The 47,446-nt window shown below is 72.3% G+C and carries 38 protein-coding genes; 12 read left to right on the forward strand and 26 right to left on the reverse strand.

Going from position 1 to position 47,446, the window contains the following annotated elements; all coding sequences use genetic code 11:
- Both H5397_RS12860 and H5397_RS12865 read left to right on the forward strand, forming a co-directional pair.
- Positions 1 to 914, forward strand: a 914-nt coding sequence (locus H5397_RS12860) for a CCA tRNA nucleotidyltransferase (protein ID WP_182817909.1), incomplete at its 5' end; no start/stop codon positions are given.
- Between the two features lie 66 nt (positions 915 to 980).
- Positions 981 to 1,859, forward strand: a complete 879-nt coding sequence (locus H5397_RS12865) for a DMT family transporter (protein WP_243760836.1) — start codon at positions 981 to 983, stop codon at positions 1,857 to 1,859.
- Here the strand turns inward: H5397_RS12865 and H5397_RS19190 are convergent.
- From H5397_RS19190 to H5397_RS12885, 5 genes are all read right to left on the reverse strand, one after another.
- Positions 1,827 to 2,165, reverse strand: coding sequence for a DinB family protein (locus H5397_RS19190; RefSeq protein WP_375539450.1), 339 nt, complete (start codon positions 2,163 to 2,165; stop codon positions 1,827 to 1,829). The two genes, H5397_RS12865 and H5397_RS19190, sit on opposite strands and share 33 nt — an antisense overlap.
- 277 nt (positions 2,166 to 2,442) lie before the next feature.
- Positions 2,443 to 3,588 (reverse strand): WD40 repeat domain-containing protein, encoded by a 1,146-nt coding sequence (locus H5397_RS19195; protein ID WP_375539451.1) that lies wholly within the window; start codon positions 3,586 to 3,588, stop codon positions 2,443 to 2,445.
- 889 nt (positions 3,589 to 4,477) lie between these two features.
- Complete coding sequence (locus H5397_RS18910; protein ID WP_182817910.1) at positions 4,478 to 6,022, reverse strand: helix-turn-helix domain-containing protein; 1,545 nt, start codon at positions 6,020 to 6,022, stop codon at positions 4,478 to 4,480.
- Positions 6,023 to 6,134: 112 nt separating this feature from the next.
- Positions 6,135 to 8,687, reverse strand: coding sequence for a glycogen/starch/alpha-glucan phosphorylase (locus tag H5397_RS12880; protein ID WP_182817912.1), 2,553 nt, complete (start codon positions 8,685 to 8,687; stop codon positions 6,135 to 6,137).
- Between the two features lie 94 nt (positions 8,688 to 8,781).
- Entirely contained in the window at positions 8,782 to 10,041 is a 1,260-nt protein-coding gene (locus H5397_RS12885; protein WP_182817913.1) for an MFS transporter, read from the reverse strand.
- A gap of 72 nt (positions 10,042 to 10,113) precedes the next feature.
- Between H5397_RS12885 and H5397_RS18675 the strand changes: the two genes are divergently transcribed.
- Positions 10,114 to 10,755, forward strand: a complete 642-nt coding sequence (locus tag H5397_RS18675) for a helix-turn-helix domain-containing protein (protein WP_182817914.1) — start codon at positions 10,114 to 10,116, stop codon at positions 10,753 to 10,755.
- Positions 10,756 to 10,764: 9 nt separating this feature from the next.
- Here the strand turns inward: H5397_RS18675 and H5397_RS12895 are convergent, their stop codons facing one another.
- The gene (locus H5397_RS12895) at positions 10,765 to 11,595 is read right to left on the reverse strand and encodes a uracil-DNA glycosylase (protein ID WP_182817916.1); all 831 of its coding nucleotides are present in this window, start codon (positions 11,593 to 11,595) and stop codon (positions 10,765 to 10,767) included.
- 23 nt (positions 11,596 to 11,618) lie between these two features.
- Here H5397_RS12895 and H5397_RS12900 point away from each other — a divergent pair, with 23 nt between their 5' ends.
- Positions 11,619 to 12,635 carry a zinc-dependent alcohol dehydrogenase family protein gene (locus H5397_RS12900; RefSeq protein ID WP_182817917.1) on the forward strand — a complete coding sequence of 339 codons (1,017 nt, stop codon included), beginning with the start codon at positions 11,619 to 11,621 and terminating at the stop codon, positions 12,633 to 12,635.
- Here H5397_RS12900 and H5397_RS12905 read toward each other — a convergent pair.
- The 4 genes from H5397_RS12905 to H5397_RS12920 are packed head-to-tail and all read right to left on the reverse strand — an operon-like array spanning position 12,613 to position 20,860.
- Positions 12,613 to 14,760 (reverse strand): alpha/beta fold hydrolase, encoded by a 2,148-nt coding sequence (locus H5397_RS12905; RefSeq protein ID WP_255438902.1) that lies wholly within the window; start codon positions 14,758 to 14,760, stop codon positions 12,613 to 12,615. The two genes, H5397_RS12900 and H5397_RS12905, sit on opposite strands and share 23 nt — an antisense overlap.
- A 22-nt stretch (positions 14,761 to 14,782) precedes the next feature.
- On the reverse strand, positions 14,783 to 15,058 hold the full coding sequence (locus H5397_RS12910; protein WP_182817919.1) for a YrhB domain-containing protein: 276 nt from the start codon (positions 15,056 to 15,058) through the stop codon (positions 14,783 to 14,785).
- Positions 15,055 to 15,480, reverse strand: coding sequence for a hypothetical protein (locus H5397_RS12915; protein WP_182817920.1), 426 nt, complete (start codon positions 15,478 to 15,480; stop codon positions 15,055 to 15,057). The genes H5397_RS12910 and H5397_RS12915 overlap by 4 nt, the downstream gene beginning before the upstream one ends.
- 10 nt (positions 15,481 to 15,490) lie before the next feature.
- Positions 15,491 to 20,860, reverse strand: a complete 5,370-nt coding sequence (locus H5397_RS12920) for a DUF6531 domain-containing protein (protein ID WP_255438907.1) — start codon at positions 20,858 to 20,860, stop codon at positions 15,491 to 15,493.
- Positions 20,861 to 20,994: 134 nt separating this feature from the next.
- Here H5397_RS12920 and H5397_RS12925 point away from each other — a divergent pair, with 134 nt between their 5' ends.
- Positions 20,995 to 21,546: an NYN domain-containing protein gene (locus H5397_RS12925; protein ID WP_131169336.1), complete on the forward strand. Its 552-nt coding sequence runs from the start codon at positions 20,995 to 20,997 to the stop codon at positions 21,544 to 21,546.
- 18 nt (positions 21,547 to 21,564) lie between these two features.
- Here H5397_RS12925 and H5397_RS12930 read toward each other — a convergent pair whose 3' ends face one another.
- From H5397_RS12930 to H5397_RS12980, 11 genes are all read right to left on the reverse strand, one after another.
- Positions 21,565 to 22,446 (reverse strand): mechanosensitive ion channel family protein, encoded by an 882-nt coding sequence (locus H5397_RS12930; protein ID WP_182817922.1) that lies wholly within the window; start codon positions 22,444 to 22,446, stop codon positions 21,565 to 21,567.
- 112 nt (positions 22,447 to 22,558) lie between these two features.
- Complete coding sequence (locus H5397_RS12935; protein WP_182817923.1) at positions 22,559 to 22,837, reverse strand: pyrophosphorylase; 279 nt, start codon at positions 22,835 to 22,837, stop codon at positions 22,559 to 22,561.
- 30 nt (positions 22,838 to 22,867) lie between these two features.
- Positions 22,868 to 23,359 (reverse strand): hypothetical protein, encoded by a 492-nt coding sequence (locus tag H5397_RS12940; RefSeq protein WP_182817924.1) that lies wholly within the window; start codon positions 23,357 to 23,359, stop codon positions 22,868 to 22,870.
- 73 nt (positions 23,360 to 23,432) lie between these two features.
- Positions 23,433 to 24,524, reverse strand: coding sequence for an exo-alpha-sialidase (locus H5397_RS12945; RefSeq protein WP_182817926.1), 1,092 nt, complete (start codon positions 24,522 to 24,524; stop codon positions 23,433 to 23,435).
- Between the two features lie 4 nt (positions 24,525 to 24,528).
- Entirely contained in the window at positions 24,529 to 25,215 is a 687-nt protein-coding gene (locus H5397_RS12950) for an N-acetylmannosamine-6-phosphate 2-epimerase (protein ID WP_182817927.1), read from the reverse strand.
- Positions 25,215 to 26,189 (reverse strand): ROK family protein, encoded by a 975-nt coding sequence (locus H5397_RS12955; protein ID WP_182817929.1) that lies wholly within the window; start codon positions 26,187 to 26,189, stop codon positions 25,215 to 25,217. Before H5397_RS12955 ends, H5397_RS12950 begins: the two co-directional genes overlap by 1 nt.
- The gene (locus tag H5397_RS12960) at positions 26,186 to 27,103 is read right to left on the reverse strand and encodes a dihydrodipicolinate synthase family protein (protein ID WP_182817930.1); all 918 of its coding nucleotides are present in this window, start codon (positions 27,101 to 27,103) and stop codon (positions 26,186 to 26,188) included. Before H5397_RS12960 ends, H5397_RS12955 begins: the two co-directional genes overlap by 4 nt.
- An 8-nt stretch (positions 27,104 to 27,111) precedes the next feature.
- Entirely contained in the window at positions 27,112 to 28,023 is a 912-nt protein-coding gene (locus H5397_RS12965) for an ABC transporter ATP-binding protein (RefSeq protein WP_182817932.1), read from the reverse strand.
- Positions 28,020 to 30,098 (reverse strand): dipeptide/oligopeptide/nickel ABC transporter permease/ATP-binding protein, encoded by a 2,079-nt coding sequence (locus tag H5397_RS12970; RefSeq protein ID WP_182817933.1) that lies wholly within the window; start codon positions 30,096 to 30,098, stop codon positions 28,020 to 28,022. The genes H5397_RS12965 and H5397_RS12970 overlap by 4 nt, the downstream gene beginning before the upstream one ends.
- Positions 30,098 to 31,063: an ABC transporter permease gene (locus H5397_RS12975; protein WP_182817935.1), complete on the reverse strand. Its 966-nt coding sequence runs from the start codon at positions 31,061 to 31,063 to the stop codon at positions 30,098 to 30,100. The genes H5397_RS12970 and H5397_RS12975 overlap by 1 nt, the downstream gene beginning before the upstream one ends.
- 157 nt (positions 31,064 to 31,220) lie before the next feature.
- A complete protein-coding gene (locus H5397_RS12980; protein ID WP_182817936.1) occupies positions 31,221 to 32,846 on the reverse strand; it encodes an ABC transporter substrate-binding protein in 1,626 nt (541 codons plus the stop codon).
- A 79-nt stretch (positions 32,847 to 32,925) separates the two neighbouring features.
- Here H5397_RS12980 and H5397_RS12985 point away from each other — a divergent pair, with 79 nt between their 5' ends.
- The 4 genes from H5397_RS12985 to H5397_RS13000 all read left to right on the forward strand — a co-directional run bounded on the left by H5397_RS12985 (position 32,926) and on the right by H5397_RS13000 (position 36,373).
- Positions 32,926 to 33,630, forward strand: coding sequence for a FadR/GntR family transcriptional regulator (locus H5397_RS12985; protein ID WP_182817937.1), 705 nt, complete (start codon positions 32,926 to 32,928; stop codon positions 33,628 to 33,630).
- A 19-nt stretch (positions 33,631 to 33,649) separates the two neighbouring features.
- Complete coding sequence (gene nagB, locus H5397_RS12990) at positions 33,650 to 34,444, forward strand: glucosamine-6-phosphate deaminase (RefSeq protein WP_182817938.1); 795 nt, start codon at positions 33,650 to 33,652, stop codon at positions 34,442 to 34,444.
- Between the two features lie 5 nt (positions 34,445 to 34,449).
- The gene (gene nagA / locus H5397_RS12995) at positions 34,450 to 35,610 is read left to right on the forward strand and encodes an N-acetylglucosamine-6-phosphate deacetylase (RefSeq protein ID WP_220492267.1); all 1,161 of its coding nucleotides are present in this window, start codon (positions 34,450 to 34,452) and stop codon (positions 35,608 to 35,610) included.
- Positions 35,611 to 35,752: 142 nt separating this feature from the next.
- Positions 35,753 to 36,373: an O-methyltransferase gene (locus tag H5397_RS13000; protein WP_255438903.1), complete on the forward strand. Its 621-nt coding sequence runs from the start codon at positions 35,753 to 35,755 to the stop codon at positions 36,371 to 36,373.
- A 127-nt stretch (positions 36,374 to 36,500) separates the two neighbouring features.
- On the opposite strand, the gene H5397_RS13005 is transcribed toward H5397_RS13000, so the two are convergent.
- Complete coding sequence (locus tag H5397_RS13005; RefSeq protein ID WP_182817940.1) at positions 36,501 to 40,877, reverse strand: acyl-CoA dehydratase activase-related protein; 4,377 nt, start codon at positions 40,875 to 40,877, stop codon at positions 36,501 to 36,503.
- Between the two features lie 71 nt (positions 40,878 to 40,948).
- Between H5397_RS13005 and H5397_RS13010 the strand changes: the two genes are divergently transcribed.
- Entirely contained in the window at positions 40,949 to 41,518 is a 570-nt protein-coding gene (locus H5397_RS13010; protein WP_182817941.1) for a TetR/AcrR family transcriptional regulator, read from the forward strand.
- A gap of 1 nt (position 41,519) precedes the next feature.
- Here H5397_RS13010 and H5397_RS13015 read toward each other — a convergent pair whose 3' ends face one another.
- From H5397_RS13015 to H5397_RS13030, 4 genes are read right to left on the reverse strand one after another with little or no spacing between them, the layout of a single operon-like run.
- Entirely contained in the window at positions 41,520 to 42,284 is a 765-nt protein-coding gene (locus H5397_RS13015) for an Fpg/Nei family DNA glycosylase (protein WP_182817942.1), read from the reverse strand.
- An 8-nt stretch (positions 42,285 to 42,292) separates the two neighbouring features.
- Complete coding sequence (locus tag H5397_RS13020) at positions 42,293 to 43,090, reverse strand: Sir2 family NAD-dependent protein deacetylase (RefSeq protein ID WP_182817943.1); 798 nt, start codon at positions 43,088 to 43,090, stop codon at positions 42,293 to 42,295.
- Positions 43,060 to 44,496, reverse strand: coding sequence for a threonine/serine exporter ThrE family protein (locus tag H5397_RS13025; RefSeq protein ID WP_182817945.1), 1,437 nt, complete (start codon positions 44,494 to 44,496; stop codon positions 43,060 to 43,062). Before H5397_RS13025 ends, H5397_RS13020 begins: the two co-directional genes overlap by 31 nt.
- Positions 44,493 to 46,148, reverse strand: coding sequence for a BCCT family transporter (locus H5397_RS13030; RefSeq protein ID WP_309224367.1), 1,656 nt, complete (start codon positions 46,146 to 46,148; stop codon positions 44,493 to 44,495). Before H5397_RS13030 ends, H5397_RS13025 begins: the two co-directional genes overlap by 4 nt.
- Before the next feature lie 35 nt (positions 46,149 to 46,183).
- Between H5397_RS13030 and H5397_RS18915 the strand changes: the two genes are divergently transcribed.
- Both H5397_RS18915 and H5397_RS13040 read left to right on the forward strand, forming a co-directional pair.
- Positions 46,184 to 46,855: a phosphatase PAP2 family protein gene (locus H5397_RS18915; protein WP_182817946.1), complete on the forward strand. Its 672-nt coding sequence runs from the start codon at positions 46,184 to 46,186 to the stop codon at positions 46,853 to 46,855.
- A 71-nt stretch (positions 46,856 to 46,926) separates the two neighbouring features.
- Positions 46,927 to 47,446, forward strand: a 520-nt coding sequence (locus H5397_RS13040) for an LLM class flavin-dependent oxidoreductase (protein ID WP_182817947.1), incomplete at its 3' end; no start/stop codon positions are given.

A 47,446-nucleotide genomic window follows, 5' to 3' on the forward strand; every position in this document is an offset into this window, starting at 1 on the left:
ACGACCCGCTGCGGATGATGCGGGCCGCACGGTTCGCGTCCCAGCTCGGCTTCACCCCCGCCCCCGAGGTGGTCGACGCGATGACCGACATGGCCGAGCGCATCGACATCATCTCCGCCGAGCGCGTGCGTGACGAGCTCTCCCGGCTGCTGCTCTCGGACGCCCCGCGCGCCGGGCTGGACCTCCTCGTCCGCACCGGACTGGCGGACCGCGTCCTGCCCGAGGTCGCGGCGCTGGTGCGCGAGGTCGACGAGCACGGCCGCCACAAGGACATCTACCAGCACACCCTCACCGTGCTGGAGCAGTCGATCGACCTGGAGCGCGAGCGCGGGCGGGCGCCCGACCTCGTCGGCCGGCTGGCCGCGGTGTTCCACGACATCGGCAAGCCGCGCACCAAGAAGTTCGAGGCCGGCGGCAAGGTCTCCTTCCACCACCACGACGTGGTCGGGGCCAAGATGACCAAGAAGCGGCTCACCGAGCTGCGGTTCTCCTCCGACGAGGTCAAGGCGGTCGCCAAGCTCGTCGAGCTGCACCTGCGGTTCCACGGCTACGCCGACGCAGACTGGACCGACTCGGCCGTGCGCCGCTACGTGCGCGACGCCGGCGACCAGCTGGAGCGGCTGCACGTCCTCACCCGCGCCGACTGCACGACCCGCAACCAGCGCAAGGCCAACCGGCTGCGCACGGCATACGAGCAGCTGGAGTGGCGCATCGACGCCCTCGCCGAGCAGGAGGAGCTGGACGCGATGCGTCCCGACCTCGACGGCACCCAGATCATGGAGGTGCTCGGCATCCGGCCCGGCCCGGAGGTGGGGCAGGCGTACAAGTTCCTGCTCGAGAAGCGCCTCGACGAGGGCCCCCTGGGCGAGGAGCGCGCCCGCGAAATGCTTCTGGAGTGGTGGGCGCAGCGGTAGATCCGGGACGCCCCGCCGGCGGCCCGCTGCCCACGCCATGATGGGGCAGTGCAGACGGTGAGGGCGGTGACGGAACGGCTGGCGTCCGCGCCCGTCGTGCTCGTGATCATCGCGATCGCCTCGGTGCAGCTGGGGTCGTCGCTGGCCAAGGACCTCTACTCCGCGGCCGCGCCCCTCACCGTGGCCTGGCTGCGGCTCCTCGGCGCCGCTGTGGTGCTCGGGCTGATCACCCGGCCGCGCCTGCGCGCGCGGTCGGCGTCCGACTGGGCCTGGGTCGTGGCGTACGGACTGTGCCTGGCCGGCATGAACGTGACGTTCTACCTGGCCATCGAGCGCATCCCGATCGGGATGGCGGTCACCCTCGAGTTCCTGGGGCCGTTGGGGGTGTCCGTGGCGCTGTCGCGTCGGGCCCGCGACCTGCTGTGGGTCGGGCTGGCCGCGGTGGGCGTCGCCCTGCTCGGCTTCTCGCCCGGCGACCTCGACCCGGTCGGCGTGTTCTGGGCCCTGGCCGCGGCCTGCCTGTGGGCCGGTTACATCCTGCTCGCGGGGCCGACCGGACGCCGCTGGTCCGGCGTCTCGGGGGTGGCGGTGGCGTTCTGGGTCGGACTCGCCGGGCTGACGCCGGTGGTCTGGGCGCTCGACCTGTTCCCCGCCGCGGTGCCCGCGGTCTGGGGGCTCGGCCTGATGATCGGGCTGCTGTCCTCGGCGATCCCCTACGGGCTCGAGATGATGGCCCTGCGCCGCATCGAGCCGCGCATCTTCGGCATCCTCATGTCCCTCGAACCTGCCGCGGCGGCCCTGTTCGCGCTGGCCCTGCTGGGCGAGACGCTCCGCCCCATCGAGATCCTCGCCATGGCGTGCGTCGTGGTGGCCTCGATCGGTGTGGTGCGCTCGTCGCGCCCTGCCAGGCCCTCAGCGGACGCCGTTGGCCCAGAGGTCGCGTAGCAGGGCGATCTCGGCGAGGTGGTGGATGGCCTCGCGGTGGATGTGGAGCACGAGGGTCTCCATCTGGTGCTCGGCCCACGGCCCCTCGGCCTCGCCCACCGGACGTGCGAGCGCTTCCTCGTCCAGCCCGCGCACCCCATCGACCCAGAGCGCGACCACCGCGTCGAGGCGGTCGAGGGCGTCCGCGGCGGTGCCGGGGTAGTCGTAGGAGTCGTAGTCGACCGCCGGCCCGCCGAAGTGGGAACCGACCCGCGCGCCGAACACCCCGACCAGCAGGTGGCCGAGGCGCCACGCGATCGTGGTCACGGGGGCGGGATCCGGCTCGGGGAACGCGAAGTCGATGGTGAAGTCCCCGGAGCCGGCCTGGATCGGGGCGGTGCCGGTGCCGCGGGGGTGGACGTTCCAGGCTCCCGGGGCGGGCTCCCAGAAGTACTCGTCGTCGGTGAGCCCCTCGAGGCGGGGGCGGGCGGCGGTGTCAGATGTGGACGACCATGGGGCCAGTCAACCAACCCGGCGGCATCCGGGACCCCGTCGGGGGTGTACGGAGGTGTACGAACCCCGTGCGACAACGGGGTCCGTACGGTCAGCGGTCGCTGCAGGGGTCGATCCGGGGGATGCCGGGCAGGTATCGCTCCCACTCGTCGTCGGTGAGCGGCTCGCCGCGGAGCGCGCACAGGACCGGGCGTTCGGCGTCGGGGTCGGTGCCCCAGAGGCGGACCTCACCGGTGGCGCCGGTGGCGGCGATGAGGGCCCCGCCGGCGAGGAACTGCACGTCGTGCACCGACCCCATCGCGGCCGGCACCGACAGCACCGCTGTCGTGCTGTCCTCGGTGAGGTCCCACACCCACAGGTAGTCGCCGACGCCGGCCGCGACGAGCAGGGACGCGTCGGGGGAGAAGGCGATCGTGTTGATGCCGGCGCGCGGGCCGAGCAGGCGGCGGAGTTCCTGCGGCCGGGCCGGGTCGGTCCAGTCCCACAGCAGGACGTCGCCGCCGTCGGTGCCGGCAGCCAGAAGGCGCCCCGTCGATGAGAAGGCGGACGCCCCGGGGTTCGAGGGGGTCGGCAGGGACGCCGTGGCGACGGGATGCTCGGGGTCGGAGACGTCCCAGAGGTCGACGGCCCCCGCCGCGATGCCGACCTGCAGGTACCGCCCGTTGGGGGAGAAGGTCGCCAACTGGGGCACCTCGCTGGGCAGGGTCGCGAGCGGGGTCACGGAGAGGTCGGCGCCGATCCGCGCGAGCACCGTGCCGCGCCCGTTGTAGAGGCCGGCTGCGAGCAGGGTGCCGTCGGGACTCACGTCGAGCGCGACCAGGTTCTCGTCCGCGGCGATGCGCGAGGTGCGGGGGGTCCCGGGGACCGGACCCGCCACGTCCCAGACCACCACCTGACCGTCGGTGTTGCCCGCCACCACGCGGTCGCCGGCCGGGGTCATGGCCGTCGCCACCGAGGGCGCCAGCCCCTCGGGGAAGGGCAGGCGCAACCGCCGGTCGTTGCCGGGGCGGCCCCACAGCTCCACGACCGCGTCGGCCTGGTCGGTGCCGACCAGCCAGTCCGCGCCCGCGGCGTCCGCGGCCAGGTAGTAGATGCGGCCACCCTCGCTGCGCAGGACGCTGCTGCGCTCCCCCCAGTGCAGCAGCGTGCCGTCGACCAGGGTGGCCATCGGCTCGGGGCCGGCCCACGCCACCGACTGCACGATGGCGGGGGCCCTGATGCCGCGGAGGTGCTCCATGGTGTCGGACGCCCACACGTGCAGCCGCTGCTCGCTGTCTCCCGTGAGCAGCTGCGACCCGTCGCCGGAGAACGCGACGCCGTTGATCCAGAAGCTCGACACGGAGGTGAGCCGGGGCGGGGTGGTGCCTGCCCCGTCGAGCGGCCAGGTCGCCACCTGCCCGCTCGTCAGCCCTGCGGCCAGGCTGCTGCCGTCGGGGCTGATGGCCAGCGACAGCGCGCGGATGCCCGGGTCGGCGCCGAGGGGGATCGGGTCGGCCGGCTCGAGACCCGACGCGGTGACGGTCCAGACGCCGATGTGGTCGCGCGTGCCGGCGGTGAGGACCCGGCCACCGTCGGGGGTGAACGCCAGGGCGCTCACCTGCCCGTCGAAGGTCTGGGCCCCAAGGCGCTGGGGGCCGGCCGGCCGGTCGAGGTGCCAGAGCTCGACGGTCGAGGTGGTCCCGTCGGAGTGGGCCAGCGCAAAGCGGGGACCCGTGGGGTCGAAGGCGGCACCGAACAGCGTGCCCGCCCCGCCCAGGTCGGCCAGGGTGGTGGGCTCGTCCGTGACGTCCCACAGCGCGCGGTAGCCGCCGGCGCCCCCGGTGAGGAGCAGGAGTCGGTCCTCCGCCCGGGTCAGGGCCACCGCGAACAGCTGCCCGCCCGCAGGGTCGGCCGTGAAGCGGACGTCGGGCGGCCCGTAGATGGTGTCCGCCCGCCACAGCGCCACCCCGCCCGCACCGTCGACCTGCACCACCGAGCCGCCCGGGCCGGTGGTGGCGAAGGACGACCCGGGCGCCGTCCAGCGGGTGGGGACGTCGAGGCTGGTCGCCACGAGCAGGGAGCTGCGCGCCTCGCGGGTGGGAGCCAGCGCGGCGCTGACGAGGGCGAGCTGGGCGTACAGGTTCGGGTCACGGTCGCGCAGCGTGCTGGCCTGGTTGGCGACCTGGCGGGACTGGGCGTCCAGTTGCACCTGCCGGGTCTGCAGGAACGCGCCGGTGGCCAGCAGGGCGAGGACGAGGGTCAGCGCGGTCAGGCCGAACGCCAGCGCGCGCCCGCGCCGCAGCCGGGCCGACGTGCGGCGCTCCTGGGCGAGCTGGGAGGTGAAGTGGGCGCGGGACTCCGTGAGGAACTCGTCCTCGAGCGGGCTGAGCAGGTCGGTGCTGTCGTCCAGGCCCAGGCCGGCGAACATGGGCAGCCGGTCGACCGGGATCAGGCCGTCGGGGGAGCGGCCGCTGTCGACCCACAGGCGCGTGGCGCAGCACCGAGTCGTGGCTGATGTGCAGCTGGGTCTCGGTGGTGCTGAGCACCCGGGCGTCCACGAACGGGCGGGCGACGGCGAGCGTGGCCGTCGACAGCGAGGCCAGCGCGACAGGACGCCGCACGGCCCGGTCGTCCAGCAACCCGACCATGCGCATGAACAGGGCGCGCGCGGTGCGGCGCTGCTCGGTGGACAGGGACGCGACGATCCCGTCGGCGAGGTTCTCCACCGCCGAGGACAGCCCGCCGGCCCGTCGGTAGTCGTCGACGGTCATGCGCTGCCCCGACCCGGCGCCCCAGGTCATCAGCAGCGCGTGGGACACCAGCGGCAGCAGGGTGAGCGTGGCCTGCGGGTCCTCGGCCGCCCCGGTGTCGGCGAGGACGAGCTCGACCAAGCCCGGGTCGACCTCGACGTCGCGCAGGGCCGCGGGCCCGGTGATGGCCTGCCGGATCTCCTCCGGGGCCATGGGCTGGACCAGGATCGGCCGCTCGAGGGCGTCCCGCAGGTCGCCGAGTTCGGCGAGCCGCCCGTAGGCGTCGGAGCGGATGCCCAGCACGACGGTCACGCGGGCGGCGAGGTCGACCACGGCGGCGAGGGTCGCGTCCCGGTCCGCGCCCAGGTCCAGGAGTTCCTCGAACTGGTCGAGGACGATGAGGTCGGCGTCCCCGGTGTCGGGGTGGGTGGTGAGGTCGCGGACGGGGAGGACACGGCCGCGCCGGTGCTCGAGCAGCCCGCCCGGGGCGCAGTGGCGCCCGACCAGCCCGGCCGCGAGCAGCGAGGACTTGCCGCTGCCGGACGGGCCGACCAGCGCGACGAGCCCGTGCGTGGGGGCGTGGTGCCGGACGGCGGTGGCGATCCGGGCGGCCTCGACGTCGCGCCCGAAGAAGAGCCGCTCCTCGGTGGTGGCGTAGGGGCGCAGGCCGACGTAGGGGGTGTCGCCGCTGCGCAGGGTGCCCAGGGCGCGGTCGACGTCGAGCCACTCGGGCTGGACCTCGCCCTCCAGCCCGAGCGCGCGGACGAGCCGCTCGAACTGCGGCCGCAGGGCGGGGGTCGGGGCGTGCTTGCCGGACAGCCACCCCTGCACCGTCGCGGCCGGGACGTCGACCAGGCGCGCGACCGCGCGGATCGACAGGTTCTTCCGGCGCCGGGCGCTGTCCAGGCGCGCGGCCAGCTCCTCCCGGGGGGTCACCGACACGGTCTCATCGTGGCACCAGCGACCCCCGGTGGGCGAGATGCCGAGGGCTCTACTTCGATCACGATCAAAGTAGAGCCCTCGGCGTCCATGCCCGTGCCTCGGCGGGAGGCGGTCAGAGCATCGGCTGGGTGTGCCAGATGCGCTGGATGTAGTCGCGCATCGAGCGGTCGGAGCTGAAGAAGCCCGTGCGGGCGACGTTCAGGATCGCCGAGCGGGTCCAGGCGTCGGGGTCGGCGTACTTCTCCTCGACGCGCGCCTGCGCGTCGATGTAGGACTGGAAGTCGGCCAGCGCCATGAACCGGTCGCTGTGCAGCAGGTTGTAGACCACCGAGTCGAACAGGTGCTGGTCGCCGCCGGAGAAATGGCCGGACAGGATCAGGTCGATGGCCGCCTTGAGCTGCGCGTTGCCCTCGTAGTAGGCGCCCGGGCTGTAGCCCTTGGCGCCCAGGTCGGCGACCTCCGGCTCGGACATGCCGAACAGGAAGAAGTGCTTGTCGCCGACCAGCTCGCGGATCTCGACGTTCGCGCCGTCGTCGGTGCCGATGGTGAGCGCGCCGTTGAGGGCGAACTTCATGTTGCCGGTGCCCGAGGCCTCCATGCCGGCGAGCGAGATCTGCTCCGACAGGTCGGCGGCCGGGATCAGCTTCTCGGCCAGGGTCACGTTGTAGTTGGCCGGGAAGGCGACCTTGAGGCGTCCCTCCAGCTTGGGGTCGGCGTTGACGACCTCGGCCACCTTGTTGATCAGGTGGATGGTGTCCTTGGCCATCTTGTAGCCGGGGGCCGCCTTGGCGCCGAACACCACGGTGCGCGGGGTGACTTGGTCGACCGTTAGCTTGCCGGAGACGACCTGCTCGTACAGCGACACGATGTGCAGCAGCTTGAGGCTCTGGCGCTTGTACTCGTGCAGGCGCTTGACCATGACGTCCAGCAGGTGGCCATCGGGCAGGTCGATGCCGTCGCGGTTGCGCAGCACCTGGGTCAGGCGGCGCTTGTTCCAGGCCTTGGCCTCGGCGAAGCGCTCGCGGAACTCGGGGTCCTCGGCGAAGGGCTCGAGTTCCTTGAGGCGCTCGAGGTCGGTGACCCAGCCGGCGCCGATGGTGTCGTTGATGAGTTCGGCGAGCTTCGGGTTGGCCATCTTCACGAAGCGGCGCGGCGTGACGCCGTTGGTGACGTTGGTGAACTTGTCGGGCCACAGCTCGGAGAAGTCGGGCAGCACCTTGTCGCGCAGCAGCTGGCTGTGCAGGGCGGCGACACCGTTCACCTTGGTGGCGGCGTACGTCGACAGGTACGCCATGCGGACGCCGCGCTCGGGGAGCTCGGCGATGATCGACATGCGGCGGGCGCGGAGCTCGTCGTCGGGGCACGCCTCGCGCACCTCGGCCAGGAACTGCTCGTTGATCGCGTAGATGATCTCCAGGTGGCGCGGCAGCAGGCGGCCGAGCAGGTCGGTCGACCAGACCTCGAGGGCCTCCGGCAGCAGGGTGTGGCAGGTGTAGGCGAAGCACTTGGAGGTGACGGCCCACGCCTCGTCCCAGTCGAAGCCCTTCTCGTCCATCAGGATGCGCATGAGCTCAGGCACCGCGATGACCGGGTGGGTGTCGTTGAGCTGGAAGATGATGCGCTGGTCGAGGTTGTGGAGGTCGAAGTCGTCCTCCAACTCGTTCTCGATGAAGTCCCGCAGGGAGCAGGCCACGAAGAAGTACTGCTGCTGCAGGCGCAGCTCCTTGCCCTGCGGGGTCGAGTCCTCGGGGTAGAGCACCTTGCTGATGTTCTCGGCGAACGTCTGCGCGCGGACGGCCTGGGCGTAGTCGCCGGCGTTGAAGATCGCCAGGTCGAACGCCTTGGTCGCGGTGGCGCTCCACAGGCGCAGCGTGTTCACGCGGCCGTTGAGGTAGCCCGGGACCATGTAGTTGTAGGGCACGCCCAGCACGTTCCAGTCCGGCACCCAGCGCGTCCGCTCGGTGCCGGCCTCGTCGGTGTACTTCTCTGTGTGCCCGCCGAAGTTCACCTGCACGGACGCCTCGGGGTGCGGGAACTCCCACGGCGAGCCCAGGGCCAGCCACGTGTCGGGCTGCTCGACCTGGCGCCCGTCGACGAACGTCTGGCGGAAGATGCCGTACTCGTAACGGATGCCGTAGCCGATGCAGGGCACGTCCATGGTGGCCAGGGAGTCGATGAAGCAGGCCGCGAGGCGGCCGAGGCCACCGTTGCCGAGGCCGGGCTCGACCTCCTGGTTGCGGAGCGTGACCAGGTCGAGGCCGCAGAGCTCGAGGCCCTTCTCGGCGATGTCGTTGAGGTCGGTGGCCAGCAGCGCGTTGCCCAGCTGGCGGCCGAGGAGGTACTCCGCGGAGAGGTAGCCGACGGCCTTGGCCTTGGCGTCGCGGGTCTTGCGGCCGGTCTCCAGCCAGCGCGCCATGAGGTAGTTCTTCACGGTGCTGGCGAGGGCCAGGTACTGGTCGTTCACGCTGGAACGGGACAGGGGAACACCCTGGTTGGTGTTCAGCTCGTGGATGAACTCCTTGACGAAACCGTCGACCGAGAAGACCGGGGAGCCCACGGGGGCGGTGGCCAGCGGGTGGGTCGGTGTGTTCGCCGGACCGACCGCACGACGACCGGTCGCCGGCCGCTCGGGGTTCGAGAGTCCATTCTGCGCAAGTTCAGGCATGGTCCCCAGCCTAGGGTGATCGCTGCGTGGCGCGAATTCGGGCCGCTTCCCGGACGCGTCTTGCGCCGCCGATGTGAGTGTGCCTCAGCCGCGGTCAGGCGGACGCCGCGGCCTGCGGGAGGCGGGCGAACTCGTCCGTCCTCGGGATGGTGCGGATGTGCCGGCTGGCGCTGACGAGGACGCCGGCCACCGCGAGCAGGGCGGTGTAGGTGAGCAGGGCGGGGGTCCGCCCCCAGTGCTCGAGCAGGAACCCGGCCGCGCCGATGCCCAGCGGCATCATCGCCGACGAGACGAAGCCGGACGCCGACCCGGCCCGGCCCTGCATGGCGTCGGGGGTGACGTGCAGGCTGAACGCGCCCATACCGGCGTTGACCGCGGGCAGGGCCAGCGACACCGCGCACCCCAGCGCGCCGACCCACCACACCGAGGGGCTCAGCGGCATCAGCGCGAGCAGGACCACCATCGACCAGATCACCGCGATCGTCACCGTGCCGACGCGCAGGCGTCGCAGCAGCAGGCCCGCCAGGAGGGCGCCGACGAGGGCGGACGCCCCGAGCGCCGACTCGAGCAGGCCGAGGCCCTGGGGCGGGAGGCCGTCGCGCTGGAGGGCGAGGATCGCGACGGTGAAGATCCCGTTGGCGGCGAGGTTGAGCACCATCCCGATGGCGACCATGTCCCGGATCGGGGCCGTCCGCCACACCCACCGGAGGCCCTCGCCGATCTCGCGCAGGAGCCCGGTGGAGGCGTCCGGGGTGCGTTCGGGCGCGGGCAGGGGCGTCCGGACCGAGCGGTAGCCGAGCGCCGCCAGCGCGTAGAGGACCGCGTTGGTGACCAGCGGGACGACGTGGCCCACGGCGAACAGCGCGCCGCTGAGGGCGGGGCCCACGAGGGAGCCGACGCTCATGCGGGCCTGGGTGACGGTGGCGGCGGTGCCGAGTTGCTCGGGGGGCACGATCGTCTTGATGGCCGCGCGCCCGGCCGGCCAGATGAAGGAGGCCAGGCACCCCTCGACGAGGGCGACCGCCAGCAGGTGGCCGAACGTGATGGTGCCCAGCGCGCCCGCGATCGGGACCGTGGCCATGACCACCGCCAGCAGCAGGCCGGTGACGACGAGGGTGCGGCGCCGGTCCCACCGGTCGACCAGGGCGCCGGCGGGCAGTCCGGCCGCGAGGTGGCCCACGCCGTAGGCGGCGCTGACCAGGCCGGCCTGGGCCGACGAGCCGGTGAGCTCGAAGGTGAGCAGGAGCAGCGCCATGCCGGTCATGCCCGAGCCGACCGCCTCGACGACCTGGCCGCCGGTGAGGCGGACGTAGTCGGGGTTGCGCCGCAGCGGGGTGGGGGCGGTCTCGGTCATGGCACCATCATGAGACACGCAAGACTCCTTGCGCAAGGAGTCTTGCGCAACAAGTCTTGATAGGGTTCCGTCATGGAGAACGGGCCGCTGCGCGTCGCCGACGCCGAGACGCTGCGGGCCTTCGCGCACCCGTTGCGGCTGCGCATCCTCTCCGACCTCTCCGAGAGCGGTCGGTCGAACGTGGTGGGTGTCGCCGAGCGGCTGGGGGAGCCGGCGAACTCGGTCAGCTACCACCTCTCGATCCTGGCCCGGCACGGCCTCGTGGTCGCGGCCGAACCCCCCGAGGGCGCGACCCGGCGCGAGCGCTGGTGGCAGACGGGGTCGACCACCGGCTTCGCCGTGGACGCCGTCGACGACGAGTCCCGGCCCGCGGTGGTCGAGGCCCTCACGACGTGGTCCCAGCAACGGGCCGGTGAGGTGGCCCGCCGGCTGATGGCGTCGGAGGAGGAGGCCGAGGCACGGGGCCTCCCGGCGACGCAGAGCGGCCTGGGCGTGTGGCTCACGCCCGAGGAGGCGCGCGCGGCGGCGGCCGAGCTCCGGGCGGTCGCGCGCCGGCTGGGCGAGCAGTACCGGGCCCAGCGGGCGCACGGCACCCTGGCCGAAGGCCCGGGGGCGGGCGCCGACTACTACCTGTTCGACCTCACCTTCTTCGCCGACCTCTCCGGGCAGGCGACGCTGCGCGGCTCGATCAACGTGGGCGGTGACCCCGACTGAGCCGTCCCGTCAGGGGCGCAGGCGCGCGATCGCGGCGTCCAGCATCGGCTCGGTGAGCTTGCCGGTGAAGGTGTTCTGCTGGCTGACGTGGTAGCACCCGACGAGCCGCACCGGGTTGCCGTTCGGGAGGGCCAGCGTGGCCTCGGCGCCGTGGCCGAACCTCGGCTTGGGGCGCGGAACCGCCCAGCCGAGGCGACGGGCGGCGGCCAGTGTGGAGTCCCACGCGATCGACCCCAGCGCCATGATCGCGGTCACGTGCGGCGCGGCCAGTTCGAGGTCGCGGTCCAGCCACGGCGCGCAGGTCGCCTTCTCCTCGGTCGTCGGCTTGTTGTCGGGGGGCGCGCAGTGCACGGGCGCGACGATCCGCAGCCCCGTCAGCACGAGGTCGTCGCCGGCGTGGGTCGCACGGGGCTGGTTGGCGAACCCCGCGCGGAACAGGGCGGCGTACAGCCAGTCGCCCGACCGGTCGCCGGTGAACATGCGGCCGGTGCGGTTGGCGCCGTGCGCGGCGGGGGCGAGCCCGACCACCAGGGCGGCGGCGTCCGGGTCACCGAAGCTGGGCACCGGGCGCCCCCAGTACGGCTGGTCGGCGAACGAGGACCGCTTCGTCGCGGCGACGTCCTCGCGCCAGGCCACCAGGCGGGGGCAGGCGCGGCAGACCGTGACGGCGGCGTCCAGCTCGGCGCGCAACGCGGTGGCGGCGAGCCGGGCGACGGCGTCCGAGGCGGTGGCGACCGGGGTGGACGCCGTGGCGGGGTCGCCGGGCCAGCCCGTGCCGGGGGGCACGGGGGACGCGAACGGCTGCCCGGTGATCGGGTGCGGCAGGGGGTCGGAGCCCATGGCGACACCTTAGGCTCAGCGGCATGCGCGGAGTGATCATGCACGGGCCCGGCGACATCCGGGTCGAGGACCGTCCGGACCCCACGATCCAGGAGCCGACGGACGCGGTCATCCGCGTGACGGCCACCTGCGTGTGCGGCTCGGACCTGTGGGGCTACCGGGGCATCAACGACCCGACCGACCCCAGGCCGATGGGGCACGAGTACTGCGGTGTCGTCGAGGCCGTGGGCGGCGCCGTGCGCGACATCGAGGTCGGCGACTTCGTGGTCGGCGGCTTCTACGCGTCCTGCAACGAGTGCGCCCACTGCCGGGCGGGGTTCCCCAACGGCTGCGTGCGGCACCAGTGGTACGACGGCTGCCAGGCCGAGCTGCTCCGCGTCCCGCTCGCGGACGGCACCTTGGTCGCCACCCCGGGGCAGCCGGACGAGGCCTTGGTGCCCTCGCTGCTGACGCTCAGCGACGTCATGGCGACCGGCTGGCACGCGGCCGTGATGGCGGGCGTCCGCCCGGGCGGGACCGCTGTCGTCGTCGGCGACGGGGCCGTCGGGCTGTGCGGCGTGCTCGCGGCCTCCCAGCTCGGCGCCGACCGCGTGATCGCGATGAGCCGGCACGCCTCGCGTCAGGAGGTGGCCCGCCGATTCGGCGCCACCGACATCGTCGAGGAGCGAGGGGATGAGGGCGTGGCCCGCATCAGGGAGCTCACCGCCGGCGTCGGCGCGGACGCCGTGCTGGAGTGCGTCGGCACCGGCGACGCCATGAACCAGGCGATCGCCTGCGCCCGCCCCGGAGCGATGGTCGGCTTCGTCGGCGTCCCGCACGGCGTCGAGCTGCCGATCGGGCAGATGTTCGCCCGCAACGTGGGCGTCCGGGGCGGCATGGCGACCGTGCGCACCTACCTGCCCGACCTGATGGAGCGCGTGTGGTCGGGCAGGATCGACCCCGGCCTGGTCTTCGACCTCACCCTGGGGCTCGAGGACGCCGCCGAGGGCTACCGCGCCATGGACGAGCGCCGGGCCATCAAGGCGTTGCTGCGTCCCTGAGCCCCAGCGTGGCCGGCAGCGTGGGCGTCCGGCCGTGGACGTGCTCGCCGAGGAACCCGAGCACGACCTCGTACCAGACCCGCGCGTGCTGGGGCTGGAGGATCCAGTGGTTCTCGTCGGGGAAGTACAGGAACCTGTGGGGGCTCTGGCCCTTCTCGTCGGCGGGCAGGCCCGACTTGCTGAGCAGCTCCCACCACAGGCGCAGGCCCTCGCCGATCGGGACGCGGTAGTCCTTGTCGCCGTGGATCACCAGCATCGGAGTGCGGATCTCGCCCACCGAGGTGTGCGGCGAGTGGCCCTCGACGAGCCCGCCCATCTCGCGCGCCCAGTAGTACGGGGCATCGGTGGTGGGGCCGAACTGGTCGAGCGCCCACAGGCTGGCGTGGGTGACGATCGCCGCGAACCGGTCGGTGTGGCCGGCGATCCAGTTGGCCATGTAGCCGCCGAAGCTGCCGCCCATCGCGATGGTCTTGCGCGAGTCGATGTCGTCGCGCGCCTCGGTCGCATCGGTGATGGCCATCAGGTCGGTGTAGGGCGCATCGCCCCACGTGCCCCAGCCGCGCTCGATGAAGTCCTGGCCGTACCCCGTGCTCAGCGCCGGGTCGGGCAGCAGGACGGCGTAGCCCTGGGCGACCATGTTCCACGGCGTCCAGCGCCAGGACCAGGCGTTCCACGAGCCGAGCGGGCCGCCGTGGATCCACAGCAGCAGCGGTGCCGGCTTCTCGGGCGACGCGCCGTGGGGCAGCGCCAGCCACCCACGAATCCGGACGCCGTCGGCTGAGGTCGTCTCGACCTCGACCAGCGTGCCGGGCAGCTCGGGGCGCTCGACAGGGTTGGGCAGACGGGTGACGGAGTCGCCGTCGATGCGGACGACCTCGGTGGGGTACGCGTAGCTCGAGCGGGCGCCGTACACCGTGCCGTCGGGGGCGATGGCGGCACCGCCGTAGGCGGCGTCGTCGTGGGTGAGCTGGGTGACCCCACCGGAGGCGACGTCGAGGCGGAACAGCGGGCCCCGGCCGTCCTGGTCGGCCTGCAGCAGCACGGCGTCGCCGGCGGGGTACCAGGCGATCGGGCTCGCCCACTGGTCGAACGCGTCGGCGATCGGGCTGACGATGCCCGAGGCGATGTCGAGCAGGCCCAGCTCGTGGCTCGGGGCCATGGTGGCGGTGCCGGTGCGGCCGTACACCACCAACGCGCGGGTGCCGTCGGGGCTGACCGGGCCGGGCGTGTAGTCGGTGCCGGTGACGCCGGCCACGAGGTCGGTCCAGGTGCCCTCGGCGACGTCGACCTTCACGATCGAGGTCAGCCGGTCACCCAGCGCGACCGGGATCGTGCGGCCGGCCAGCACGAACGAGCCGTCGGGGGCCACGCTCAGGCCGTGGCTGCTCAGGTGGCTGCCGAGACCCTTCGTGAGCAGGCGCAGGCGCTTCGGGGCGACGGCGTCCACGGTGCGGGGGAGCGTGGGGTCGGTGGCGGCCTCGGCGTCGGCGGGATCGGCCGCGTCGGCGTCCTCGTCGGACGGCTCGGTGATGGGGGCGTCCTCGAGCACGAAGAGGTGGGCGGCGTCGGGGCCGAGGTCGGCGTCCCAGTAGCGCACGGCCGCGTCGGTGTGCAGGATCGCGGCGACCTTCTTCTCCTTGCGCTGCTTGCGCGCCTCGGCGTCGGCCTTCTCGGGGTCGTCGGCGTGCTCGGCCACCGGCATCAGCGGGGCCACGACGAACACGCCGCCGCCGCGCCCGGTCAGGACGGCCTGGATGCCGCCGGGACGCGAGATGACCAGCCGGGCCTCGCCGCCCGCGGCAGGGACCATCCAGAGCGCGGCGACCGGGTCGTCGCCGTCACCGTCGGGGTCGGGGCGGGCCGAGACGAAGTACAGGTTGCCCTCGGCGTCGAAGGCCGCACCCGACTCGCCCTTGGCCGAACGGGTGACGCGGCGCGCGGGCGCCTCGCCGGCCGGGTCGAGCTCCCAGACCGCGTTGGCGTAGCGGGTCTTCTTGGCGTCCAGCGTCGAGACGATCGTGGCCAGCCGCTTGCCGTCGGGACTCAGCGCCAGCTCGTTCACGCGCGGGTACGCGATGAAGTGCTGCAGGTCGTGGAACGGGGTCTCAGGGCGTCGTCGACTCATGCGGCCCATCCTGCCGCGCGGGTCAAGACTGCGACGGGAGTTGCTGCTCGACGGGGAACGCGGACGAGGCCAGCGTCACCGACCCGTCGGCCTTGCCCACGATGACCGGGCCGTTCCCCAGCAGACCGGCCGCGAAATCGCCGGTCAGCGACGCGCGCGTGTTGTAGCCGAAGACCCACGCGGTCGGGTACTCGGTGCACGAGGCGATCACGATCTCGTGGGCGTGGACGGGTTGGACGTTCTCGGCCAGGTGGCGCCGGGCGACGTCGAAGGCATCCTGCAAGATCACATCGTTCATGGCCGTCTTCCCGGTTCCCCCAGGGCTGCGACGACCTCGGCAGGCGGAAGATAGCCGTGCTCGGAGACGTAGTGCAGCACCAGGTTCGGCGCCACCCAGCGTCGCCCGCCCGCCATCACCTCGATGCTGGCGCTGCCGAGGTGGAGCGTGTCTCCCCGCTGCGTCGCGTACTCGGTGGGGTGGAAATCGGGCGACCACGGGCCGACCTCCTCGGGCGCCGGGCGGGGACAGAAGGCGCAGGTGTGGAAGCCCCGGGTGCGATCGATGGGGCTGCGGGCGGCCTCCTCGAGCCCGCGCCTCACCTCCGACGGGCACGGGCCCTCCCGGAAGGGGCGCCTCGGGTCGAGCCACCCGAAGGCCAGCGTGTCCTTCTGCCAGGGCCACTTCCGGGGTGAGAGCACCGACCCGTCCTCGTGGTACATGGGACTCCTCTCAGGGCAGCAGGGGGTAGTTGCGGCACGCCGCCCAGTCGTAGGTGCCGCCGTTGGGGGTGATCAGGTCGGCCAGGGACGTCGCGGTGGACACCGTGACGGGGTTGTTGATGATGTCCAGGTCCGGCGTGGGCGGGTAGAGCACGTGCTCGGGGATGACGTCCCCGGGCCCGTAGACATCCACGGTCGGGGGGCGGAACGGCCACCGCATCTGCCGCTCGATCTGGTTGCCCAGGCTGTCGAGGATCGTGTCGCCCTCGGCTCCGTACATCCGGATCCGGACGCCCTCGGGCACGACCATGTGGTTGCTCGGGATGCCGATGTCGGGGATGTCCCGGACCGGGGTGCCGGGGATGCCCCCGTGACCGGAGAGCACGGTCCCGTCCGCGGCGAAGCTGCGGCCCAGGATGTTGCCCGCCACGTCCTGGATCGCGTGGCCGGCTGCTGCGCCTCCCCCACCGAGGACCCCGCCCATGAGCCCCTCGGAGCCCGCGGCCATGAAGAAGCCGCCCACACTGTGGGGGCCGGGGCCCGTCATGTAGCGGTACCCGCCCATGCCGAAGCCCTCGAATGCGCCCGAGCCGGCGCCGATCGCGACGGTGGCGCGCAGGCCGCTCATGCTCGTCCGTGCCATCAGGGCTGTCGCCCCCAGGCCACCGACCGCACCGAGTGCTGCCGAGACGGCCACCTGGTCCCACTTGACCTCGCCGGTGGTCGCCTTCTGGATGATGGTGTCGGCGCCGGCCCCGATGAGCATCATGCCGAGGGGGCCTCCGGCGCCGGTGGCGACGAGGACACCGCCTGCGATCACCATCGCACCGCCGGCGAGGTACTCCCAGTTGTCCGACACCCAGTCGCCGGCCGCGGCGAGGAAGCCTTGGTTGGCGTCGCGGTACGCCTGCAGTTCGGCATCGGTGACCGGACGCCGACCGCTCGGGTCGAGCGCGTGCAGCGGGTCGTTGCCGGCGTAGCTGTAGGGGTTGTGCGCCCACCCGGCGCCGGCGATGCCGACGAGGGGGTCGACGGACAGGAACCCCTGGGTGGCAGGGTCGTAGGCGCGCTGCCCCAGCCACTCGAGACCGGCCACCGTGAGCCCGCCCGAGGCGAGCAGGCCGACCCCGACGACGTCCAGCCCCGTGGGGGAGGACCAGGGGCCGTTCGCGTCCGACCGCTGGCGCCAGCCGACCGGGGACCAGCCGCCGGTCGAGCCCATGACGCCCGGCCCGACGACGACCGGCTGGTCCGCAACCTCGACCGCGGGGCGCTGGGGGTCGATCGAGTCCCAGAACACCTCCGCGTCGTCGACCCGGGCGAGCTCGCCGAGGGCGTCCACGAGGAGGGTCGTCGTCCCCGCCGGGCCCGCCATCGCGGAGAGCCAGCCGCGGGCGTGCCATGCGAAGGTGGTGCGACCCTGGGGCCCTTCCTCGGCCGTGCGGCGGCCCAGCTCGTCGTAGGTGTAGGTGGTGGTGCCGGCCGGCGAGGTCGTGCGCGTGAGCTGGCCGGCGGCGTCGTGCTCGAGGTGCACCTCGCCCGACGCGTCGGAGCGGGAGGCCACGCGACCCAGGGCGTCGTACGCCCAGCGCTCCTCGACACCGGCACCGGTTCGGGCCACGAGCTGGCCGGCGGCGTCGTGGTCGAAGTGCTCGGCCCGACCATCGCGGACGACCCCGCTCAGGCGACCGTCGGCGTCCCACATCAGCTCGGTGGTGGACCGCACGCCCGCCTCGGTCAGGTGGTGGCGTGCCACGGAGCCGTCGCGGTGCTCCCACTCCTGGGTGGTGCCGGCGGACGAGGCCCGGACGAGGCGGCCCGCGGCGTCGTGCACGAACTCGACCCTGCCGATGCCGTCGGCGTCGATGGCGGTGACCCGGCCCGCGGCGTCCCGTTCGTACCGCGTGCTGGTGCCCGCTGGCGTGGTCACCCCGACGCAGCGCCCGTTGTCGTCCCACGACCACCGCAGCGAGCGGCCGTCGCGGGCGCGCTCGACGAGCCGGCCCGCGGCGTCCCACACCAGGGAGACCTCGCCGTCGGCCGTGGCCGCGGTCAGGCGACGCCCGTCGGCCGCCCGGGTGAAGCGGGTCACCGTCTCCCCGTCGACGGCGAGGTCGGTCACCGCGCCCGTCGCGTCGTAGGCCCAGGTCAGGCGCTGCCCGTCCGGCTGCTCCTGCCAGACCTGGCGGCCCGCGGCGTCGTAGCCCGCGCGCGTGGTCCGGCCCAGGGGGTCGGTCTCGGAGGCGATCTGGCCGAGGGGCATCCAGCTGCGGCGCACGGTGCCGCCCATCGGGTCCTGCACCTCGATCGCGCGGCCGAGGTCGTCGTAGCGGTAGCAGGTGACCCCGCCGAAGGCGTTCACGGCCTCGACGAGCTGCCCGGCCGCGTCGTACCGGAAGGTGCGGGCGCCCCACATGCGGTCGCGCAGGCCGACCACGCGCCCCGCGAGGTCGAACGTCCACGTGGAGCGGCCCAGGCCGGGCGCCGTCCGGGCGACGGTGCGGCCCAGCGCGTCGTAGTCGTACCGGGTGACCGCGCCGGTGGCATCGGTCTCGGTGGCCAGGTGCCCGTCGGCCGTGTAGGTGAAGGTCGTCGTGGCGCCCAGCGGGTCGGTGACCGACTGCAGGCGGCCGCAGCGGTTCCACGCGTACCGGGTGGTGCTGCCGTCCGGACGCCGCAGGCCGACCAGGCGGCCCGCGATGTCCCGTTCCAGGGAGGTCACGTGCCCGAGCGCGTCGACGTACTCGACGGGACGGCCGCAGCGGTCGTGGCGGGTGAGCCGGCTGCCGCCGTCGGGGGCCTGCACCGAGACGATGCGGCCCAGGGTGTCGGTGCGCACGACCGCCGTGGAGTCGCCGACCGTGGTGCTCACCGCGCCCCCGGGGGAGCGCGTGGACTCCACGACGTGGTCGGTCGGGTCGGTGGTGCGCGTCGGGCCGCCGTTGACGTCGTACTCCTGCCGCCACGTGCCCCCCTCGGGGGACGTGACCGCGACCAGCCGGGACAGGGTGTCGTGTGCGTACTCCCAGGCGCTGCCGTCGGGCAGCTCGACGCGGGCGAGGTTGCCCAGCGCGTCGAACTCCCGGGTCACGGTGCGGCCGAGCGGGTCGGTCGTGCGGTGGGCCTCGCCGGCCTCGTCGCGCTCGATCGTGGTGCGGTGGCCGTACGGGTCGGTCGTCGCGGTCGCGCGGCCGCCGGCGGTGAACTCGTAGGCCCACACCGCGCCGTCGGGGGTGGTCTTCGAGGCCAGGGCGCCCCGGGCGTCGTAGGAGAAGGTCGTGCGGTGGCCCGAGGGGGTGATCGCGGCGGTCACCCGACCGGCGTCGTCACGCTCGAGGCGGGCGGCGTTGCCGTCGGCGTCGGTCGTCGCGACCAGGTCGCCGTGGGAGTCGTAGGTGTGGGTGACGGTGACCCCGGCCGGGTCGGTGATCGCCGTGAGCAGGTTGCCGTCCCAGGCCAGGGTGGTGACGCCGCCCTCGGCGTCGACCATCCGGCTCGGGTTCCGGTCGGTCCCCTCGTAGGCGTAGGTCGTGGTGGCCAGGTCGCCGTCGTTGTCGACGACCACCTCGACGGGGCGGTCGGCCTCGTCGTAGACCGTGTCGACCCGCGCGCCGGACGGCAGCACCTGCGTGGTGCGACGGCCCCGTGCGTCGAACTCGGCCAGCGTGACCGACCCGTCACGCCCGGTCGCCATCACCAGCTGCCCGTGGGCGTCATAGGCCATCGACTGGCGATGGTCGTGGGCGTCGACGACCCCCACGAGGCGGCCCTTGTCGTCGTGCAGCCACGTGTTCGACCGCGACCCGTCGGTGTCGGCGACGACGGTGACGCGGCCGGGGAGGTAGGAGAAGCGCGTGGTGCGGCCGTGGCGGGAGACCTGGGTGACCACGCGACCCTGCTCGTCGTAGGTGTTGACCGCCTCGGCCACGCCGTCGGCGTCGGTCACGCTCTCGATCAGCCCGGCGGCGTTCCAGCCGTAGCGGCGGGTCGCGCCATCGGTCGAGACCGCGACCAGCCGGCCGGCCTCGTCGTAGCCGTAGTCCACGCGGCGCCCGTCGGAGGACACCAGCGCAGCGATGCGGTCGTCGGCCCACTCGACGGCGATCGAGCGGCCGCGCTCGTGGGCCAGGCCGAGCAGGCGCAGGCCGTCCCACGCCAGCTCCACCCGCGTGCCCGGGCCGCGCTCGAAGCAGGCCAGTTGCCCGCCGGCCAAGAACTCCCAGCGCCCGCCGGCGTTGTCGGTGACCGCGTGGCCGTCGCCCGCGGCATCCAGCCAGTAGGCCTCGGAGGTCGCCCGACCCCAGCCGGAACCCTGCCGGGGGAAGTGCACCTCGCGGCCGTCGGCGTGCCGCCAGCGGGCACCCTCGGCGTCGAGGGCCAGACCCGCCTCGGCCACCGAGGACCAGCCCGGGCCGAACGCGCCCACGCCGGGGTGCAGCGAGTTGTACAGGCGGTCGAACCGAAGGGTGGCGTTGCCGCCGGCGAAGCCCAGGTCGCACTCGGGCTCGAGGAAGTTGCCCGTCGCGGTGTTCACCGGGTCGTTGGCGTACCCCGTGGTGGGCGGGGCGCCGTAGGCCTGCGGCGGGTCGATCGTGAGCTGCGTGCGCTCGGCGTTCACGCCGGCCGCCGCCAGCGACGCCGTGATCGCCGCGTTGGAGGTCGTCACGAGGCCGTCGCTGCCCGCGGCCTCGAAGGCCGCCGCCACGGTGTCGGCCCAGCGCACGTCCTCTTTGTTGGCGCTCAGGTAGCGGTCGAAACCGGTCCAGACCGTGGACGCCTCGAGGCTGCCGAACCCGCACCCGGCCGTGAAGTCGTCGTAGGCGCTGCGGAGGTTGCCCGGCCAGGAGGCGAGGTCGTCGTTGGCGCCCCGGGAGTTGGACGCGAAGGTGCGCAGGTGGTCGGGCCGGGCCGACGAGGTGCCGGTGCTGCCCGAGCCCTGCAGGGGATCGCGGACGCCCTGCTCGGGCTGCGCGAACGACAGCGAGACCGGCTGGGCGGCCGGGCCGACCGGCGGATCCTCCCCGCCGGTGAACCAGTCGGCCACGTGGTCCCAGAAGCCCCGCTCGTCCTGCCGCTGCTTCCACGCGCGGGCGGTCTCCCGCCGGTCCTGCTCACTGCGCGCCTCGCGGGCGAGCTGGTCGGCCCCCTCGGCGACCTCGCGCAGGCGGGCCACCAGCAGGCGGGCGTCTGAGGCCTGCACCCGGCCGTTGCCCCGGAACAGCTCGGAGTAGTAGCCCAGGAAGTCGGCCAGCGCGTGGGCGACCCAGCCGGACCGCGAGGTGGCCTGGCCCTCGATCGCGTTGGCCGCGTTGCGGCAGCGGCGGGCCAGCGTCGAGGCGGCGACGTGGTTGAACCGGACGTCGGACTCGATGCCCTGCATGATGCTCACGGGTGAGACCTCCAGGGGGTGGACGAAGCTCGTCCAACGTAACAGGCGAGGCCGACATGGCGGCCCCCATCCACAGGGGAGCACTCCCCGTGCGTAGGCTGGGCCCACCGCGTGAGAGGAGCACCATGGAGCGCAGCACGTACGTCCTGGTCGATGGCGAGAACATCGACGCCACCCTCGGGACGTCGATCCTCAGCCGGCGGCCGCACCCGACCGAGCGCCCCCGCTGGGAGCGGCTGCTCAAGCACCTCGAGCGCGCCTGGGAGCAGCCCGTCAAGGGCCTGTTCTTCCTCGCCGCCCACGGCGAGCTGCCCATGGGGTTCGTTCAGGCCCTGCTCGCGATCGGCTACCGGCCGATCCCGCTGTCGGGTGGCCCCGACGAGAAGGTCGTCGACATCGCCATCTCGCGCACGCTCGAGGCCCTCAAGGACCGGGACGCCGACGTCGTGCTCGCCAGCCACGACCGCGACTTCGTCGAGACCCTCACCCCGCTCGTGGACGGGCGCCGGGTCGGCATCGTCGGCTTCGAGGAGTTCCTGTCGGGCAGCCTGCGCGAGCTGTTCGAGCGCGGCGTGGAGTTCTTCGACCTCGAGTACCACGTCGAGGCGTTCAACGAGCGGCTGCCCCGCCTGCGGATCATCCCCATCGACCAGTTCGACCCGAACGAGTTCCTGTAGGCCGGGGGGCGGCCGGCCTCAGCGCGCGGCGTCCGGCGGGAAGACCACGGGGCCGCGAATGCCGGCCGCGTGCAGCGTCTGGATGCCCCGCTCGAGCAGCTCGCGCTGCACGCCCCAGTGCTGGTTCGGTGCCGTCTTGGCGAAGATGCGGATGGTGGTCGTCCCTGCGCGCACCTCGTTGACGCCGGCCACGTCGGGCTCCTCGAGCAGGACGCCCGCGAACCTCTCGTCGGCGTACATGTCCTTGACCATCGCGCGCAGCACCTCGATGGCGCGCGCCGGGTCCTCGGTGGAGGCGATGGGCACGTCGGCCAGACCCGTCGACCAGCCCTGCGACTGGTTGCCGATGCGCAGGATCTCGCCGTTGCGGACGTACCAGATCTGGCCCCCGGCGTCCCGGAGGCGGGTGACGCGTAGGCCGACCTCCTCGACCGTGCCGACGACCTCGCCGGTGTCGATGAGGTCGCCGACGCCGAACTGGTCCTCGAAGATCATCAACATGCCGGAGATGTAGTCCTTGATGAGGGACTGCGCGCCGAAGGCGAGCGCGATGCCACCGATGCCGGACGCCGCCAGCACCGGCTCGAGCGGGATCGCGAGGACGCGCATCACCGTGAGCAGCACCAGCAGGACGACGATGATGTCGACCGCGTTGGTGAGCACCGACCCCATCGTCTTGACGCGGGCGAGGTGGCGCTCGTCGGCCGATCCGGTGATGCGGCCCAGCAGCCGGTCCGCGCGCGAGGTCGAGCTGCGGTGGCGGTCGCCGGCCGCGATGGACGCCGACACGCTCAGCCGGATCGCCCGGCGCAGCACGATGCGCAGGACGAGCGCGACGAGGAGGACGACGCCGATCGAGATCGCCGACTCCGGCCAGGTGAACACGACGAGCGGGGTCATGCGCCCATTCTGTCAGCGCTCGTGCCCCGTCCCGACCACGCGACGGCGACGGCCGGGCACCCGGTGTGGGTGCCCGGCCGTCGCGCGGGGGTGTGTGGTGCGTGGGCGCCGATCAGCCGCCACCGGCCGAGAAGATGTTCTGCGAGATCTTGTCGAGCTGCATCTGCAGCTCCTCGAGCTCGGTCTTGGCCTTGTCGAGGGCGGCCTTCGTCTCGGGCCAGGTGGAGGTGCGGAACTGCTGGGCCAGCGGACCGTCCCAGTTGTTCGGGTCGGACAGGGTGCGGCCGTGGTTGTCGAGCTGGGTGATCTGCTCGCTGAAGCCACCGTTGATGGTGGAGATCAGGCCGCGGATGGCCGCCTTGGCCTGCTCGGTGGAAAGAACGCGTGACATGTGTGTCTCCTTGGTTGCTCTTCGGTCGGGTTACCCACGTCCTGGAAGCTGTCGGGGTGGGTCGACGTGTTCCACGCTAACAGGGGGCCGGGGGCCATTCCCAGCTGTCCACAGGGTTTGGGGAGTGCTCCCCACCCCCGACGGGGAGCGCCGGGGGAGCAGGGTCGCGATGAGGAACGGGAAGGCCAGCAGGCCCGCCCACACGAAGCCGCCCCACAGCAGCGAGACGCCGAGGACCAGCGCGTGGTCCCACGCGAACCAGTCGGCGATCGTGAGGTCACGGGTGCTCGGCAGCACGATGGCCGCCCACACCAGCACGACCGCGGACAGGTAGAGCCCGAGCAGGGCGCGACCCAGGCGGCCGGGGTGGCTGAGCACGGCGGCGGCCAGCAGCGTGTAGCCGGCGCCGACCGCGAGGTGGGGCAGGGACGTGCCCAGCGCCGCGAAGCCGGCGAGCCACAGGGCGCCGCAGGCGAGCACGAGGATGCCCAGCCCGCGGGAGCCCACGACGGCGTGTGTCACGGTGCCTCCTCGTCCTCACGGTGACCTGCGACGAGGCTAGTGGCCGGTCGGGGCCCCGCGCTCGCCATTGGGATCACCCAGCCACTTCGGGCGGCTTCGCGGCCCCCGCACGCCCGGCGCGGGCGACCAGGGTCGGGGTTCCGCCCGTGAGACCCAGCTCCTCGAGGGTGATCCGGGCGAACACGATCTCGTCGTAGTCGCCGGCCTCCCAGGCCAGGCCCAGCGCACCGTCGGCCAGCGGCACGCACACCGAGTAGGCCGAGGCGCCGGCGTCCACCAGCAGCGGGGCCGACCAGGTGCGGCCGAGGTCGGTCGAGGTGCGCACCGACAGCCGGGTGCGCACGTCGGGGTCGTCGCACGTGGACGCCACCACCACCGGCCCGTCGGAACTCGGCAGCAGCGCGAGGCCGCCGTTGCAGGCCGGGTCGACCAGCGCGGCGTCGGGGACCGGCGCGGAGAACGTCTCCCCGCCGTCGGTCGAGCGCGTGCTCCGGCGCCGCGGGGTGGCCCGGGCGTGCAGCAGCACGCTGCCGTCGGGTAGCCCGAGCACCTTGTTCTCGTCGCAGTCGGGGCCGACGCGTTCGCCGAGCGCCCAGCTGTCCCCGTGGTCGTCGGAGTGGGCCGTGGCCGCGAAGTGCTCCCCGGCGGCGGTGCGCAGGACGAACGGCTGCAGCAGCCGGCGTCCGACCACCGAGCCGTTGCCCGAGGAGGCGAACATGCCGGTGACGTCGCGGGGCTTCAGTCGGGTCATGGCGCAGTGCGCCCAGGTCAGCCCGTCGTCGTCGGAGGTCGAGACCCAGAGCTCGAGGCCCTCGCCGTCGGGCCCCTCCTCGGCGGAGAAGAACGACCGGCCGGTCGAGCCGACGTACCAGCAGAAGATGCGCCCGGTGGCGGGGTCGACCAGCAGCGACGCGTCCCCGTAGCCGTGCCCTGGGGAGTGCCGGCGCAGCGCGCGGGGCTCGCTCCAGGTCCGGCCGTGGTCGTCGGAGTGGCGCAGCGCGATGTCGAAGTCACCCGGCAGGTCGCGCCAGTCGGCGCGCACGTCCCACGCCGCGAGCACCCGCCCGGACGCCGTGACGGCCAGGGCGGGGATGCGGTGGCAGGGCGCGTCGAAGGCCGAGCCCGGGAACGGGTCGCCCGCGCGCGCCAGGGTGATGAGGTCCATGACCTCAGCCTCGCACGGCCTCGGCGAACCAGCGGGTGATCGACGTCGGGTGGGTGATGGCGGTGCCGACGACGACGGCCCACGCGCCGCGGCGCACGGCCTCGGCGGCCTGCGCGGTGGTGTGCACGCGGCCCTCGACCAGCACCGGGGTGCCCGAGGCGGCCGCCAGGGCGACCATGCCGTCGACGACCTCCCAGTCCGGGCCGTCGGTCGTGTCGCGCTCGCCGGTGTAGCCGGCCAGCGTGGTGCCCAGGATGTCGGCGCCGGCCGCCAGCGCGGCCTCGGCGTCGTCGACCGAGCCGCAGTCGGCCATGACCAGCACCTCGGGGTACTCCGCGCGCAGGCCGACGATGGTCTCGGCCAGCGTGAGCCCGTCGGGCCGCGGGCGGCGGGTGCCGTCCAGCGCCACGACCTCGCAGCCCGTGGCGGCGACCTCGAGGCAGTCGGCCAGCGTCGGGGTGATGTACACGCCGGTGTCGCCGACCTTGACCAGGCCGATGATCGGGACGTCGACGACCGGGCGCATCGCGCGCAGGTCGTCCAGGCCCTTGCCGCGGACGCCGACGGCGCCGCCGGCCACGACCGCCTGCGCGACCTGGGCCATGGTGTTCGGGTCCAGCATCGGCTCCCCCGGGTAGGCCTGGCAGGACACCACCAGGCCGCCGCGGAGGGCGTCCAGCACCTTGTTCATCAACGCTCCTCACTCGTGGTCGGGACGCCGGCGAGCCGGAACACGTCCCGGGCCGCGCCCAGCAGCGCGGCGTTGTTGCGGTGCCGGGCGCGGACGACGGGCACCTCGGCGAGCGCGTCGGGCAGCCCGGCGCGCAGTTCTTCCTCCATCTCCGACCACCAGACCGACGAGGGCCTGGGGACGCCGCCGCCCAGCACGACCACCGCGGGGTCGAGCACGAGCACCAGCCAGCTGAGCACGCGGCCCACCCGGCGCCCGAGCAGCCGTACGACGCGGTCGGCGAGCGGGTCGCCGTCGGCGGCCAGCTTCACGACGTCCTGGCCACGGGCCGCGGAACCGTTGCCGCCGAGGGCCAGGTAGGCGTTCAGGATGGCCGGCCCGGCGGCCTCGTCCTCGAACGAGTGCGGGCCCTGGCCCGGCAGGACCACGAGGCCGTCGTCGGGGGTGAAGCGCAGGCGGCCGACCTCGCCGGCCATCGCGTGCGCGCCCCGCAGCACCTGCCCGTCGAGGCAGAACGCGGCGCCGATCCCGGTGCCGACGGCCAGCATCAGCATGGACGCCGCCCCGGCTCCGGCGCCGCGCCACGACTCGCCCACGGCGTGGGCGTCCACGTCGTTCTGGACGTGGATCGGCAGCGTCCTCGCCCACGGCAGCCGCTCCCGCAGTCCCGCCACGACGTCGGTGCCCAGCCACGCGGTGAAGGTGTCGGAGGAGGACACGACGGTGCCGGTGGTGGTGTCGACGCCTCCGGCCGTGCCGATCCCGATGCCGGCCAGGCGTTCGGGGTCGAGGCCGGCCAGCTGTCCGGCGACGGCCTCGGCGAGGGCGTCCAGCACCGCACCGGCGCCCGCGTGGGCGGGCGTGGGCACCTTGGAGGTGGGCGTGACCAGCTCGCCGGTGGCGTCGACGGTCGCGGCGGCGATCTTGGTGCCACCGACGTCCAGGGCGATGGCGAGGGGGGTCGCAGGGGTCATCGCAGCAGGCCGGCCTCGCGCACGATCGCCTCGACGTCGGCGACCTCCTCGGCCGACAGGGCCTCGATCGGGGCGGGCATGGTGCCGGACGCGATCACGCCGAGCGCCGCGCAGGCGGCCTTGAAGGCGCCGATGCCCCCGGCGTCGCCGGAGCGGCCCTGAGGGACGAAGGCGATCTCGAAGAGGCGGTTGATGCGGTCCTGCTCGGCGCGGGCGGCCTCCCAGTCGCCGCGCTCGGCGGCCTCGAACAGGCGCACGTAGCCGGCGGGGTCGACGTTGGCCAGGCCCGGCACGCAGCCGTCGGCGCCCAGCAGGAACATGCCGTCGCACATGACCTCGTGGCCGGTCGAGACCGACAGCGGGGAGCCGGCCGCACGGTTGGCGTCCACGAGGCGGCGGAAGGCGACGTCGTCGCCGGAGGAGTCCTTGACACCCGCGATGACGCCCTCGCGCCCGAGTTGCACGAGCATGTCGCGGCCGAGCTTGGCCGGGCCACGCACGGGCACGTCGTAGGCGATGACGGGGATGTCGAGTCCGGCGGCGACGAGCCGGAAGTGGTCGGCGATCTCGGCGGAGTTGTTCAGCGCGTACAGCGGCGCGGTGACGACGACGGCGCTGGCGCCCAGGGCCTGGGCGCGGCGGGCGTGGTCGAGGACGCGGCGGGCGGTGAGGTCGGGCGTCCCGACCATGACGGGCACGCGGCCGGCGGCCGTGGCGATGACGCGCTCGACCACGGTGTCCCGCTCGGCGTCGGTCAGGTAGGCCACCTGACCCGAGCTGCCGAGCACGAACAGGCCGTGGACGCCGCCGCCGATGAGGTGCTCGACGAGGGAGTCGAGGCTGGCCAGGTCGAGCGACCCGTCGGCGTGGAAGGGGGTCAGGACGGGCGGGACGACGCCGCGGAGGATGGACATGGTTTTCCTCACAGAAGGGACGGGACGGCACCCAGGAGGGTGCGCGTGTAGGCGTGCTGGGGGTTGTTGAAGAGCTGCTCGGCGGGGCCGGTCTCCACGACCTGTCCGGCGAACATCACCGCCATGCGGTCGGAGACGTAGCGGACCGTGGAGATGTCGTGGCTGATGAAGACCATGCCGAGGCCGAGCTCGTCCTTCAGGTCGGTCAGCAGGTTGAGCACCTGGGCGCGGACCGACACGTCGAGGGCCGAGGTCGGCTCGTCGGCGACGATGATGTCCGGCTCGAGGGCCAGGGCGCGGGCGATGGCGACGCGTTGGCGCTGGCCACCCGAGATCTGGCGGGGCAGGACGTCGAGCGCCGACAGCGGCAGGCCGACCAGCCCGAGCAGGCGCTTGACGCGCTCCTCGCGCTCGTCCTCGGTGCCGATGCCGTGCACCTTGAGCGGGTCGATCAGCTGCTCGCGGACGAGCATGCGCGGGTTGAGCGCGGTGGCCGGGTCCTGGAACACGACCGACACCGCGCGGCCCAGCTCGCGCCGGGACGCCGCGTCGTAGCCGAGCGGTCGCCCGCGGAAGAGCACCTGGCCCTGCGTGGGCCGCTGCAGGCCCACCAGGACGCGGGCCAGGGTCGACTTGCCACAGCCCGACTCGCCGACGATGCCGACGGTCTCGCCGCGGGAGACCTGGAAGTCGACGTCGTTGACGGCGTGCACGGTGCCGGGCTTGAACAGCCCGCCGGTGCGCGTCCTGTGGATGACGTGGACGCCCTTGAGTTGCAGCGTCGGCGCCCCGGCGACCGGCGTGTGCGAGCGGACGTCGGCTTCGGATGCCGGGGCGGTCGACGGGCCGTCGGCCGGCACGGACAGCGCGGCGTGGCCCGGGGGCAGCCCGGTGCCGGACAGCGGTGCGGAGTCGGTCATCGCTGGGCCTCCTCGGTGTAGGCGGAGTCGGGGTGGGCCGCGTAGCGGTGCCCGGTTTCGGAGACGGCGACCATCTCGGGCCGGACGTCGAGGCCGACGGTCGGGTGCGACGAGCGCGGGGCGAACCGGTCGCCCTGGACGAACTCGCGCGGGCTGGGCACGACGCCGGGCACCTGGTGCAGGCGGCCGGAGCCGGACTCGATCGACAGCACCGCGCCCAGCAGGCCGCGGGTGTACTCGTGGCGCGGGTCGGTGAGCAGCTCGAGGGTCGGGCCGGTCTCGACGACCTGGCCGGCGTACATGACGGTGATCCGGTGCGCGACGCTCGCGACGAGCGCGAGGTCGTGGGACACGAACACCATCGCGAAGCCCAGCTTGGTGCGCAGCTCGTTGAGCAGGTCGACGACCTGCTTCTGCACGGTCACGTCGAGGGCCGTGGTCGGCTCGTCGGCGATGACCAGCTTCGGGTTGCGGGTCAGGGCCATGGCGATGAGGACGCGCTGACGCTGGCCGCCCGACAGCTCGTGCGGGTAGCTCTTGAGCGTGCGGTCGGGGTCGAGGCCGACGAGCTCGAGCAGCTCCTGCGCGGTGCGCTGGCCGCCGCGGCTGGTCAGCTGCTTGAACTGGGCGCTGATCAGCATCGACGGGTTGAGGGAGCTCAGGGCGTCCTGGTAGATCATCGCGATCTCGTGGCCGCGCAGGGCGTTGTGCTCCTTGGGGCTGAGCTCGAGCAGGTCGACCCCGTTGAACAGGATCTCGCCGGTCAGCTTCGCGGTCGGGGGCAGCAGGCCCATGATCGCCATCGACGTGATCGACTTGCCGCAGCCGGACTCGCCGACCAGGCCCATCGTCTCGCCGGGGCGAACCTCGAAGGACACGTTGTCGACGATCTCGACGTCTCCGTGGGCGTTGGGGAAGGAGATCGAGAGGTTCCTGACCTCCAGCAGGGGCGCGGCCGCGGCGTCCGCGACGGACAGCACGAGCCGGTCGTTGCGGGCCAGCTCGGCGGCCCTGAGGGAGCCCAGCCGCTGCTGCAGGGTGTCGGCCTGCGCGACGTGCGCGGCGGCGATGCCCGCGGCGGTGCCGGCGCCGCTCATAGACTCCTCGTCGGCCTGGACGTTGACGCGCTTCTTGATCTTCGGCGAGGCCAGCGAGTCGGTCAGGCCCTCGGACAACACGTTCAGGCTCAGTGTGGTGATGAGGATGAGCAGGCCGGGGAAGAAGGTCGTCCACCAGTGGCCCGACAGCAGCAGGATCTTGCCCTCGCTCAGCATGTTCCCCCACGTGGGCGTGTTCACCGAGGTGATGCCGGCGCCGATGAAGGACAGGGAAGCCTCGAACACGATCGCGTCGGCGACCAGCACGGTGGCGAACACGAGGATCGGCGCGATGCAGTTGCGGGCGACGTGCTTGGCGAGGATCCACCACGTGCGCGCACCCATCACCTGGGAGGCGGCGACGTAGTCCTCGCCGAACTGGGCCAGGACGTTGGCGCGGACGACGCGGGTGAGCTGCGGCACGTACAGCAGCGCGATGGCGATGATGACCACGGGCAGGATCGGCAGGCGCGAACTGAGCGCGAGCACCAGGACGGCCGCCAGCGCGATGCCGGGGAAGCTCATGATGATGTCGAGCACGCGCATGAGCACCTCGGAGACCCACTTGCGCGACGTCGCCGCGATCGAGCCGAGGACGGCGGCGACGACGAGCGCCAGGCCGGTGGCGGCGAGGCCGACGACGAGCGAGATGCGGGTGCCGTGGACGGCGCGGGAGAAGATGTCGCGGCCGCCGTCGTCCGTGCCGAACCAGAACATCGAGTTCGGGGGCACCGAGTTGTCGGGGATGACGGTCTTGCCCACGCCGGCGATCTCGACCTCCTGCATGACGACCATGTCGGCCGGCACGAGGCTCGTCGCGTCGGGGGAGTAGGGGGCGACCACGGGGGCGAAGATCGCGACGAGGGCCATCAGGGACAGCACGACGACGGCGATCTTGGAGCCGATGGGCAGGGTCTTGAAGCCCTGGAACCGCAGGCCGGGCTGCTGCAGCTTGGTGCGGGAGTCGGCGGACAGCATCAGATGCTCCTGATCCGGGGGTTGACCAGCACGTACAGCAGGTCGACCACCAGGTTGATGACGATGAACGCGATGGCGACGGTGATCGTCACGCCCTGGACGATGTTCACGTCGTTGCGGGTGATGCCCTGGAAGATGAGCTGGCCCATGCCCTTGATGTTGAAGATCATCTCGATGACCACGGCGCCACCCATCAGGTAGCCGACGCGCAGGCCGAGCACGGTGAGCGGGGTGATCAGCGCGTTGCGCAGGACGTTGCGGGCGATCACGACGGGCTTGGGGATGCCGGCGCCGATGGCGGTGCGGACGTAGTCCTTGTCGAGCTCCTCGACCATGGCGGTGCGGACGACGCGGGTGAGCGAGCCGGCGACCGGGATGGCCAGGGAGATGGCGGGCAGCGCGATCTGGTTGACGTAGCCGGCCGGGTCCTGGCTGAACGGGATCCAGTCGTTGACCAGCGCCGGGAAGGTGCCGGTGCCGCCGGGGACGGTGGAGAACGCCTGGATCAGCAGCAACGCCAACCAGAAGGACGGGGTGGCGAGGCCGGCGATCGACAGGACGCGGATCACCTGGTCGGGCCACTGGTCGCGGTAGAGGGCGGCGACGACGCCGAGCACCAGCGCGAACACGACGGCGATGATCAGGCCGATGAACGTCAGCTGCAGCGTGATCGGGAAGCTCTCGGCGACCATCTGCGTGATCGGGACGCCGGTGAACGACTGGCCGAGGTCGCCCTGCACCAGCATGGCGAGGTAGCGGCCGAGGCGGACGAGCACGGGATCGTCGAGGCCGTTGGCGACGCGGTAGGCCTCCAGCGCCTCGAGCGAGGCGGACTCGCCCAGAGCCAGGCGGGCCGGGTCGGCCGTGGACAGCGACATCACGAAGAAGACCAGCAACGTCACGCCCAGGACCATGATCGGCATCGCCAGCAGGCGGCGTCCGAGCAGGCGGAACAGGTTGGACACGGTGGATCGCTCCTAGCGAAGGGGGGACTCATCGAGGGCGACGGCGGCAACGCCAACGGGTCGCCGTCGACCCGGATGAATCACACCTGGGGCGGTGTGGGGTGGGGGTGAGGTGGGGTGTGAGGGGGCGCCGCGCGGGCGGCGCCCCCTCAGCGGATCACTTGGTGGAGCCGACGCCGACGAACGACAGGCCGGTGACCGCGATCGGCTTGAAGTCGATCAGGGTCTCCGGGTCGAACGCGGTGGGGGACTTGCGGTGGAAGATCGGGTAGAGCGGCACGTTCTCCGCCACCACGTCGAAGATCTCGTGCCACGCGGCCTTCTGGGCGTCACCCGTGGCGGCCGCGGCCGTCTCGAGCAGCTCCTGCACCTTGGTGTAGGACTCCTGGCCCTTCCAGTGCATCCGGGAGTCGGTCCAGGTGTCGCCGGCGTACCACCAGCGGAGCAGCAGGTCGGCGTCGTCCCCGAAGACCGAGGGGTCGCCGGGGGCGATGACGATGTCGAACGACTCGGGCTTGCCGTCGATGGTGCCGTAGACGTCGGAGGAGGCCTTCTCCTCGTAGTTCACGGTCAGGCCGACGGCCTCCAGGGACTCCTTGATCATCGGGCGCACGGCGGCGAACCAGCCGTGGTTCGACGCGAGGAGGCGGACCTCCTTGAGGCCGGTCTCGGCCAGCAGCGCCTTCGCCTGGTCGGCCTTGCCGACCCACTGGGACGCGGCCTCCTTGTAGGCGGGGTGCTCCTTGTGCACGAAGGACGTCGACGGGGTCGCGAGGTCGGACATGCCGACCTTGCAGATCTTGTCGTAGTCCAGCGCGGCCATGACGGCCTGGCGGTTCTTGACCTCGGCCATCGGGCCCGTGCCGCAGTTGAACATCGCGAACAGCAGACCGAAGCCCTGCTCGGCGGCGACCGACTTGGTGGACGCCAGCGTGGCCAGGTTCGCGGCCGGGACGGAGTCGATGGCCTGGACGGAGTCCGAGGTCAGCGCGTTGGTGCGGGTGGAGTCGTCGGGGATGACCTGCCACTCCATGGTCTTCACCCGCGCCGGGTACTGGCCCGTGTAGGTGTCGAACTTCTCGAAGACCAGCTTCTGGGAGGCCGCACCGTTGTCGGTCATCTTGTACGGGCCCGAGCCGATCGGGTTGAGGTCGAACGCCTTGGCGTCCGCCTCGACCGCGGCCTTGGGGACGATCTTGACCACCGAGAGGCGCTCGGCGACCAGCGAGAAGGGGTACTTCAGCTTCACGGTGACCGTCGTGTCGTCCTTCTTGGTGACGGAGTCGACGAAGGCGATGAAGGTGGCGTACAGGCTCTTGTTGGCCGGGTCGAGGACGCGGGCGAAGGAGAACTCGACATCGTCGGTGGTGACCGGCGACCCGTCGTGGAACACGGCGCCGTCACGCAGGGTGACCTCGTAGGTCGTGTCGTCGACCTTCGTGGGCAGGCCGGCGCCGAGCGCGGCGTACACCTCGCGGGTCGCCGGGTGGATCTCGGTCAGGCCCTCCATGGTGTGCCAGTTGGCGGCCAGGGTCAGCGCGGACGACGTGGTCATCGGGTCGTAGCCGTTGGTGCCGAGCTGGTAGCTGATGGCGGCGGTGATCTTTTCGCCGGTGCCGGCCGTGCCTGCGGTGGGGGCGGCCGAGCCACCCGTGGTCGGGGCGCTGGTCTGCGCCGGCGTCGTGCCGCAGGCGCTGAGCGTGCCGGTCAGCGTGGCGGCGGCGCCCATCGCGCCGACGAGACGAAGGAATCCGCGGCGAGTCGTGCCGGGCAGGTTCTCCATTGAAGTGCTCCTAGATGTCGGACGTCGGATGTCTGACGTTGTGTCATTATAGGCAGGTCCAACGTCGAGGGAGCAAGCAATGAAGCCCGATCGTTACCGTGACGGGAGGAACGTCACGGTGCAGGGGATCAAGGACCTGATCCTGGCCAGGGGCCTGAAGCCCGGCGATCCGATGCCGACCGAGGCCGTCCTCGTCGAGGAACTCGGCGTCTCGCGCTCCAGCATCCGCGAGGCCGTCCGCACCCTGGTGGCACTCGACATCCTCGAGGTGCGCCACGGCACCGGCACCTTCGTGGGCAAGCTGTCGCTGCGGCCGCTGGTGGAGGGGATGGTGTTCCGCGGCGTCCTGATGCCCGGCGACGAGAACGCCATTCTGCGCGAGATCGTGGAGGTGCGGACGGGGCTCGACATGAGCCTCGCGCCCCAGATCGTCGAGCGGCTCTCCCATGGCGACGCGGACGACCTGCGCGCGTGCGTCGAGCAGATGAAGGAGCGCGCGGCCCGCAACGAGCCGTTCCCCGAGGAGGACCGGATCTTCCACCTCCAGCTCGCCCAGCGCCTGGGCAACGCCCTCTACGGCCAGCTCGTCGCCGCCTTCTGGGACATCCACATGACCGTCGGCCCCTCGCTCGGCGCCGCCCCGCAGCGCGAGCTGAACGCCACCGCGCTGGCGCACGAGCGCATGCTCGATGCCGCCCTCGCCGGCGATCTGGCCGAGTACCAGGACGCCGTGCACGCCCATTACGAACCCATCCTGCGCATGCTCACCTCGTGGGCGTCCTGACCCGGTAAGGATTCACTCCATGGAAATCATCATCTGCCCCGACGGCGACGAGGTCGCCCGTGTCGCCGCCGAGACCGTCGCCCAGGTGTGCTGGCGCGTCGGCCCCGACGTCGTTCTCGGCGTGGCCACCGGGTCCTCCCCGCTCGCCCTGTACCGCGACCTCGCGGCGCTGGTGTCCGCGGGCAAGGTCGACCTGTCGGGCGCCTCGGCGTTCGCCCTCGATGAGTACGTCGGGCTCCCCGAGGGGCACCCCGAGTCGTACGCCGAGGTGATCCGCCGCACCGTGACCGAGCCGCTGGGCCTCGACCCCGCCCGGGTGCGCGTGCCGGACGGCCGCGCCGACGACATCGAGGAGGCCTGCGAGCGGTACGAGCTGGCCATCCGGGACGCCGGGGGCGTGGACATCCAGATCCTCGGCATCGGCGCCAACGGCCACATCGGCTTCAACGAGCCGTCGTCGTCGCTGTCCTCCCGCACGCGGATCAAGACCCTCACGCCGAAGACCCGCGCGGACAACGCCCGCTTCTTCGACTCCCTCGACCGGGTGCCGGTGCACTGCCTCACCCAGGGTCTGGGCACGATCCTGGACGCCGACGAGGTGGTCCTCGTCGCGCAGGGCGCGAGCAAGGCGGACGCCGTTGCCGCCATGGTCGAGGGCCCCGTTTCGGCCAGCTGCCCCGGTTCGATCCTGCAGACCCACCAGTACGCGACGATCGTCGTCGACGAGGCCGCGGCCTCCAAGCTCGCCAACCACGAGTACTACCGCTGGGCCTACGCCAACAAGCCCGCCTGGCAGGGCTTCGGACAGGACTGATCGCCGTGCTCCTCCTCCGCGCCGACCGCGTCTTCACCGGGTCGGAGATGCTCGCCCCCGGTGAGCTCCTGCTCGACGGCGACCGCGTGGTCGACGTGGGGGAGGCCCCCACCCCCTCCGCCGACAGCCCCGGTGTTGTCCGCCGACAGCCCCGGCCTTCTGCGTCGACAGCCCCGATCGAGGTCGTCGACCTCGGCGACGTCACGCTCGCGCCCGGCCTCGTCGACGTGCACAGCCACGGCGGCGGCGGCTTCGCGTTCGGCGAGGACCCGGACGCCGTGCTCGCCACCCACCGCGTCCACGGCACCACGACGATGGTCGCGTCGACCGTCACCCAGTCGCTGGACGAACTGGAGCGCCAGATCCGCCTGCTCGCCGAGCGCGTCCGCGACGGGTCGCTGGCCGGCATCCACCTCGAGGGACCGTGGCTGGCCGAGAAGTACAAGGGCGCCCACCCGGTCGACAAGCTGCGCGACCCGCTGGTCGACGAGGTCCGCCGGCTGCTGGACGCCGGCGGCGGCGCCGTGAAGATGGTCACCATCGCCGTCGAGAAGCCCGGTGCCCTGGAGTCCGTCAGGCTCATGGCCGACCGCGGCGTCGTCGCGGCCCTGGGGCACTCGGACTGCACCTACGACCAGGCGGTCGCCGCGATCGAGGCCGGCGTGACCGGCGCCACCCACCTGTTCAACGCCATGCCGGGCCTGCACCACCGCGAGCCCGGCCCGATCCTCGCCCTGCTCGACGACCAGCGCGTCTGGTGCGAGCTGATCGTCGACGGCGTCCACCTGCGTCCCGAGTTGGCGGCGTGGGTCATGTCGGTCTCCGACCGCGTCGTCCTCGTGACGGACGCCATGGCCGCGGCCGGCTGCCACGACGGGGACTACCTGCTCGGCGACCTCCCCGTGGTCGTCGACTCCGGCGTCGCGCGGATCGCCGGCACCGACACCATCGCCGGCTCCACCCTCGTGCTCTCGCGCGGGGTGCAGGTCGCCATCGAGGCGGGCGTGACCCCCGAGGTGGCCCTCCGGGCCGCCACGCTCAACCCCGCCCGCTACCTCGACCTGGACGCCGTGGGCGAGTTCGCCCCCGGTGCCCTCGCCGACGCGGTGGTGTTCGGCCCCGACTGGTCGGTCGAGAAGGTGCTCCACCGGGGGGTGTGGGTCTAGCCCCAGCTGCATTTCCGGGTGGCAAATCCCCAAGAATTCTTGGGGATTTGCCACCCGGAAATGTGCGTGGCTCCGCGGGACGGGTCATGCCCAGCGGATGCCGCTCGGTGCGCAACTCGCGTGACACAATCTGCGGACGCCTATGCCTACGTCGGGTCGGGGTTCAGGGAAGGAGTGGCCGGTGGACGCGCCGGAGATCACGAGCCGTCTGGCTGCCAGAGCGGCCGAGGCCGGATTTGTTCAGTCTTCCGAAGAAGTGGTGGGTCGTCTGCTGCGCCTGCTCGTTGCACTGAAGCCCGGTGGTCGCTATGTCGAGCTGGGCACCGGGATGGGGACGGGTCTCGTCTGGCTGCTGAGTGCCCTCGGCGCCGACGGGGAGATCGTGACGGTCGAGTTCGAGGCCGACCTCCAGGCGGTGGCCCGCGCCGAACTGGGTGCCGACGACCGCGTCACCTGGGTGCTGGGGGACGGGTCGGCGTGGCTGCGGGCCGCGGTGAAGGACCAGGAAGGCACCTTCGACGGGGTGTTTGCCGACACCTGGCCGGGTAAGTACCACGACCGTGACCTGGCCATGCGTCTGGTGAAGCCCGGCGGGTGGTACCTCGTCGACGACCTCTACCCGCAACCGGGCTGGCCGGACGGGCACCAGGTGAGCGTCGACCAGCTCGTCGCCGACCTGACCTCGCTGGAGTCGTGGATCACTGAGTTCTTCGACATCGGGTCCGGGGTGATGGTGTGCGTCAACAGCGGCAACGACCGGTGACCTGACGATTCGATGGACCCGAACTGACGATTCGCTGGACCCGAACTGACGATTCGCTGGACGCATCTCCGGGTGGCAGAACCCCAAGAATTCTTGGGGTTCTGCCACCCGGAGATGCATCACGGGGTCAGACGCGCACCCCCGGCACCACCGGCGTGATGCTCAGTGCGCGTGGCCCGACGGGCTCGGCCTTGATCTTGCCCGCGTTCTTGTGGGCCGTCGCGACCATCAGCTTGATGCGGTTGAGCTGGTTGACCTCGGACGCCCCGGGGTCGTAGTCGATCGACACCACGTTCGCCTCGGGGTAGAACCGCCGCAGCTCGCGGAAGACGCCCTTGCCGACCACGTGGTTCGGCAGGCACGCGAACGGCTGCGCGACGATGATGTTCGGGCAGCCCTCCTCGATCAGCTGCATCATCTCGGACACGAGCAGCCAACCCTCGCCCGCCGTGGTGCCCAGCGAGATGATCGACTCGGCCCGCTGCGCGAGCTCGGCGATCGGATGGGGGACCGAAAACTCAAGCCCTCGACGCTCAAAACCCAAGCCCTCGGCGCGCGAGGTGTCGTTGGCCCGCCGCAGGGCGCGCACGGCTGGGCGCTGGTACTGCTCGATCAGCCACACCAGCCCCTGCTGCAGCCTCACCGACCGCCGCGACCCGATGCCGAGGTTGTCCAGGCGCCACTGCGCGGAGGTCATGTTCATCAGGAAGAACTCCAGCAACCCGGGCAGGGCCGCCTCGCACCCCTCGGACTCGATCACGCGCACGGCGTCGTTGTTGGCGTCCGGCTGGAACTTCACCAGGATCTCGCCGACCAGCCCCACCCGCGGGCGGCGGGGCTCGTCCCGCAGCGGGAGTGAAGCGAACTCCGCCACGATCCCGTCGATCAGCGAGCCGTACCCGACCCGGCGTCCGAGGGTCGCCGACCAGCCGGATTCGAAGTACTCCGTCGCGATGGCGTCCCAGCGCCGGTACAGCGCGTCGGCCGATCCGGGCTCGGCCTCGTACGGACGCGTGCGCAGCAGCACCGTCTGCAGCACATCGCCGACGACGATCGCCTGCATCGCGCGGTGCACCAGCCCGGGCGTCAGCTTGAAGCCCGACGACTCCTCGAGCCCCTGGGCCGAGATGGCGAGCACGGGCACCTGGCCGAACCCGGCGTCCTTGAGCCCCTTGCGCAGCATGCCCGCGTAGTTCGTCGCGCGGCACATGCCGCCCGTCTGCGTGATCGCGACCGAGGAGGTCTCGGGGTCGGCCCCGCCCGCGATGAACGCGTTGATCAACTGTCCCACCACCATGATCGCCGGGTAGCAGACGTCGTTGTTGACGTAGCGCAGGCCCACCTCGACGTCGTCGGCCGACGCGTGCTCAAGCAGCTTCACGTCGTAGCCGACCCGCCGCATCACCGGCACCAGCAGCCGGAAGTGGATGGGCGCCATCTGCGGCGCGTACAGCGTGTGCGTCCTCCGCGCGGCCTTGTCGAACACCGGGAACCGGTCGCCGACGAGGTCGGGGTCGTAGGTGACGATGGACGCCGAGCGGCGCCGCTCGGCCGTCGCCGCCGCGAGCGAGCGCAGCCGGATCCGCGCGGCGCCCAGGTTCGACACCTCGTCGATCTTCAGCACCGTGTAGACGTCGTCGGCCGCCTCGAGGATCTCCTGCACCTGGTCGGTGGTGACGGCGTCCAGCCCGCAGCCGAACGAGTTGAGCTGCACCAGCTGCAGCGCGGGCTCCGATCGCACCGCGCCGGCCGCCTCGTACAACCGCGAGTGGTACGACCACTGGTCCATGACGCGCAGCGGCCGCTCCAGCCGCCGGTCGACCAGGTCGGGGTTGAGCGCGATCGCGTCCTCGCTCAGCACCACCATGCCCAGCTGGGTGATCATCTCGGGGATGCCGTGGTTCACCTCCGGGTCCACGTGGTACGGCCGCCCCGCGAGCACGATGCCCTTGGTGCCGTGGTCGGCCATGTACTCCAGCGCCCGGACGCCCTCGGCCGCGACGTCCGCCTTGAACCGGGCGTCCTCCTCGAACCCCAGGCGCACGGCCTCGCGGGCCTCCTCGTCGGTGACCCCGCACCAGGCGAAGACCTCCACCAGCCGCTCGGCGAGCTTGCCGGGGTCGGCCAGGTTCACGAACGGGTCGAGGTAGCGCACGCCCGGCTCGCGCAGCCGGTCGGCGTTCTTCTCCAGCACCTGCGGGTAGAACGCGACGACCGGGCAGTTGAAGTGGTTGTCGGACGCCTTGGCCTTCTGCTCGTAGCTCACGCACGGGTAGAAGATCGTCCGCACGTCGCGATCGAGCAGCCACTCGATGTGGCCGTGCGCGAGCTTGGCGGGGTAGCAGACGTTCTCCGACGGGATCGACTCCATGCCCGCCTCGAAGAGGTCGTGGTTCGACCGGCCCGACAGCATGACCTTGAACCCCAGCGAGGTCAGGATCGTGAACCACAGCGGGTAGTTCTCGTACATGTTCAGCACGCGCGGGATCCCGATCGCGCCCCGGTGCGCCTTGGCGTCGGTCAGCCGCCGGTACCCGAACGTGCGCTTGTACTTGTAGTCGTAGAGGTTCGGCAGGTCCGACCGCTGCGGGTTGCGCTCCTCGGACGCCCCGCGCTCGCACCGGTTGCCCGACACGTGCCGCGTCCCGTCGCCGAACGTCGAGATCGTCAGCCCGCAGTGGTTCTGGCACAGCTTGCAGGTGCGCGTGGAGGTGTCGACGGTGAACGAGTCGAGCTCGTCGAGCTCCAGCAGCTCGGACGCCGTGCCCGGCACCCAGTTGCGGCGCGCGGTGAGCGCCGCCCCGTAGGCGCCCATCAGCCCGGCGATGTCGGGCCGGACGACCTCGCGCCCGGTCAGCAGCTCGAACGCGCGCAGCACCGCGTCGTTGAGGAACGTGCCGCCCTGCACGACGACCTTCTCGCCGAGGTCCTCGGGCGACTTGAGCTTGATCACCTTGTAGAGCGCGTTGCGCACCACCGAGTACGACAGCCCCGCCGAGATCGCCCCGACGTCGGCGCCCTCCTTCTGGGCCTGCTTCACCGAGGAGTTCATGAACACCGTGCAGCGCGAGCCCAGGTCGACGGGCTGGTCGGCCTGCAGGGCCGCCCGCGCGAACGTGCGCACGTCGGTGCCCATCGTCTCGGCGAACGTCTGCAGGAAGCTGCCGCACCCCGACGAACAGGCCTCGTTGACCGCGATCGAGTCGACGGCCCCGTTGCGGATGCGCAGGTACTTCATGTCCTGCCCGCCGATGTCGATGACGCTCGTCACGCCCGGCGAGACGTGCTCGGCGGCGCGGTAGTGGGCCATGGTCTCGATCTCGCCGTCGTCCACGCGCAGAGCCGCCCGGATCAGTCCCTCGCCGTACCCGGTCACGCAGGCGCGGGCGATGAACGCGTCGGCGGGCAGGGCCTCGCGCACCCGCCGCACGATGTCGACCGCGGCGGTCACGGGGTCGCCGGCGTTGGAGGCGTAGTGGGTGAAGACGATCCGGTCGTCCTCGGTCAGCACGACGCACTTGATCGTGGTCGAGCCCGCGTCGATGCCCAGGAACACCGGCCCGGACGCCGAGGTCAGGTCGGCCTGCCGCACGAACGCGCGCGCGTGGCGGCCCTCGAACGCGGCCCGCTCGTGGTCGTCGGCGAACAGCGCGCGCATCGGCTTGCTGGCCATGGACGCCGTGCCGGCCGCGGCGTCCAGCGCGTCGATGAGCTGGGTGGTGAAGACCTCACGCCCGGACGCCAGCAGCGCGGCCCCCAGCGCGACGTAGAGCTGGGCGTCGGCGGGGGTGGTGAACGACTCGACCTGGGCGGAGAGCGCTCGCTCGTAGGCGGCGCGCAGCTGGGGCAGGAAGTGCAGCGGTCCGCCGAGGAAGACGAGGTGGCCGCGGATCGGGCGCCCGCAGGCCAGCCCGGCGATCGTCTGGGTGGCCACCGCCTGGAACACCGACGCGGCGATGTCGGGGTGCGCGGCGCCCTGGTTGAGCAGGGGCTGCACGTCGGTCTTGGCGAACACGCCGCAGCGCGACGCGATGGGGTAGAGGGTCCGGTACTGGGCGGCGAGGGCGTTCAGGCCCGCGGCGTCCGTGTGCAGGAGGGTGGCCATCTGGTCGATGAACGCGCCGGTGCCGCCCGCGCAGGTGCCGTTCATGCGCTGCTCGGGGGTGGGCTTGAGGTAGGTGATCTTGGCATCCTCGCCGCCGAGCTCGATGACGACGTCGGCCTCGGGGTGGAACCGCTCGATGGCCTCGGTGGCGGCGATGACCTCCTGGACGAAGCCGACGCCCATCAGCTCGGCGACCTGCAGGCCGCCCGACCCGGTCACCGCCGCGGTCAGCACGGCGTTGGGGAGGGCCCGGTCGATGTCGGCCAGCAGGTTGCGCACCTCGCGGCGCACATCGGCGTGGTGGCGGCGGTAGTCGGAGAAGACCGTGTCCGTGCCGTGGATCACCACCGCCTTGACGGTGGTGGAACCGATGTCGAGACCGAGGGTGTAGGGGCCCATTCACTTCTCCAACCAGAATGATCGTTCTGCTACGACGTAGCGTAGTCGATCGGATGGTGAATGATGGACCCATGGCCACCAAGCGCGAGGACATCGTCGACGCCGCCGCCCAGCTCATCAAGCAGCAGGGTGTGCACGCCGCGTCGATCTCGGGGATCATCGCCGCGTCCCACGCGTCGGCCGGCTCGATCTACCACCACTTCGCGAACAAGAACGAGATCGTGCTCGAGGTGGCCCGCACCCGGCTGGCCGAGCCGCTGCGCGCGGCCGTGTTCGCCCCGGTCGAGGGGCCGCTGGCCCCCGCGCAGATCTTCGGCCTGATCGTGGGCGCCGTGCGCGCGGGCGCGGTGGAGCCGCCGATGATCGTGCAGCTGTGGGCGGGCTCCTACGTCGACCCCGAGCTGCGCACGATCCTGCACACCCAGTTCGAGGACGCCCGCGTGGCCATGTACGGCCACATCGAGCGGTGGTTGGTCGGCCAAGGTGTGGCCGACGCCGCCGGCCGCGTGGACGCCATCGCCCGCGTCACCCTCGGCCAGGCCATGGGCTTCCTGGCCCAGAGCACCCTCGACCCCGGCTTCGACCAGGACGCCTACGTGGTCGAGGCCACCCGCGTGCTCGACGCCGTGGCCCGCGCCTGAGTCAGGCCTGGCACCGCGGGCAGAAGAACAGCGTGCGCGCCCGGGGAGCGGTGCCGATCGTGCCGGCCTTCACCGGGGTCCCGCAGCGCCGGCAGGGCTGGCGCAGCCGTCGATAGACCGCGTACCCGCGCCGCGGGTCGACCTGCCCCCGGATCGAGGCGTTGAGCAGGCGGTGGGCCCGGTCGGCCAGCGCCACCAGCTCGGCCGCGGGCACAGCCGAGGCCGGACGCCACGGGTCCAGCCCCTGCGCGAACAGCGACTCGGCGGTCCAGATCGTGCCCAGCCCGGCGAGGTTGCCCTGGTCGAGCAGGGCCGCGCCGAGGGCGTCCGGGCTGGCGGCGAGGCGCCGGGCGGCCTCGCGGGCGTCCCAGTCGGGGCCGAGCAGGTCGGGGCCGAGGTGGCCGACCAGCCGCGCCTCGTCGCGGGTGCGGGCCAGGTCGAGCATGCCCAGGGCGGTGCCGACCGCCGTCCACTGCGCGGTGGCCACGACCGCGCGCACGAGGTGGCCGCCGAACGGCTGGGGCGGGTCCGTCGTGGCCGAGACGCGCCACGTGCCGTCCATGCGCAGGTGGCTGTGCAGGGTGAGGCCGTTGTCGAGTCGGTGCAGCAGGTGCTTGCCGCGCGGCACGACCTCGAGCGTGGTGGCGCCGACCAGGTCGGCGGTGGCCAGCGACGGCCAGCGCAGGTCGGAGCGGACGAGGCGCTCCCCGGCGAGCGCGCCGTTCAGCCGCCGCGCCACGCGCCAGACCGCGTCACCCTCAGGCATGCGAAAACTCAAGCCCTCGGCGCAGGAAACCCAAGCCCTGGGCGCTCAACACCCAAGCCTTGGGCGACCAGGCGGGGCACAACCTCCTCGATCGGGTCGCGCAGGATCGCGTCGGCGAGGTAGTCGTACGGGGTCTCCTGGGCGTTGACGATGACCACCTTCGCCGAGTGGCCGAACGCGTAGGGCACCAGCCCGGCGACGGGGTGCACGGTCAGCGACGTGCCGATGGCGAGCACGAGGTCGGCGGTCTCGGCGAGCTTCACCGACGCGTCGAGCACGGCGGGGTCGAGCATCTCCTCGAACAGGATCACGGTGGCCCGGGTGATGCCGTCGCACGCGGGGCAGCGCGGGTCGTCGTCGCCGGCGTTGATCCGCTCGACCATGTCCGACAGCGGCCCGGTCTCGCCGCAGTCCTCGCAGCGCCACTGGCGCGCGTTGCCGTGGATCTCGTGCACGATCGCCGGGTCCGAGCCCGCGACCAGGTGCAGCCCGTCGGTGTTCTGGGTGACGATGCCGGCCAGACGTCCGGCGCGCTCGAGGTCGACCAGCGCGCGGTGGGCGGGGTTCGGCTGCGCGGTCAACGCGGGCGACGTCGCCCGGATGCGCCACGCCTTGCGGCGGATGTCCTCGTCGCCGAGGTAGTACGACAGCACCGAGACCTTCTCGGCGTCGGGGTCCTGCGTCCAGCGGCCCTGCGGGCCTCGGAAGTCGGGGATCCCCGAGGCCGTGGACAGCCCCGCCCCCGTGAGCGCGAGGATGCGGTGCGAGCGGGCGATCAGCTCCGTGGCGCGCGTGACGTCGTCCATGCCGCCAGTCTCCCACCCCGGACGACCTGCGACCCCAGCGAGGTCCCGACCGCCAGCGCGACGCCGACCATCAGGGCGGTGAGCAGCATGCCGGGGGCGGCGACGTGGCCGCCGTCCTCGACGTCCTGCAGCAGTCCGTAGAGGCCGCGGTAGAGGGTGAGGCCGGGCAGCAGCGGGATGATCCCGGCCGTGATCAGGGCCACCACGGGCATCCGCCAGCGCGCGTGGCCGAGCTGGGCCACCGCCCCCACGGCGATCGCGGCCATCGCGGTGGCGGGGATGCGCTCGTCGAACAGCGCGAGCGCGCCCGCGTGCACGAGCCAGGCCAGCGCCCCCAGGCCGAAGAACGGCAGCAGCCCGCGCGGGCGGACGTGCGCGCCGACCCCGATCGCCAGCGCCATCAGCCCGGCGGCCAGCAGGCCCAGCCAGAGCGGGACGCCGACCCGCCCGCCCACGTCGGTCAGGTACAGCGGCACCCCGGCCACGATCCCCACCCACAGGGCGGACATGATGCCGACCACGATCCCGCCGGTGGCGACCACGACCTCGAGCAGGCCCGCGGCCGCGGTGACGTGGAACCCGTCCAGCGCGTCGCGCGACGAGGCGACCAGCGACAGCCCGGTCAGCAGCGAGACGATCCCGGACGCCACCACGAGCGACGGCGAGACCCCCTGCAGCAGCGGCACCCCGTCGTTGCCCACCATCAGCCCCAGCGCCGCGAGGGTGGCGATCGCGGACCCGCCGGCCTGGGTGAAGAACAACGACCACCCGAGGCGTCCGAACACGACGACCGCGCCAGCGACCAGGGCCGTGACGACGAACCCGGCCACCACCTCGCGCCAGCCGCCCCCGAGCGAGGTCACCACCGCCGCGCCCAGCACCGCCATCGCGATCGACTGGACCCACGGCCGGTAGGCGTGCGACGCGTGCGCGATCGCGGCCAGCCGCTCTCGGGCCGGGTCGACGTCGAGGTGGCCCGCGACGATGTCGTCGACCAGCTGCTCGAGCAGGGCGAGGCGCTGGTAGTCCTGCGTGCGCACCTGGACGATGCGCACCGACGTCACCGGGTCCTCGAAGTCGGTGCCCGCCTGCGAGACCGTGACCGACGTCGAGGTGATGTCGATGTTGGCCGTGACCCCGAGCGCGTCGGCGACCCGGACGCCGTAGCCGGTCACGTCGGAGGCCGGTGACCCGGTCGCCAGGCCCATCTCGCAGATGCGCAGGACGAGGTCGACGACCCGGCGGGCGTGGATCGCCTCCACCGCCCGGTCGCGGTCGCCGATGTGGCTGAAGTGGCGGGGCATCTGCGGGTCCCGGACCGCGTGCACGACCCCGCGCCACAGGCGGGTGGTGTTCGGACGCCGCGGGTCCGGCTGGGTGCCCGACCCGGTACGCGGTTCTGTCACCCGTCGTTCGGCCCGTTCACGTGCTGCTCGACGAGTTCCCCAACGTTGCGTTCGAGCTCGCGCCGGATGAGGACCTCCTCGGTCCGGACCCGTCGGCGATGTTCCTGGTGCAGGGCCCGCAGGGTCGCCGCGCAGGTCATCACCATGATGATCGAGAACGGTGCGGCGACGAGGATCGACATCGTCTGCAGCGCCGACAGTCCCCCGGTGAGGTTGCCGGCCTGGGCCCCGGCCCAGAGCAGCACGGCGGCGATGGCACCCTCCATGACCGCCCAGAACAGGCGGGCCCCCAGCGGCGGGTTCGGGTCGCCCCCCGTCGAGAGCATGCCGACCACGAAGGACGCCGAGTCCGACGACGTGACGAAGAACACCACGATCAGGATGAGGAACAGCCCGGCCATGACCGACCCACCGGGGATGCCCTCGAGCATCTGGAACAGCGCGGTGGTCGTGCTGACCGAGCCGTCCTCGGCGACGAGGGCACCGTCGCCGTAGACCTGCTGCCACAGGGCGGTTCCGCCCATGATGGCGAACCACAGGAAGGTCAGCAGCGTCGGCACGAGCATGACGCCGAGGATGAACTCGCGCACGCTGCGGCCGCGGGAGATGCGGGCGATGAACACGCCGACGAAGGGGGACCAGCTCATCCACCAGCCCCAGTAGTAGGTCGTCCAGCCGCCCAGCCAGGTCTCACCGGAGGCGCCTTGGTAGGGCATGGTGCGGAACGAGAGCCGGATGAAGTTGGCCACGTAGTCGCCGATCGACTGCACGAACTCGCGCAGCACGAACAGGGGCTCGCCGAGCAGCAGCACCAGCAGCATGAGCACCCCGGCGAGCACGAGGTTGCCGTTGGAGAGCCACTTGATGCCCTTGTCGACGCCGGTGGCGACCGAGACGGTGGCCAGGGCGGTGATGACGACCACGATCACGACGAGCAGCACGATCGACTCCTCGGCGATGCCCAGGTAGGCCAGGCCGGCCGAGAACTGGGTCGCGCCGAAGCCGAGCGAGGTGGCGACGCCGAACAGCGTGCCGACGACGGCGACGATGTCGATGACGTCGCCGATCCAGCCCTCGACGCGCTTGCCGAGCAGGGGCTCGAGCATCCAGCGCATGGAGATGGGGCGTCCCTTGCGGTGGGCGGCGAAGGCGACGGCCAGGCCCACGACGATGTAGATGGCCCAGGCGTGCAGGCCCCAGTGCAGGAACGTCGTGGTCATCGCCGCCTGGGCGATGGTCGCGTCGCTGGCGACAGACGAGGTGCCCGGCGGCGGGGAGGCGAAGTGGTTCAGCGGCTCGGCCACGCCCCAGAAGACCAGGCCGATGCCCATGCCGGCCGCGAACAGCATCGCGAACCAGGAGAACACCGAGTACTGCGGCTTCTCGCCGTCCTTGCCCAGAGTGATGTCGCCGTACTGGGAGAAGGCGGCGTACAGCGCGAACGCGACGAAGCCGACGACGATGAGTACGTAGTACCAGCCGAGGCCGTTGACGACGCCGGTGTTGGCGTCCCCGAGGACCTTCGCGAGCTGGCCGGGGACCAGGACCGCCATGAGCACGAAGGCCCCGACGATGATCGCGGCGGGCCAGAAGACCCGTCTGTTGAGGCGCCCCGGGGGCGCGGAGGGTCGGGTCTTCGCTGGGCTCGTCACGGGTGGTTTCCTTCGGTGTCGGAGGCTGTACGGACGTGTCTGCCGACCACCCCACCACGCTGACAACGCGTGTCGCAAACCGCGCGCCCGGGTCGCGGTCAGGCCGGCGGTACCTGCCCGAGGTCGACGGCCATCCCGTGCAGGCGCTCGACCCGCTACTCGATGGCGGGTGCGACGCGAACAACTCCGGCGGACCGATCTGGCAGCCGATCATCTTCTTCGGGCTGGCCATCGTGCTCGCGTGGCGCTGGCGCGACTGGACGCCCCTGGTCCTGGTCGCGCTCGCCGAGGGCGGGGCGCTCCTCATCGCCCAGGTGGGCAAGGGCGTGATCGGTCGCGCCCGGCCCCCCGAGGCGGACGCCGTGCCGCCGTTCGAGACGTCACCGAGCTTCCCGTCGGGGCACACCATCGAGGCGTTCGTGATCGCCACGATGCTCACGTACCTGCTGGTCCGGCACCTGTGGGACCGCTCGGCCGCCGTGAAGGTCCTCATCGGCGTCGTCGCCTTCGTCTACGCGTGCGCGATGGGCTTCTCGCGGGTCTTCCTCGGTTACCACTGGCTCACCGACGTGTTCGCGGCCGCGATGCTCGGCGTCGCGTGGGCGGGGGTCGTGATCGCCATGCACCGGGTGTGGCGCATGGTACGCAAGCGCCGCGAGCGCGGCCCGGTCGAGGAGGAGACCGTCACCAGGACTGAGTTGTCCTGAGTTGCCAACGGGAATGGACAGGACCGCCCCTGCGTTGAGATACTTTAAACATCAACTAATCAGGAGTGGTCATGCAGATCGGCATCTTCTCGGTGAGCGACATCACCACCGACCCGACGACGGGTCACACCCCCAGCGAGCACGAGCGCATCAAGGCGTCCGTCGCGATCGCCAAGAAGGCCGAAGATGTCGGCCTCGACTTCTACGCCATCGGTGAGCACCACAACGAGCCGTTCTTCAGCAGCTCGCCCACGACGACGCTGGGCTACATCGCCGCGCAGACCGACACGCTCCTGCTGTCGACCGCGACCACGCTGATCACGACCAACGACCCGGTCAAGATCGCCGAGGACTTCGCGATGCTCCAGCACCTCGCCGACGGCCGCGTCGACATCATGCTCGGCCGCGGCAACACCGGCCCGGTCTACCCCTGGTTCGGCAAGGACATCCGCGCCGGAGTCGCCCTGGCCGTCGAGAACTACGCGCTGCTGCGTCGGCTGTGGACCGAGGACGTCGTCGACTGGCAGGGCAAGTACCGCACGCCGCTGCAGGGCTTCACCTCGACCCCGCGCCCGCTCGACGGCGTCGCGC

Source organism: Propioniciclava sp. MC1683 (assembly GCF_014164675.1).
In the GTDB taxonomy this organism is placed as follows: domain Bacteria; phylum Actinomycetota; class Actinomycetes; order Propionibacteriales; family Propionibacteriaceae; genus Propioniciclava.

Excerpts from the sequence above, each read along its gene's own strand:
- H5397_RS19195 (WP_375539451.1), bottom strand. The coding sequence starts at position 3,588 with ATGGAGCACCTCCGCGGCATCAGGGCCCCCGCCATCGTGCAGTCGGTG.
- H5397_RS12880 (WP_182817912.1), bottom strand. The coding sequence starts at position 8,687 with ATGCCTGAACTTGCGCAGAATGGACTCTCGAACCCCGAGCGGCCGGCG.
- H5397_RS12885 (WP_182817913.1), bottom strand. The coding sequence starts at position 10,041 with ATGACCGAGACCGCCCCCACCCCGCTGCGGCGCAACCCCGACTACGTC.
- H5397_RS18675 (WP_182817914.1), top strand. The coding sequence starts at position 10,114 with ATGGAGAACGGGCCGCTGCGCGTCGCCGACGCCGAGACGCTGCGGGCC.
- H5397_RS12895 (WP_182817916.1), bottom strand. The coding sequence starts at position 11,595 with ATGGGCTCCGACCCCCTGCCGCACCCGATCACCGGGCAGCCGTTCGCG.
- H5397_RS12900 (WP_182817917.1), top strand. The coding sequence starts at position 11,619 with ATGCGCGGAGTGATCATGCACGGGCCCGGCGACATCCGGGTCGAGGAC.
- H5397_RS12905 (WP_255438902.1), bottom strand. The coding sequence starts at position 14,760 with ATGAGTCGACGACGCCCTGAGACCCCGTTCCACGACCTGCAGCACTTC.
- H5397_RS12910 (WP_182817919.1), bottom strand. The coding sequence starts at position 15,058 with ATGAACGATGTGATCTTGCAGGATGCCTTCGACGTCGCCCGGCGCCAC.
- H5397_RS12915 (WP_182817920.1), bottom strand. The coding sequence starts at position 15,480 with ATGTACCACGAGGACGGGTCGGTGCTCTCACCCCGGAAGTGGCCCTGG.
- H5397_RS12920 (WP_255438907.1), bottom strand. The coding sequence starts at position 20,860 with ATGCAGGGCATCGAGTCCGACGTCCGGTTCAACCACGTCGCCGCCTCG.
- H5397_RS12925 (WP_131169336.1), top strand. The coding sequence starts at position 20,995 with ATGGAGCGCAGCACGTACGTCCTGGTCGATGGCGAGAACATCGACGCC.
- H5397_RS12930 (WP_182817922.1), bottom strand. The coding sequence starts at position 22,446 with ATGACCCCGCTCGTCGTGTTCACCTGGCCGGAGTCGGCGATCTCGATC.
- H5397_RS12935 (WP_182817923.1), bottom strand. The coding sequence starts at position 22,837 with ATGTCACGCGTTCTTTCCACCGAGCAGGCCAAGGCGGCCATCCGCGGC.
- H5397_RS12945 (WP_182817926.1), bottom strand. The coding sequence starts at position 24,524 with ATGGACCTCATCACCCTGGCGCGCGCGGGCGACCCGTTCCCGGGCTCG.
- H5397_RS12950 (WP_182817927.1), bottom strand. The coding sequence starts at position 25,215 with ATGAACAAGGTGCTGGACGCCCTCCGCGGCGGCCTGGTGGTGTCCTGC.
- H5397_RS12955 (WP_182817929.1), bottom strand. The coding sequence starts at position 26,189 with ATGACCCCTGCGACCCCCCTCGCCATCGCCCTGGACGTCGGTGGCACC.
- H5397_RS12960 (WP_182817930.1), bottom strand. The coding sequence starts at position 27,103 with ATGTCCATCCTCCGCGGCGTCGTCCCGCCCGTCCTGACCCCCTTCCAC.
- H5397_RS12965 (WP_182817932.1), bottom strand. The coding sequence starts at position 28,023 with ATGACCGACTCCGCACCGCTGTCCGGCACCGGGCTGCCCCCGGGCCAC.
- H5397_RS12970 (WP_182817933.1), bottom strand. The coding sequence starts at position 30,098 with ATGCTGTCCGCCGACTCCCGCACCAAGCTGCAGCAGCCCGGCCTGCGG.
- H5397_RS12980 (WP_182817936.1), bottom strand. The coding sequence starts at position 32,846 with ATGGAGAACCTGCCCGGCACGACTCGCCGCGGATTCCTTCGTCTCGTC.
- H5397_RS12985 (WP_182817937.1), top strand. The coding sequence starts at position 32,926 with ATGAAGCCCGATCGTTACCGTGACGGGAGGAACGTCACGGTGCAGGGG.
- nagB (WP_182817938.1), top strand. The coding sequence starts at position 33,650 with ATGGAAATCATCATCTGCCCCGACGGCGACGAGGTCGCCCGTGTCGCC.
- H5397_RS13000 (WP_255438903.1), top strand. The coding sequence starts at position 35,753 with ATGCCTACGTCGGGTCGGGGTTCAGGGAAGGAGTGGCCGGTGGACGCG.
- H5397_RS13005 (WP_182817940.1), bottom strand. The coding sequence starts at position 40,877 with ATGGGCCCCTACACCCTCGGTCTCGACATCGGTTCCACCACCGTCAAG.
- H5397_RS13010 (WP_182817941.1), top strand. The coding sequence starts at position 40,949 with ATGGCCACCAAGCGCGAGGACATCGTCGACGCCGCCGCCCAGCTCATC.
- H5397_RS13015 (WP_182817942.1), bottom strand. The coding sequence starts at position 42,284 with ATGCCTGAGGGTGACGCGGTCTGGCGCGTGGCGCGGCGGCTGAACGGC.
- H5397_RS13020 (WP_182817943.1), bottom strand. The coding sequence starts at position 43,090 with ATGGACGACGTCACGCGCGCCACGGAGCTGATCGCCCGCTCGCACCGC.